This is a genomic window from Streptomyces sp. NPDC030021 (genome assembly GCF_055574035.1).
The window spans coordinates 112,535-158,501 of the sequence record NZ_JBVIAH010000017.1; the positions used below are offsets into that span (position 1 = coordinate 112,535).

A 45,967-nucleotide genomic window follows, 5' to 3' on the forward strand; every position below is an offset into this window, starting at 1 on the left:
CCGGCCGGCACGACGGCGGGCGCGTGCGCGTCCATCATGACCACCGACACCTCGGCGCCGCTCTTCTCCAGCTCCCCGGCGACGGCGAAGGCGTTGGCACCGCCGTAGCACCAGCCGGCCACGGTGTAGGGGCCCTCGGGCTGGGTCTCGCGGATCAGCGCGGCGTACTGGGCGGCGCGGTCGCCGAAGCCGGTGAACGGCAGCTCGCCGTCGACGGGCGGCGGCGAGGCCAGCGCGTACAGCGGGCGCCCGGCGGGCTCGACGAGCGCGGCGAACGGCATGTAGCAGACGACCTCGCTGCCGGCCGGGTGGGCGAAGAACACCGGGGAGCCGGTGCCGTCGCCGGAGCCGAGCTCGACCAGGTGCACCCCGGTCTCGTCCTGGTAGCCCTCGCGCAGCATCCGGGCGAACCGCTCGACGGTGGCGCCCCGGAAGATCGCCGCCATCGGGAGCTGCTGCCCGAACCGCTTCTCGATCTCCGCCATCAGGCGCAGCACGAGCAGCGAGTGGCCGCCCAGGTCGAAGAACCGGTCGTGCAGGCCGATCGGGGAGACCCCGAGGACCTCCTCCCAGATGTGCGCGACCTCCAGCTCGACGGCGTCGCGCGGCGGCACGTAGCTCGCCGCGTCGCGCTCGACGGCGGGGGCGGGCAGCGCCCGGCGGTCGATCTTCCCGCTGGTGTTCAGCGGGAAGGTCTCCAGGCGGACGATCGCGGCGGGGACCATGTAGTCGGGCAGGAAGCCGCGCAGGTGCTCGCGCAGCTCCTCGGCGGTCAGCGTCTCGTCGGCGGACTCGACGTACCCGGTGAGCCGCTTGTCGCCGGGGCGGTCCTCGCGGACCAGGGCGACCGCGCGGCGCACCGCCGGGTGCTCCTCCAGCCGGGCCTCGATCTCGCCCAGCTCGATGCGGAAGCCGCGCAGCTTGACCTGGCCGTCGTCGCGGCCGAGGAAGACGAGCGTGCCGTCCTCGCGCAGCCGGGCCTTGTCGCCGGTGAAGTAGAGGCGGGCACCGGGGCGGCCGCCGAACGGGTCGGGCACGAACCGCTCGGCGGTCAGACCGGGCCGGCCGCGGTAGCCGCGGGCGACGCCGGTGCCGCCCAGGTACAGGTCACCGGGCATGCCGACGGGGACCGGGGCGAGCCGGTCGTCCAGGACGTACACCTGGGTGTTGTCGAGCGGCCGGCCGATGGAGATCTGCTCCGTGCCGCTGTCCAGGCGCTGGAACGTGGACCAGATGGTGGTCTCGGTGGGGCCGTACACGTTCCAGGTGCGGCCGGGTTCGCGGACCAGCTGCTCGGCCAGGGCGGGCGGCAGGGCCTCGCCGCCGACCAGGACGCGCAGCGAGCCGTCGTTGTGCCAGCCCGCCTCCACCAGCAGGTGCCAGGTGGCGGGGGTGGCCTGCATGACGGTGGCGCCGGTCTCGGCGAGCAGCTCGGCGAGCCGCCGGCCGTCGACGGCCTGCTCCTTGGTGACGACGTGCACCCGGGCCCCGCTGATCAGCGGGGCGTACAGCTCCAGGCCCGCGATGTCGAAGGTGACGGGGGTGACGGCGGCGAGCGTGTCGCCGGGGGCGAGCCCGGTCTCGCGGGCCATCGACAGGAGCAGGTTGACCAGGTTGCGGTGGGTCACCTCGACGCCCTTGGGGCGGCCGGTGGAACCCGAGGTGAAGATGACGTACGCGAGCCGGTCCTCGCCCGAGGCGGGCTTCGCCGGGACGGCGGGCGCGGCGGCGATCGCCTCCGCGTCGGTGTCCAGGCGGATCCGCTCGCCGGGGCATCCGGCGAGCGCGCCGAGCAGGCCCTCCCGGGTGAGCAGGAAGCCGGTGCCGGCGTCGCCGGTCATGTCGGCGAGGCGCTGCGCCGGGTAGGCGGCGTCGAGCGGGAGGTAGGCGCCGCCCGACATGATCACGCCGAGCAGGGCGACGACGAGGTCCACCGAGCGGTCCAGGCAGACGCCGACGACGGTCTCGGGGACCACGCCCCGCGCCTGCAGGTGGGACGCCAGCCGGCCGGAGCGGTCCAGGAGTTCGCCGTACGTCAGCCGCTCGTCGCCGCAGGAGACGGCGACCGCGTCGGGGGTGACGGCGGCCTGGCGGCGCACCAGGTCGTCCAGGCCCAGGCCGGGCTCGCGCGCGGCCTCGGTGCTGTTCCACTCGACGAGCAGGGTGTGCGCCTCGTCGGCGTCGACCAGGGACAGGTCCTGGACGGTGCGTCCCGCGTCCTCGGTCATCTGCTCCAGGAGGCGCACGACCTGGCGGGCCATCCGCGCCATCGTGCTCTCGTCGAACAGGTCGGTGTTGTACTCGAACAGGCCGTGGAGGTGGTCGGCGGCGAGCTGCGGGTCGTCGAGGAACCCGAGGAACACGTCGTCCTTGGCGGTGGCGTTGTCGAGCATCAGCTCCTCGACGCGCAGCCCGGCCATCGGCGGCGGGTCCTCGTGGACGAAGTCCACCAGGATGAAGGAGGCCTGGTAGATCGGGGTACGGCTGGGGTCGCGGGGGATGTCGAGCTCGTCCAGCAGGGTGCCGAACGGGATGTCGAAGTGGTCGAAGGCACCCAGCATGGTGGAGCGGGTCGCCTGGAGCAGCTCACGCACCGTCATCGCGGGCGAGACCGTGGTGCGCAGCGGCAGCATCGTGAGGAAGTAGCCGATCATCGGCTCGGTCTCGGGCCTGCCGCGGGTCGAGGAGGTGGTGCCGACGACGACGTCCTGCTGGCCCGTGAGCCGGTGCAGCAGCGTCTTCCAGGCGGCGAGCAGCACGATGTTGATCGTGACGTCCTCGCGCTTGGCGAGGTCGCGGATCGCCTGGGTCAGCTCCGGGGTGAGCGGGAACTGGTAGCGGGCGCCGTTGGAGGTCATGACCGGTGGGCGCGGCCGGTCGGTGGGCAGCTCCAGGACCAGCTCGGCGCCTTCGAGCTTCTGCTTCCAGTACGGCAGGTGCTTGTGCCGGACCTCCTCGCGCAGCCACTGCGGCTGCCACTCGGAGTAGTCCGCGTAGTGCACCTCGACGGGCGGGAGTCCGGGCTCCCGGCCCGTCGCGAACGCCGTGTAGAACTCGGCGAACTCGGCGTTGAAGATGCCCATCGAGCCGCGGTCCCAGACCAGGTGGTCGACGGTGCCGACGAGCACGTGCTGGTCGTCGGCGACCCGCAGCACCGCGATGCGCAGCAGCGGTCCCTTGACCAGGTCGAAGGGGGCGCGCATCTCCTCGGTGGCCAGGCGCGTCAGCTCCGCCTCGCGCCGCTCCTGCGGTACGGAGCGCAGGTCGACGTGGCGGACCGGCACCTCCATGGCCGGGTGGACGACCTGGACGGGAGTGTGGCCGTCCTGCTCGAAGGTGGTGCGCATCGCCTCGTGGCGGTCCACGAAGGCGTCGGTGGCGCGCTGGAGCGCGTCCCGGTCCAGCTCGCCGTGCAGCTTCGAGGCGAAGTACACGTTGTAGAGCGGGTCTTCGGCGTCGAACTGGTGGATCAGCCAGATGCGCTCCTGGTCCACCGTGAGCGGCACCCGGTCGCCGCCCGTGCGCCGGGGGATGGGGCCGGCCGTCGCGGGCGTCCGGGCTCGCTCGCGCATCTTCTTGTCCAGGAGGGCCCGCTGGGCGGGGGTGAGGCCGGCCAGCCGGTTGGCGAGTTCGGTCACGACTGGTCTCCTTCGGCGGCGGCCTCGGCAGCCTCGGCGGCCCGGTACCGGTTCTTGAGTTCGGTGAGGTGTTCCAGGCCCTTGACGACCTGGCCCGGCGCGAGGCCGAAGTCGACCAGGCAGGCCACCTCGTCCACGCCGATGTCGACCAGGTCCTCGATCAGGGACTCGCACTTGTCGGGCGTGCCGAGCAGCGCGAGCGTGTCGAAGTACCGCTCGAAGGTGGCGTTCAGCATCACGTCACGCTCGGCCTCGGAGAGCTTGGAGTACTCGCTGCCGAAGCTGTCCTGCTGCGCGAGGAAGGTCTTGAGGTAGCCGGTCAGCGGCTCCCGCACGATCTCCCGGGCGCTCTCGTCGTCGGAGTCCAGGAACGTGTGCACCATCGCGGTGACCTTGGCCCGGGACGGGTCGTGCCCGGCCCCGACGAGCGCCTCGCGGTAGGCGGCGATCTTGTCCTTGAGGTCGGCGGGCCGCTGGGCGACGAGACCGGTCAGCAGGTACGCACCGGCTTCACCGGCCTTGACGAACGTCTCGGGGCTGCCCTGCGCCGACACCCACACGGGGAGCTCGGGCTGGATCGGGCGCGGCAGGGTGCGCACCGACTGGAGCGAGCCGTCGGCGCGCGGCAGTTCGACGCTCTCCCCGGCCCACAGCCGCTGGATCGTCTCGATCGCCTCGAACATCTCCTCCTTGCGGCGCGGGTAGCGCTGCTGCCCGTCGCCGGGGGCCAGGAGGAAGTCGTCGGGGTGCCAGCCGGAGGCCGCGGAGATCGCGGCCCGCCCGCCGGACAGGTTGTCGACGACCGCCCACTCCTCGGCGACCCGCACCGGGTGGTGCAGCGGCAGGACGCAGCTGCCCGCCCGGATCTGGATCGACTGCGTCTGTACGGCGATGGCCGCGGCCAGGACCGACGGGTTGGGGTAGAGCCCGCCGAAGTCCACGAAGTGCCGCTCGGGCACCCAGATCCCGGCGAAGCCGTTGGCGTCGGCGAACCGGGCGCTCTCCATGAGGAGGTCGTACTTCCCGGGGCCGGCGGCGGTGCCGTCACCGGAGAAGAAGAACAGGCTGAACTCCATGGTGCTGCCGGGGCGCCGGGTGCGGCGCGGCGCGGCGGCCTGCCGGGCGCCGGCCCGCTCCCCCGCGTCCACGGTGGCGGGCGCCTTCAGGCCGCGCTCGCGCATCGCGCGCAGCAGGACCTCGCGCTGCTCCGGGCTCAGCGAGGCCAGCCGCTCCTGGAGCATGCGGGCCTGCGCCGCCTCGGCGTCGGTGGTCGTGTTCTCGTCAGCCATGGTCAGCTGTCACCCTTCAGCTTGTGCTCGGCCTCGGCGGCGGAGAGGGCTTCGACCTCGCGCAGCATCGCCTCGAACTCGTCCAGACCGATGGACTCGGCCTGGTGGGCGCGGATCGCCGCCGCGAGCCCCGGTACGGTCGGCGCCTCGAAGACGGCGCTCATCGGGAAGTCACCGTGCGCCTGGCGCAGCCGGCCCACGATCTGGATGGCGAACAGCGAGTTCCCGCCCAGGTCGTAGAAGTCGTCGTCCGGGCCGATCGGGGAGGCGCCGAGCATCTCCTGCCACACCCGGGCCACCGACTGGGCCAGTTCGTCGTCCGGCCACACCGTGGCGGGGTCCCAGTCGCTCTCCTCGCCCCGGCCGCTGCCGAGCGCGTTGGTGAAGGAGGCCGCGGTCATGCCCTGCTGGTCGGCGAGGACGTCCTGGAAGTCGGCCCGGGACACCACCAGCTGGGGCAGGCCGGCGAAGAGCGCGGCACGGGCCAGCGCGAGGCCGTCGGCGACGGGGATGCCCTGGCTCACGCGCAGCCGCTCGTACAGCTCGCGCACCTCGGGCAGTCCGGCCATCTGCAGCTCGAACCAGTCGTCCCACTCCCACTGCGACCAGTCGAGGGTGACGGTGTTGCGCCCCTGGGCGGAGCCCGCGGCGGCGAAGGCGTCCAGGAAGGCGGCGGCCGCGCAGTTGTCGGCCTGGCCGAAGCCGCCGACGATGCCGGTGGTGGCCGAACCCGAGAGGAAGAAGTCCAGCTCGTCGTCGGCGAGCAGCTCTTCGAGCAGCAGTGTCGAGCGCACCCGCGCCCCCAGCACGGCCTCGAAGTCGTCCCGCGACTTCAGCGCGACGAGTCCGGTGCCGCGGGCGTCCGCGCAGTGCAGTACGCCGTCGACGGCGCCCAGCACGGAGCGGGCCTCCTCGACGAGCAGCCGGGCCTGCTCCGGGTCGGCTAGGTCGGCCGCCCGGTAGGTGACGGCACCGGGACGGGCGGCGCGCAGCGCGGCGATCCGCTCGGCGCGGGCCCGCACGGCCCCCGCGGGCAGCGCGGCCCACTCGCTCTCGGCCGGGAACTGCGGGTCCCCGACGAGCACCAGGCGGGCGCCCGCCCCGGAGAGCTGCTCGGCGAAGCTCAGCCCGGCCTCGCCGGACACGCCGGTGACCAGGTAGCCGGCGTCGGCCCGCCAGGCCCGCTCGACGGGTACGGCCGCCGGCTCGACCGGCGCGAAGGCGCGGCCCAGCCGCTGGGTGCCCCGGTAGGCGACGAGGGTCTCGGTGCCGGGACCGGCCAGTTCGGCGGTGAGCTGCCGGGTGAGACGCGTCCGCGCGGCGGTGTCCGCCGGGGGCAGCACGTCGATGCTCCGGCACGTCAGCCAGGTGTACTCCTGCGGCAGGACGGTGACCGCCCCGTACAGGGCGGCCCGCTCGGGGCGGGTCACGTCCGAGCCGTGCGCGTCCTGCAGCCGGTCGGTGAGGACGTCGACGCGCACCGGGGCGTCGACGCCGCTCTCGCCGAGGGCCTGGGCCAGCGCGACCAGGCTGTGGAAGCCGGTGGCCACGCCGTCGGCGTAGCGGTCCGCGGCCGTGGCCGGAGCCGAGCCGTCCGGCCCGGTGACGGCCCAGGCGTGCAGGATCCGGTCCGGGGTCGACCCGTCCTGGCGCAGCTCCGCCAGGACGCGGCCCAGGTGCCCGGCGTCCGCCGGGTCGGCGTCGAAGCCGCGTTCGGAGGTGCGGGCGTACGCCGCCGCCTTGCGCACGGTGGTGACGCTGTCGCCGCGCTCGCGCAGGGCGGCGGCCAGGTCGTCGGTCAGTCCGCGCTCGTCGGCCAGCACCAGCCAGGTGGCCGGTCCGGCCGGCTCCGGGGCGGCGGCCAGCGGCGCGCGGTGCCAGACCGGCGCGTACGTCCAGCGCGCGCTGTCGGTGCGGACGCTCGTGGTCTGGGCCGGCTTGGGCAGCAGGAAGCTGCGGCCCTGGAAGGGGTAGGCGGGCAGCGGCACCCGGCGGCGCGCGCCGCTCCCGTGCAGGGCGCTCCAGTCGACGCCGACGCCGTGGCGCCACAGCTCGGCCAGGCCCTCGCGGACCGAGCGGTCCTCGGCGGGCGCCTCGGCTCCGGCGCGCGGCTTGCGCAGCAGGGTGACGACGGGGCCCGGCTCCGGGTGGGTCTTGACGAGTCCGCCGAGCTGACTGCCGGGGCCGGCCTCGACGAACACGGCCGGGCCGCGCTGGGCGAGGGCGGCGACGCCGTCGGAGAACCGGACGGGCCGGCGGGTGTGGGCGACCCAGTACGCCGGGTCGGTGGCCTGCTCGTCGGTGATCCAGGTACCGGTGACGTTGGACAGGAAGGGGATCTTCGGCGCGTTGAGCGTGACCGAGCGCAGCACCTCCTCCAGGCCGGGCAGGGCGGATTCGACCAGCGCGGTGTGGAAGGCGTGCGAGGTCTCCAGCTCGCGGACGGAGGCGCCCCGGGCCTCCAGGACCCGGCGGGCCTCGGCGACCTCCTCGGGCGTCCCGGCGACCACGCAGGAGCCGGGCGCGTTGACCGCGGCGATCGACGCGCGGCCGTCGAGCGCCCGGGTGAGCGCCTCCTCGTCGAGGAGCACCGACAGCATCCGGCCGGGCGCGAGGTCCTGCATCAGCTGGGCGCGGCGGGCGACCACGCGCAGGATGTCCTCCAGGCTGAACACCCCGGCCAGGCAGGCCGATACGTACTCGCCCAGGCTGTGGCCGGTCATGGCGGACGGCTCGACGCCCCAGGAGAGCAGCAGCTGCGCGGTGGCGTAGTCGACGCAGAAGACGGTGGGCTGGGTGTAGAGGGTCTGCCGCAGCCGCTCGCGGGTCTCCTCGCCGTCGGCGGCGAACGCCACGTCCCGGACGTCCCAGCCGAGCTGGGGCAGCAGGAGCTCGGCGCACCGGTCGAGGGCCGCGCGGAAGACGGGCTCGGTGCGGTACAGGTCCGCGCCCATGCCCGGGTACTGGGCACCCTGGCCGGGGAAGAGGAACACCACCTCGGGCGTCCCCTCGCCCTGCCCGGCGGCCCCGGCGGCCACGGCGGGCCGGTCCTGGCGCAGCGCGGCGGCGGCGCCCTCCCGGCTGTCGGCCACCACGGCGCGGCGGTACGGGAGTTCGGTGCGGCCCGACTGCAGGGTGTGGGCGGCGTCCGCGAGGGCCGCGCCGCTCCCGGTGAGCGCGTCCGCGAGGCGCTCCGCGGCGGCGTCGAGGGCTTCGGGGGTACGGGCCGACAGGGGCAGGACCTGCCAGTCGTCGCCCTCCGTGCCGGGTTCCGCGGCGACGGCGGGGGCCGCCTCCAGGACCACGTGCGCGTTGGTGCCGCCGATGCCGAAGGCGCTCACCCCGGCGCGCGGCGGGGTCGCGGTCGGCGGCCAGGGGATGCCCTCGCCGGTGACCACGAACGGGCCCTTGTCGAGGGCGAGCCGCGGGTTGGGGGCGCGGAAGTGCGCGGTCGGCGGGATGAAGCGGTGCTCCAGGGCGAGCGCGGCCTTGATCAGGCCGGCCACGCCGGCGGCCGCGTCGAGGTGGCCGATGTTGGACTTCACCGAGCCCAGGTGGACGGAGCCGGCGGCCGCGTCGGGACCGAAGGCCTCGGTGAGTGCCTGCACCTCGATGGGGTCGCCGAGCGGGGTGGCGGTGCCGTGCGCCTCGACGTACTGGACGGTGCCGGGCGGGGCGCCCGCGACGGCCAGCGCCTCGGCGATGACCTCGGCCTGGCCGTGCGGGGACGGCGCGGTGAAGCCGATCTTGGCGGCGCCGTCGTTGTTGACGGCCGAGCCGCGGATCACGGCGTGGATGTGGTCGCCGTCGGCGACCGCGTCCTCCAGGCGCTTGAGGACGACCAGGGCGACGCCGTCGCCGGAGACCGTGCCGGAGGCGTCCGCGTCGAACGGGCGGCAGTGGCCGTCCGTCGAAAGGATCGCGCCCTCCTCGTAGCGGTAGCCGCGCGGCTCGAACTCGCGCACCGCGACACCGCCCGCGAGGGCCAGGTCGGACTCGCGGCTGAGCAGCGACTGCACGGCCAGGTGCACGCCGACCAGCGAGGAGGAGCAGGCGCTCTGCACGGTGAAGCTGGGCCCGGTCAGACCGAGCTTGTAGGAGACGCGCAGCGCCAGCATGCCGGGGTCGTTGCCGATCGCGACCTGGATCTCGTCGGAGATCCGGCCGTCGGCGCCGGTGTCGGCGATCCGCTCGCGCAGGTAGCCGCTGCCCGAGGTGCCGGCGAAGACGCCGGTGCGGCCCTCGAAGGAGCCCGCCGGGTAGCCGGCCCGCTCCAGGGCCTGCCAGGCGGTCTCCAGCAGCAACCGGTGCTGCGGGTCCATCAGTTCGGCCTCGGAGCGGGTCACGCCGAAGAACTCGGCGTCGAACCGGTCGAACCCCTCGACGGGGAAGCCCGACTTCACATAGGCCGGGTCGGCGAGCAGCGCCTCGGGCACGCCCGCCTCGGCCAGCTGCTCGTCGGAGTAGTCGGTGCGGCCCTCTTCGCCCGCCGCCACCATGCGCCACAGGGCGTCGACATCGCCGGCACCGGGGAAGCGGCCGCTCATCCCGATGATGGCCACGGACTGCTCGGGCAGCGGCAGATCCGCTTCGTACGTCATGCGTTCTCCCCGTGCGGGTTGGTTGTGGACTGTGCGGCGAGCAGCTCTTCCAGGGCCGCCGCGAGTTCCCGGACCGTGGGCAGGTCGAAGAAGATCCGCAGCGTCACGGCGACGCCGAACTGCTCCTTCGAACGGGCCACGACCTGGGTCGCGAGCATCGAGTGCCCGCCGAGGTCGAAGAAGTCGTCGTCGAGGCCGACGCGGTCGACCGAGAGCACGTCGGCCCAGATCTCCGCGAGGGCCTTCTCCACCGGGGTGCCGGCGGCCTCGAAGTCGCCGCCCAGGTCGGGGCGTACGGCCTCGGGCGCGGGCAGGGCCCGCCGGTCGACCTTGCCGTTGAGGGTCAGCGGCAGACGCTCCAGCGGGACGAAGACGTTCGGCAGCATGTACGCGGGCAGGGTGCGTCCCAGGTGCTCGCGCAACTCGGTGGTGCCGTCGCCGGGTCCGGCCCCCGCGGACACCCAGTACGCGACCAGGCGCGGCTCGCCGACCGAGTCCTCGTCGACGATCACCACACAGTCCCGGACGTCCGGGTGGCGGGTGAGGGCGTTCTCGATCTCGCCGAGCTCGATGCGGTAACCGCGCACCTTGACCTGGTGGTCGAGCCGGCCGAGGTACTCGTGGTCGCCGTCCGCGCCCCGCCGGGCGCTGTCGCCCGAGCGGTAGCGGCGGGCGCCGGGCCCGGCCGCGTCCGGGTCGGGCAGGAAGCGCTCGGCGGTCAGGGAGGGGCGGCCCAGGTAGCCCCGGGCCACCCCGGCGCCGCCGACGAACAGCTCGCCGGCCTCGCCGTCGGCCGCCCGGGTGCCGTCCGCGGCGGCGACCTCCATCGTCCAGCCCTCGAAGGCGCCGCCGATCATGGAGCCGGCCCCGGCGTCCAGATCGGCCGAGGTCATCCGGCGGTAGGTGGAGTGCACGGTGGTCTCGGTGATCCCGTACATGTTGACGAGCTCGGGCCGGTCCTCACCGTGCCGGGCGATCCACGGCCGCAGCATCTCGGGTGGCAGCGCCTCGCCCGCGAAGACGACCAGGCGCAGCGCGTCGAGGGCGGCCGGTCCGGCGCCGGGCGGCTGCTCCTCCTCGTACCGCACCAGCTGCCTGAAGGCGGCCGGGGTCTGGTTGAGCACGGTCACGCGCTCGCGGTGCAGCAGCGCGTGGAACTCCTGCGGCGAGCGCCGGGTCTCCTCCGGTACGACGACGAGCCGCCCGCCGTGCAGCAGCGCGCCCCACATCTCCCACACCGAGACGTCGAAGGCGGCGGAGGCGAACATGGACCAGACGTCGTCGGGGCCGAAGCCGAAGTGGCCCCGGGTGCCGGTGAGCAGGCCCGTCACGTTGCGGTGCTCGATCATGACGCCCTTGGGGGTGCCGGTCGAGCCGCTGGTGTAGATGACGTACGCGAGGCTCGCCGGGCCGGTGCCCGCGTCCTCGGGCGCGGTGTCCGGGTGGCCGCCGAGGTCGGTGCCGCCGGGGCCGGTCAGGACGGTGTGCGCGGCGGGCAGGCCCCGCCCGTCCCGGTCGGTGACCAGGACGGTGGCGCCGGCGTCGGCGAGGGTGAAGGCGATCCGCTCGTCCGGGCTCGCCGGGTCGAGCGGCACGTACGCGCCGCCCGCCTTGAGCACCGCGAGCAGCGCCGTCACCAGGGCGCTGGTGCGCTCCATGCAGACGGCGACCGGCACTTCGGGGCCCACGCCGAGGGAGCGCAGGTGGTGGGCGAGGCGGTTGGCGGAGCGGTCGAGCTCGCGGTAGGTCAGCCGGCCGTCGGTGCCGGTCACGGCGATCGCGTCGCCCCGCACCGACGCCTGCCGCGCGAACCAGGCGTCGATGGTGCCCGTTCCCGGGGCGGCCAGTGGGTCAGCGGTCACGGTGCGTGTTCCTCTCGGTGCCGGACACCCGGAAGCGGACCGCTGGGAGATCCAGCACGGGCCCGTCCGGGAAGGTGATTGCGTCGTGCAGCGTCTGCTCGTAGGCGGCCAGCAGCGCCGCCGGGGTCTCGGGCCCGAACAGGTCGGTGTCGTATTCGAGGGTCAGCGCGACGCCCGCACCGCTCTCCTGCGCGTACAGACTGAGGTCGTACTTCGCGGTGTCCTGCGGGCCCGTGAGGTCGAGGGAGCAGTGCTCCAGCCCGGCGAAGACCGGGTCCGACTGCTCCTTGAGGAAGCTGAACATCACCCGGAACACCGGCAGGAAGTCCCGGCTGCGCCGGGACACGAGGGCCTCGACCAGTTTGTCGAAGGGCAGTTCCTGCTGCGCGGAGGCGTCGAGCAGCGCGGTGCGGGTACGGGCGAGCAGCCCCCGGAAGGCCGGGTCCCCGCCGAGTCCGACGCGGACCGGAACCATGTTGATGAGGCAGCCGAGGAGCTCCTGGAGCTCGGGCCGGGTGCGGCCCGCGACCGGGATGCCCACGGTGACGTCGTCCGTCCCGGACCAGCCCGCGAGCAGCGCCTGGAACCCGGCGAGCAGCGTCATGTTGAGCGTTCCGCGCTCGGCCCGGCCGAACTCCCGCAGTCGGGAGGTCAGTTCGGGCCCGAGATCGCGGGTGACGACCGCGCCGCGGAAGGACCGGTGACGGGGCCGGGGGTGGTCGGTGGGCACGGCGAGGGCCTGCGGGTCGTCGCCGAGCACCGCCCGCCAGTGGGCGGTCAGGGCGTCCAGGGTGTCGCCCTGGAGCCGCTCGCGCTGCCAGACGGCGTAGTCGGCGTACTGCAGCGCGGGCTCGCGGCCCGTGTCCGTGCCCGGGTCGCCGTACAGCTCCCCCAGCTCCCGGAAGAAGATCTCGACGGACCAGCCGTCGATGGCGATGTGATGGAACGTCACCACCAGCTGGTGGTCCTCGGCGCCGAGCCGCAGCAGGTGGGCCCGCAGCGGCAGGTCGGCGGCGAGGTCGAAGACGTACGCGCCCACCTCGGCGGCGATGCGCGCCGCCTCGGCCGCGGGCTCCGCCTCGGCGGTCAGGTCGGTGGTCGGGAGCGGGAACTCCCCGGGTGCGGCGACGGTCTGGTGGGGCACCCCGGACGACGCCTGGTAGGTCGTGCGCAGCACCTCGTGCCGGGCGACGAGCGCGGTCAGCGCCCGGCCGAGCCGGCCGTGGTCGAGGGCGCCGCGCAGCCGCAGCACGGCCGGCACGTTGTAGAGCGTGGTGTCGGGGTCGATCTGCTGCATGAACCAGAGCCGCTGCTGGGCGAAGGACAGGGCGGGCCGCTCCGGCCGCGCCCCGGCCCGCGGGCCCGACGGCCCGGCCGCCGCGGCTCCCGCCCCCGGTCCCGTCCCCGCCCTCCTGGCCGCCATGGCGCCGCGCACCAGGCGGGCCATGCCCTCCAGGGTGCCCGCGTCGAGCAGCCCCGCGGGCTCGACGCGGGCGCCGAGCTCCTCGTCGATCCGGTCGGCGAGGGTGCGTACCGCTTCCGGCCGCCCGCCGAGTGCCTGCCAGTGCGAACCGAGCGTCACGTCGGTGGCGTCGAGGATCTCGGCCCACATCAGGGCGAGCTCCTCCTCCACGAATCCCATGACTGTCATATGAGTTGTGTCCCGGAGTGAGAGTGACGCACGGCGTCCTGGAGCAGTTCGAGGAATTTCGGCGGGTTGCCGCTGAAGTAGAAGTGGTCGCCCTCGAAGACGTGCACGTCGGCGTCGGCCGTCGTGTGGGCGCCCCAGGCGCCAGCCTCGGCGAGCGGCACGTCGGGGTCGCCGTCGGCGACGAACACGGTGACCGGGCAGCCGACTACGGCGCCCGCGTCGACCCGGTACTCCGCCAGCGCGCGCAGGTCGCCGCGGATGGCGGGAAGCACGAGCTGCAGCAGCTCCGGGTCCTGGCGCACTCCGTCACTCGTGCCGCCGAGGCCCATGATGCGGGCCAGCACGGCGTCGTCGGGCTCGGGCTCGGCCTCGGACCCGGGCTTGGGCTCGGGATCGGACCCGGGCTCGGGATCGGACCCGGCCTCCCCCGACGTCAGCCGGTCCGTACGCACCGAGGGCGCCGAACTGGCCGAAGCGACGAGGAGGTGGGGAGCGGTGCCCCCGGCCGACTCCAGCCGCCGGGCGACCTCGAAGCCGATGAGCCCGCCCATGCTGTGCCCGAAGAAGGCCGGACGCCGCGGCAGCCGGGTGCGCAGCGCCTCGTACACGCCGTCCGCCAGCGCCGCCACCGATCCCGCGGGCTCCTCGAAGAGCCGGTTCTCGCGCCCCGGGTACTGCACGACCAGCATCTCGATGTCCGGGTCGAGCGCCGCCGACAGGTCGAAGTAGTAACTGGCCGACCCGCCCGCGTGCGGGAAGCAGACGAGGGTGTACCCGGCCGCCGGCTTCGGGTGGAAGCAGCGGATCCAGGTGGTGGGGGCGGGGCCGGTCCCGAGGACCCGCACCGGTGTCGTCGTGGCCGGGCCGCCGTCGGGACAGTGACCTTCCCCGGCGCCGCCCATCAGGCGTGCACCGCGTCCGCACGCAGCGCCCGGTGGGCCCGGCGCGCCTCCGCGAACTCGACGACCTGGCCGGCCATCGCCGTCAGCTGCTGCTGGATGTGCGGGTCGGAGCACTCGCCGTCCGCACCGAACCCGGCCGTCGCGCTGTTGAGCGCCACCCCCAGCGGGGTGGTCCAGCCGCGCAGGGCGTGCACGATGTCCCGGAGCGCGGCGAGCGTGGTCACCGCGCCCTGCCAGCCCATCCCGACGGACAGGCAGCCGACGGCCCGCTCCGAGAGGTAGGGCCGGGCGTCGCCGCGGAGCTCCTCGGTGTAGTCCAGGGCGTTCTTCAGGAGCCCCGACACCGTGCCGTGGTACGCGGGGCTCGCCAGCACCACGCCGTCCGCCGAGGCCACCTCGTCGAGCAGCCGGCGTGCCTGGGGCGGGCAGGCCGCCACGCGCGGGTCGTAGAGCGGCATGACGAGGTCGGCGCCGCTGACGAGACTGACCTGCGCGCCCAGCCGGGCGGCCTCCGCGAGCACCACCCGCAGCCCGAGCTCCGCGGTGGAGCCAGGCCGGGAGGACCCCCCGATTCCGACGACCTTCACGGCCTGCTGCATGAACTCCCCGTTTCGCGTGTTCCGGTCCGGAACCCCGGCTGCCCGTCCTCGTGGCGCTCCGGGTTCCCCGGTGGTCGATCTCCCCGGTCGATCAGGACCGGCCACAGCCTTCGGCACGTCAACTTGCAGGTCAACGCCCGCTGTCCGGGGAGATCCGATGGCCCCGTTCGGACATTCCGATGGGGCTTGCGGTAATGCCCGGCTTGCGTCGGCGGCCCCGCTCCCACCGGGGCACCGGGGCCGCCGCCACCGATCGTTCCCGCTGATGGGAGCCATCGGAGATACCCGTCGGCCCGCCCTTTGCCGGGCGCCCCGGATGCGCGGATCATCGAAGCGGCGCCGATCGCGCACACCGCCCCATGCCGAGCTTCCGGCTCGTACTCGAACAGGGTCATGTCCCGGAACCGACGGCCCGCACGGCCGCCGGCCGTCCGGGTTCCCTGCCCACCGCGGATCCGAGAAGCCCATGCCCCAGGTCGACGACCCCGCCGCCCCCCGCATCGCCGTCGTCGGAGCGACCGGCGCGGTGGGCGGGACCCTGCTCGAACTCATCGAGGACCGGGCTCTGCCGTACCGGAGCCTGCACCTGGTGGCCTCCGCCCGCTCGGCCGGCCGTACGATCCGCGTCGACGGCCGCGACCAACGCGTCACCGAGCTCTCCCGGTTCGCGTTCGGCACGGTGGACGCGGCCCTGTTCTGCGCCGGCGAGCAGATCAGCAGGAAGTGGGTCCCGGTCGCCGTCGCCCACGGCGCCCTGGCCATCGACAGCACCCCCGCCTTCCGGATGACCCCGGGCACCCCCCTGGTCGTCCCGCAGCTCAACGCGGACGAGCTGGGCCGCCGTCCGGCGGGCGGGGTGATCGCGGTGCCCGGCGCCGCCACGGTGCCCGTGGTCCGCGTGCTGCGGGACGTGGAGCGGCGCTGGGGGATCCGCCGGATCGTCGTCAGTACGTACCAGGGCGCCTCGGGCGCCGGGCACGGCGGTATCGAGGAGCTCCAGGACGGTTCGCGCACGGTCCTGCAGGACCCGCAGGCCACCGTGCCCTCGGCGCAGTTCTCGCCCGCACTGGCCTTCAACGTGCTGCCCGGCATCGGCGACGTCCTGGAGGACGGCTCGACCCTCCAGGAGCGGGAGGTGGCCGACGAGGTCCGCAAGGTCCTGGGGCTGCCCGGCATCGAGGTCACGGCGACCTGCGTCCGGGTCCCCATGGTCAGCGGGCACGGCGCGGCGGTGTGGGTGCAGTGCCGCGCGACGGTGGACCGTACCGAACTGGTCGCACTCCTGCGGGCGTTGCCCGAGGTCGTGGTCCACGACCTACGCGGCCCGACCCCGGCGGCGCTGGGCGACCCGGACCAGCTCCACGTGGGGCGCATCCGGGTCTCGGCCACCGCCCCCGAGGGCTTCTGGCTGTGGCTGGCCACGGACAACCTCCGGGTGGGCGGCGCGCTGGACGCCGTACGGATAGTGGAGGAACTGCTGGCCCGGGGCGCCCTGTGAACACGGTCCCGCCGGCCCGCGCGAAGGCGGGGCCGGCGGAGCCGCAAGGGCCGGTGGGACCTGCGGGACTCCACGAGGACGGGGACAGCAGCCCTCAGCAGGCCACCAGCTGCCGGTCCTGCTCGGCGAAGCGGACCATCCAGTCGATGAACACCCGCATCTCACGCGTGAGATGACGCCCGTACCGCCACGCGATCTGTGTGTAGACCTCGAACGGAGCCTTCCAGTCCAGCACCGTCAGCGACTGCGCCTCGATCTCGGCGGCCACCGCCATCGCGGGCAGCACACTGACGCCGAGACCGGCCGAGACCCCGCGCTTGATCGACTCGATGTTGCCGAACTGCAGCAGCGGTACGGGCCGCTCGGCGCCGCCGTTGAGCTCCGCCTCGAACATCGCCCCGTACGAGCAGCCCGCCTCCGGCGCCAGGATCGGCACCGCGCGCAGATCGCTGGTGGAGACGTTGCGGGCGCCCGCCAGGACATGGTCCGGGGCGGCGACCGCGACCAGCGGCTCGGAGCCGAGGATCTCGGTCCTGACCCCGGGGTGGTCGGTCTCGGCCTCCATGAGGAAGCCCAGGTCGAAGGTGCCCTGCCGGAGCGCCTCGCAGGTGTCCCGGCACAGGCTGGGCCGCAGGGCGAGCTGGAGCTGCGGGTAGCGGTGGTGGAAGTACTCCAGGACCGGGGGCATCCGGTAGGACGTGAAGCTCTCCATCGTGCCGATGGTGAGCACCCCCGAAGGTTCGCCCAGGCCGGTGGTCCGGTCCCGGGCCTCATCGACCAGGGACAGGATCCGCTCGGCGTACGGAACGAGCCGTTCCCCGGCCGGAGTCAGCCGGATCCGTCCCCGCAGGCGCTCGAAGAGTTCCACGCCCAGCGCCACCTCCAGGCCTTTGACCTGGGCGGTGACGCTGGACTGCGCGTACTTCAGGTCGGCTGCGGCGCGGGTGAAGCTGAGCAGGGTCGCGACCCGGTGAAAGGTGGTGAGCTGCTTCAGATCCATACGCTGTCCCGGCGGTGCGCCGTCACCGTGCTGGTGGCGCCGGTCACTGCCAGCCCATGTCCGTCTTCTGGGCGCCGGCCTGAGTGGTGGGCGCGGCGGCGGTGTCCTGCGGTACTTCGGTGGTGGCGGCCTGCGCGGTGGCGGGCGCCATCAGCACGGCGGCACCGAAGACGACGATCGCTACGGCCTTGCCCATACGAGTGCTAAGCATGAAGAACATCCCCCTGTGTCATGCGTGTTTCTTGCAGCTCCAGCATCACCACGCGTCACAGACTCGGGAAAGGGTTTTCCGGTGGCCAGATTGGGCCCTGACCCAATCTGGCCAGCACGGGCCGAACGGGCCACACCGGAGATACTGGTCTCTGCTGACGGATGGGGGGCCGATGCTCGACGTACTGGGACTGGACGGACCGACCGAAGCCGTTTACCGAGCGATGCTGAGCCACCCGCGGGACGACGCCGAGGCCCTGGCCGGGCTGCTCGGAATCTCCGAAGAGGCCGTGCGCGCGGCCTGGGAGCGGCTGTCCGGCCTCTCGCTCGTGCAGTACCCCGCCGACGGACCGGCCGACGCGTCGGCGGCGCCCCGCGCGGTCAGCCCGGAGGTCGGCTTGGAGTACCTGCTGGCCCGGCGCCAGGCCGAGATGTCCCTGGAGAACCAGCGCATCGCGGGCGCCCGGGCCGCGGCCCAGCAGCTGATCTCCGAGTACGAGGACCTGCGCCCGGTCGGGGCGCCGGTCAGCGTGGAGCACCTCGCCGACGTCGACGAGGTCCGGACCCGCCTCGCGGTGCTCACCGAGAACGTCCGGAACGAGGTGATGGTCTTCGCCCCCGGCGGGGCGCAGACGGAGGCGAACATGGCGGCCTCCCGTCCGCTCAACGAGCGGCTGCTCGGCCGGGGCGTCACCATGCGGACGATCTACCTCGACAGCGTGCGCAACAATCCGGCCAGCGAGGCACACGCCAAGTGGCTGACGAAGCTGGGCGGCCAGGTCCGCACGATCGCCGTGCTGCCGCTGCGGATGACCATCGTGGACCGGACGACCGCCGTCCTGCCCGTGAACAGCGAGGACAGCGGGGAGGGCGCGGTAGCCCTCACCGGCCAGGGCACGCTCACCGCCCTGTGCACCCTCTTCGAGACGGTGTGGGAGAACGCCCGCCCGCTGGGGCAGGCCCCGCGCCGCGACGAGGCCGAACTGGACCACCAGGAGGCGGCCAGCCTGCGCCTGCTCGCCGAGGGCCACACCGACGAGGGGATCGCCAAGCGCCTCGGTGTCTCCCACCGCACGGCCCGCCGCATCGCCACGGTCCTGATGGAACGCCTGGGCGCCCGGAGCCGCTTCGAAGCCGGCGTCCGAGCGGTCCAGCGCGGCTGGCTCCCCCCGGACGCGTAACCCGGAACCGATGGCGGGCTAACGCACGCTCAGCGGACGCTGGTCCGTCCACACCTCGTCGATGTGCGCGAGGCACTCCTCCTTGGTCCCGGCCACACCCGTGTCCCGCCAGCCCAGGGGCACTTCGCGCCCTTCGGCCCAGATCGAGTACTGCTCTTCGCCGTTGACGACAACGGTGAACCGCCCCACTGCGCACCTCCACCTACGCGCCGGCCCGACAGCCCGGCGACCTCATCTGCGGGCCCCAGCCTCATCGGCCCGCCCCGCCACCACAACACCCACCCCATACCGGCTCCCGAACCGCACAATCGCCCCAGCCGATCGTCGGCGACGCATGCCGCGTTGAGTAGACGCAACGTCTAGTCTAATGCCACGCTCAGACGCAACGCACCGTCCAGTCTTATGCCGGAGGTCATCCCGTGCCGAACCGAACCGACCGAACCGACCGCGCCGGCTCCCCGCCGGACGCACCGACGTCACACGCGCCCCGCGGCCGGCTCGCGGCCGCCGTCGTGGCCTTCGCCTTCTGGATCACCATGGCGGGAACCACGGCGCCCACCCCGCTCTACCCGGTGTACGGCAAGGACTTCGGCTTCTCCCCGATCACCGTCACCGTGATCTTCGCCGTCTACGCCATCGGGGTCGTCGCCGGACTCCTCGCCTTCGGGCGCCTGTCGGACCAGATCGGGCGGCGCCCCGTACTGGTCGCGGCGACCCTGCTCTCCGCCTGCGCCGCCGGGGTGTTCCTGGTCGCCGGCAACGTGGCCGTCCTGCTCGTCGCCCGCGTGATCTCCGGCTTCTCCGCCGCACTCGTCACCGGCGCAGCCACCGCCTCGCTCACGGAACTGCTCCCGCAGAGCCGCGGGGTCCGGCCCGCGACGGTCGCGCTGTTCGCCAACATGGGCGGCCTCGCCAGCGGCACCCTGCTCGCCGGGATCCTGGCCGATGCCGCGCCCTCGCCGCTGCGCACCCCGTGGATCGTGATGCTCGTCCTGGCGGCGATCGGGCTGGTCGGCGTGGCCTCGTCCCGGGAAACGGCCGCACACCGCTCCGGATTCACCTTCCGGTTCCAGCCGCTGCACATCCCGGCGGAGATCCGCTCCGACTTCCTGCGTTCCGCGATGGCCGCCGGGGCGGGCTTCGCGGTGCTCGGCGTCCTCACCGCCGTCACCGGCCTGTTCCTCGGCACGGTCCTCCACGAGACCAGCCACTCCCTCACCGGCCTCGTCGTCTTCACCGCCTTCGGCTGCACCGCACTGGGTCAGCTGCTGGTCCGCCGGATCAAGCCGGGCGCCGCCCTCTCCGTGGCCTGCCTGGGGCTGATCCTCGCCGCGGCACTGATCGCGCTCGCCATGGCGGTCACCTCCCTGGTCCCGCTGCTCACCGGCGCCGCGGTGAACGGCCTGGCCACCGGCATCGCCCTCGGCCACGGCATCGGCAGCATCACCACCCGCAGCGACCCGCAGCACCGCGGCGCGTCGGTGTCGACGTTCTTCGCGATCCTCTACTCCATGCTCGCCGTCCCCGCGATCGGCGTCGGCGTACTGATCCGCGCCACGAGCCTGCGGCCGGCCGGGGTGATCTTCAGCGCCGCGGTCGCACTGCTCGCGCTCACGGTGCTGCTGAGCCTCGCCCGCATGCACAAGACGTCCGCGTGATCCGCCGGTTGCGACCGCGATCCGGTGTGCCAGAATCGCGGCATTCGCACGAAACGAGAGGTGGCCGACCATCAGCGCCGCACGGAAGACCGAAGGCCGCCGCGCCCCCTCCCCCGTCGTGAGCCGCACGGGTCCGCGGCGCAGTGAGAGCATCCGCGTCGCGGTGCTGAACGCCGCCGACGACCTGCTGGTGGAGCAGGGTTTCGCCGCGACGACGATCGAGGGCATCGCCACCCGGGCGGGCGTCGCCAAGCAGACGATCTACCGATGGTGGAAGTCGAAGGTCGAGATCCTGCTCGACGCCCTGGAGGACGACGCACTCGAAGGGCTGGCATGGGCCGAGCCGGCCGGAACACCCGTCGAGGACCTCGTCGCGCACCTGCACCGCGTCGCCGACTTCTTCCAGGAACCGGCGGGCCAGGTGCTCCAGGCCCTCCTCGGCAACGCGCAACTGGACAAGGACACCGCCGTCGCCCTGCGCGAGGGATTCCTGCTCAAGCAGCGCGAGCGCGATCTGGTCGGCCTGGGCGCGATCGTCGAACGCCACACGGGCGAGGCCCCGGACGAGGAGCACCTCGGCCGCCTCGCCGATCTCCTGCTGGGTCCGATCTACTACCGCGTCCTCGTTTTCGGCGCTCCGGCCGACAAGGAACTCGGCGCGGCCGCGGCGCACCTCGTACTGAAATCCACGGACTGACCGAGCAGCACCGTAGGGCCGGTGCCGGTGCCGGTGCCGTGCGCGGGCGCCGGCACCGGCACCGGCGGATACGGCATCAGTAGCGCGGCTTGCGCGTGAGGATCAGTCCGCCAAGCAGGAACAGCACGCCGATCGCGCCGGCGACGACGGCGGAGGTCATCTGCGCGGGCTTGCTGCTCGCGTCGAGCACGGCGGTGACCAGCCCGGCGACGCCGCTGATGTAGCAGAAGATCGTGATGAAGATCTTGAGGTTGGGGTTCATGGGGGGCCTCTCGTATCAGTTCGGTTCTTGTTGTGCCGGGCTTGTCATGCCGCCGGGCCGGGGGAGGTTCCGGCGGCGATGAGGCCGAGCAGCATCACCCAGGCGTCGGGGTCGGAGCGGAAGCGGTTCCACCGGTCGGCCGCGAGGGAGAGTTCGGCGAAGGACAGCACCCCGGCCGCCAGCAGGGGTTCGAGGCGTTGCGGCCCGAGATGGGGAGCGAAGGCCTCGGTCGGGTGGTCGTCGTTGGTGGTGGCGAACGGGCGCAGTACGACGTCCTCGAAACCGTCCGCGCGCAGCATCCGGGTGAGCCGGCGGCCGATCGAACGGTCACCGCCGGCCGCCCGCTGGGCGCCGGCCACCTTGGCGTGGATGCCCGCCATCTCCGGGTAGGACGGTTCGGCGATGCCCCAGCAGGAGGTGTCCACCTCGGTGACGATCACCCGGCCGCCGGGCCGCAGCACCCGGCGGACCTCGGTGAGCACCTTCGACGTGTCCGGCACATGTTGCAGGACGTAGCGCAGCAGAACGGTGTCGACGCTGCCCGTCTCCAGCGGCAGGTCCGCCGCGTCGGCGACGATCAGCTCGGCGCCGGTGCCCTCGGCATGGGCGAGCAGTGTTTCGTCGATGTCGACCGCGACGATCGTGAGGCCGGGGAGCGCGGCGCGCAGGCAGCGGGTGACCGCGCCCGATCCGGCGCCGAGTTCGAGCAGGGTCGAGGACTCGGTGACGCCCAGCTCGCGCAGGATGCGCAGCTCTTCGGGGAAGGACAGGGCGGCCTGTGCTTCGAGGCGGGCCAGCTCGCCTGTCAGACCGCCCGTGGTGGTCCGGGCCGGATCGTACGAACCGCCCTTGAGGGTCGAGGTGTTCACCGGGTCCTCACCATCATGCTCATGCCGTGCCGGGGACGCAGGGTGACCAGCGCTTCCGGCTCGACGGGGAAGTCCTTGACGAGTTCGCACTCGACGGACTGCGTCAGCATGGCCAGGACGAGGGTCGCCTCGACCATCGCGAAGTGCTGGCCGATGCAGATCCGGTCGCCGCCGCCGAAGGGCATGTAGAGGTGGCTGGGGAGCTCGGCGTCGATGAAGCGGTCGGGGACGAACTCCTCCGGCGCCTCCCAGTGGTCGGGGTGACGGTGCAACACCCACTGGCTGATGCAGATCAGGGTGCCCGGCGCGACGTCGTAGCCGCCGATGACATCGGGGCCGGTCGCCCGCCGGGAGGTGAGCCACACCGGCGGGTAGAGGCGCATGGCCTCCTTGATCGCCCGCTGACAGACGGGCAGGTCCACCAGGTCGGCGGCGGTCGGAGTGCGCCCCTGGAGTACCCGGTCCACCTCCTCGCGGACCCGCGCGGCCTCCGCCGGGTTGCGGTCGAGCAGGTAGAGCGTCCAGGTCAGCGACTTCGCGGTGGTCTCGTGACCGGCCATGATGATCGTCAGCACCTGGTCGCGCAGATCGGCGTCGGAGATCTGGTGGTCGGCACTCATCATCGCGTCCAGCAGGTTGGTGCTGCCGGTGGCGGCGCCGGTGACCCGGCGGGAGGCGATGAGGGTACGGGTCACGGCGTCCAGGAAGGCGCGCGCCGAGGCGAATCCCTGCCGCCGCAGCGCGGTGTCCGTCGGATCGGGGTCCTCGGCCGGTACGTAGTGGCCGATGTAGCGGTTCACCGCGTCCACCGCGCGGCCGAAGCCCTCGCCGATTCCGTCGATGTCGGCGCCCAGGATCGCCCGGGTGATGATGCCCAGGGTCAGGGCCGTCAGATGGTGGTCGACGGCGATCGGGCTGTCGCCGTCCAGAGCCGGGCGCCAGCGCTCCAGCATGTTCGTGGTGGCGTCGGTGACGATCCCGTCGAACGTCCGTACCGCGCTGGGCCGGAAGGCCGGCGCGCACATCCGGCGCTGCTTCGCCCACTCCTCGCCGTCGCTGGTCAGCAGCCCGTTGCCGAGCAGGGGACGCAGCATGTGGTCGTCGGGGGTGTTCTCCTTGGTGTAGTTGGCGCCGTTCTCCTTGAGTACGTAGCGCGCCAACTCGGGCCGGTTGAGCAGGTAGACGGTGTCGCCGTCGGCGCGGTGGCAGGTGATGTCGCCGTACTCATGCGCGAGCCCGGTGACGAAGGCCAGCGGATCGTTGCGCATCTCCTGCATGTCGGCCGGGCCTTCGGGGCCGGGGGGCAGGACCAGGGTCCGTGCGGGCATGGTGGCGGTCACCTCCGTGGTGTGGCCGTCGGTCGAATGCGTACACCGAATGCGTACGCGGAATTCTGAATACGTAGCAGAGGACGCCCGATACGTAATCGGAATACGTACACCTAGGGCCGGCAATACGTATCGATTCGCATATCCAAGGGGTTCTGCGGGGCGCAATCTATCGCACTGTCCTGAGGCTCTCAATACTTACTGATGCACGCCGAAGATTAAGTCTTGGCGGGGTCTTTCCCACATGCCAAGCTTCGTTTGTCGCCAGCACAACACGGTGCTCGGCGGTACTCGAAGGAGGAGTCCACATGTCGCTGGACCCGCAGCAGCGCGCTGAATTCGTCAACGCGTACACCAAGACGCTCATCACCGCCTGGTCGAGCGAGGAGTACGTGGCCCGCCTGAACTCGGAGCCGCGTGCCGCGCTGGCCGAGTCCGGTCTGAACGTCCCCGAGGGCGCCGAGATCGTCATCGTCCGCACCCTCCCGGACGGCAAGCAGGACGGCAACCTGGACGTCCAGGTTTCCTTCTGGGAGCAGGGCCTGGCCACCGGCCGCTTCGAGTTCCACATCCCGGAGACCCCGGTCGTGGACACCGCCGAGCTCAGCGAGGGCGACCTGTCCGACGTCGCCGCCGGTGGCAACTACTGCTGCTGCCCCTGCTCCTGCTGCACCTGATCCGCGGCTGCGGAGAGCTCGAAAAGGTTCGCGGCTCCGCAGGATGACGGAACCGGTGCTGTGCGCGGGCCCTCGGTCGAACAAGGCCGAGGCCCCGCGCAGCCGGCTCCTGCCACAGCATTTGGATCCTGTTCTCAGTGCCCCCCGTGCGTCCCCCGTGTACGGGGTGCCTGGAATACATAGAAAGAGAAGTCAGCATGGCGATGGATGCCCAGCAGCGTACTGAATTCGTCAACGCCTACACCAAGACGCTCATCACCGCCTGGTCGAACGATGAGTACCGCGCCCGGCTGAAGTCGGACCCGCGCTCGGCCCTTGCGGAATCCGGGCTGACCCTTCCCGCGAACGCCGAGATCGTCATTGTCAGCGCCGACCCGGAGACCCAGCCGGACGGAAACCTGGACGTCCAGGTCGGTCTGTGGGAGGCGGGGCTCGCGAGCGGCCGCTTCGAGTTCCACGTGCCGGACGCTCCCGTCGTCGAGACCTCCGAGCTGAGCGAGAGCGACCTCTCGGGTCTCTCCGGCGGCGGCAAGGGCGGTGGCCCGACGGTTCTCACGTGCTGCTGCCCCTGCTCCTGCTGCACCTGATCACCGCCTCGTAAGGAGAGCACCGAAGTGCTGCACACCGCATCGGAAGAAGACCCTGTCGTTGTCCGGGGTCTGCGTAAGCAGTACGGCGATTCGCACGTCGTACAGGGCGTGGACCTGACCATCCACAAGGGAGAGGTGTTCGCCCTGCTCGGGCCGAACGGCGCGGGCAAGACGACGACCGTCGAGATCCTTGAAGGGGTCCGGCAGCGGACCGGCGGCGACGTGCGGGTACTCGGATGCGATCCGGCCGAGGACAGGCGGGACTGGCGGGCACGCATCGGTGTCGTGCCCCAGTCCACGGGCGCCTACACCGATCTCACCGTGCGCGAGGTCGTGGAGCATTTCGCGGCGCTGTATCCGGCGCCGCTGCCCGTGGGCCAGGTCATCGACATGGTCGGGCTGGGCAAGCACGGCAAGAAGCAGACGACGGCTCTGTCCGGCGGCCAGCAGAGGCGCTTGGACGTGGCCGTCGGGGTGATCGGTGACCCCGAACTCATCTTCCTCGACGAACCCACCACCGGGTTGGACCCGGTGGCTCGTCGAGAAGCCTGGGATCTGGTGCAGTACTTCGCCGACCGTGGGCGGACGACCGTACTCACCACGCATTACCTGGACGAGGCCGAGGCGCTCGCCCAGCGCGCGGCCGTCATCGTCGACGGAAAGGTCGCCGAGGTCAGCCGGGTCTCCGAACTCGGCGGACGCGCCGACACCTCGACAACGGTGTCCTTCCGGATGCCGCCGGAACTGGTCGGACGGACCCTGCCGGCCCTGCCCGCCGACGTCACGGTCGAACGGGACGGAAGCAAGGGCGACGGCATCGTCAGCATCCTGACCAGGACCCCCACCGCGGTCCTCCTGGTGCTGCTGGCCTGGGCCGCCGAGGCCAGGGTGCGGGAGCTTCCTGAGCTGCGCGTGCACCGGCCGACGCTCGAGGAGATCTACCTCGACCTGATCAGCAGGAACCGCGACGCAAAGGCAGGAACCCCGTGACCGTGTCCGACGCCCCCTCCGTCCCTGCCCGCACGACCACGAGGGCTGCCGCGACCGCCGAAGCCGGCGAACACCGCGCGCCCCGCCGTACGCCGGGCATCTGGCGGGCCTCCGTCGCGCGCTCCTCGGTGGAGCTCAAGAGCTTCTTCCGCAACAAGCAGTCGCTGATCTTCACGCTCATGTTCCCGGTCCTGATGCTCCTGGTCTTCGGATCGATCTTCTCGGGCAAGGTCGCGGGCACCGACACGGACCTCAAGCAGGTCTTCATGGCCGGGATCATCGCGTCCGGCGTGATGAGCACCGCCTTCTCCGGTCTCGCGATCAACATAGCCATCGAGCGCGACACCGGTACGGTCCGCCGGCTCGCCATGACGCCGATGCCCAAATCCGCTTACTTCATCGGCAAGTTGGTGCGCGTGGTGGTCACCACCGTGCTGGAGACCGCACTGCTGATGGCGATCGCCGTGACGGCCTTCGGCCTGCCGCTGCCCTCCACCGCGCAGCGCTGGACGACGCTCGGGTGGGACCTGGCGCTGGGTACGGTCGCCTGCGCCCTGCTTGCCGTGGCCTACAGCGCGATCATCCCCAACAGCCGGTCGGCCGCCGCCATCGTGACCCCGGTCTTCATGGTCACGCAGTTCATCTCGGGTGTGTTCTTCCCCTTCAACCAACTGCCCTCCTGGATGCAGACCCTCGCGGCGTTCTTCCCCCTCAAGTGGATCGCCCAGGGGTTCCGGTCGGTGTTCCTGCCGGACTCCTTCGCCGTGGTGGAGCCTGCCGGCAACTGGGAGCTCGGCAGGATCGCCCTGATCCTGGCGCTCTGGTCACTGGCCGGACTCGTGCTCACCGCGATGTCGTTCCGCTGGCGCGGCCCGCGCGTCAACTGACCCAGACAGGAACCGCCGTGTCCTCAGCCACCCTTCGCCTCCCGGGCCACCTCGCTCATCCGTTCTCGCCGACCGGACGGGTGGACCCCTACCCGGCGTACCGGTGGCTGCGGACGTACGCCCCGGTGTATCAGGACCCCGCCACCCGGATGTGGCTGCTCACCAGCCACGCGGACTGCTCGGCGGCGCTCAGGAGCGACGCCTTCTCCGCGGCCCAGGGGCAGCAGGGCCGCGCCAGGGACGACGCCCTCCCCCCGTCCATGCTCACCACCGACGCGCCCGACCATCACCGGCTGCGCGCCCCGGGCGGCCTTCTGCTCGGCCCCGAGGCGATCCGGTCGGTGGCGGACGGGATCGGCGATGAGGTCTACGCCCTGCTGGACCGGTTGGGTGGCCGGGCAGGAGAGCTGGACGCCGCGACCGGCATCGGACAGCCGCTGGCCACCGCCGTCTACGCGCGGCTCTTCGGGCTGGCGGACGCCGAGCGCCCGCACTTCGAGGAGCTGGCCCGCGCGGTCTCCGTCAACCTCGACCCGATGGCGGGACCGACCGCGGCCGCCGCGGGCCGGGCGGCCATGGGTGAGCTGAGCCGCTACCTGGACGCGGTGGCGCAGCGCCACACCGAGACCGGATTCGACTGCCCGCTGTCCCGGCTGGCCGCCGACGACCGGCTGACCAGGCCCGAGATGCTCGGCATCCTGGGCCTCGCCGTCGTCGGCGGCTGGCAGCCGTTGGCCGAGACGGTCGGCAACGCCCTGTACTGGCTGCTGCCCCGCCCGGCGGCGGTGGAGTACCTGCGGCGGGCCGACGACCATGCGGCCCGCACGGCGGTGGACGAGCTCCTGCGCCTGGAGGCCCCGATCCCGTTCACCGCGCGCGTCACCACGCGCGAGGTGGAACTGCCCGGCGGCCGGGTGCCCGCCGGCGCTCGGGTGCTGGCCGTGCTCGCGGCCGCGAACCGGGATCCGGCGGTCTTCGAGCGCCCCGACGAGCTGCTCCTGGACCGGTCCCCCAATCCCCACCTGGCCTTCGGCGGCGGGCCGCACTTCTGCCTGGCGGCCGTGCTGGTCCGGCAGACCGGGGCCCTTCTGCTGCCCCGGCTGCTACGCCGCTTCCCGAACGTCGCGTCCCACCAGGACCGCGCCCGCTGGGACGACTGCGTGCTGCCGCGCCGCCTCGCGGAGTATCCGCTGGAACTGGGCCCGCGCCCTTCGGACGCCTGCGGCCGGAACACGAACGACATGGAGGCCTGATGCGAACCGACGTCCTCGTCGTGGGCGCGGGAATCAGCGGTTTGACCTGCGCGAGCCGCCTCACCGAGGCAGGCCTGCGCGTCGTCGTCCAGGAGGGCCGCGCACGGGTGGGCGGACGTATCCGCACGTTCCGGCCGGCCGACGGCGGACCCGCTCTCGAACTCGGCGCGCAGGTGGTCCACGGCGCCCGCAACCCGGTCCACACCCTCATGGGCAGCGACCGTATGGAGACCGTGCCGCGCGACTTCGCGGCCCGGGTGGTCGAGGACGGCGCGCCGGCGGAGATGGGAGTGCTCGCCCGTGGCCGACGCGGCCCGTGGGCGCTGGAGGCCGAGCTGAACGCGGCACGGGCCGATGCGGACGTGTCGGTCGGCGACTGGTTGCGTTCCAAGGGCGCCGACGGTGCCGAGGAGCGCGCGGCACGGGAGTGGTACCGGCAGAACTGGGCCGCGGAACCGGACGAGGTGAGCGCCTCGGGGGTGGCCGCCGCACACCACGCAGATGCCGTCGGTGGCGGCGAGTTCGCGGTGAGCGGCGGTTTCGACCGGCTTCCCGAGCAGCTCGCGCAGAGCCTCGACGTACGCCTCGGCTGCCCGGTGGACGAACTCGACTGGTCCAGGGGGCAGGTGCGGGCCCGCACCGCGCAGGGGGTACTGCATGCCGGTGCGGCGGTCGTCACCGTTCCTCCGCAGGTGGTCGTCAGCGGCCGGCTGCGGATCGCCGGGCTGCCCGCGGCCAAGTGGCGGGCGGCCAAGGACCTGCCGGCCGGCGACGGCTACTGCGTGGCCGTCACCCTCTCCGTCCCCGCGCCGGAGTCCGCGGTGGTGTTCGACGTGGACGGGCTGGGCGGATTCGCCCGCAGCCGGGCCGGACGGCCGGAGGTGCTGATCGTGGCCAAGGCCGGAGCCGCCGCCGCCGTACGGTCCGCCGTGCACGAGAACGGCGGCCTGGCGGCGCTGCTGGCCCGGTCCATGCCCTGGACCCGGTCGGCGCGGGTGGTGGCCACCGAGGCGGCGGACTGGGGGAACGACCCCTGGTCGGGCGGAGCTTTCACGGCACCCAGGACCGGCGCGCGGGAAGCGTCGGACCTGTGGGCCGAACCGATCGAGGACACCTTGTTCTTCGCCGGAGAGGCGACCGTCTGCGGCCGTCAACTTCCCTGGGTCCAAGGGGCGATCGCCAGCGGCGAGCGCGCGGCCGCGCAGATCCTGTCGGGAGTGGCACGATGACCGTACGATCCGAGGCCGGGCTGCCGGGAGCGGTGCGCTCCGAAGGGGCGTACTCCCGGACGGTGCACTCCGGCTGGCACCTGGTGGCCTTCCTGTCCGAACTCACCGCCGAGGTGACCCCGCTGGCGATCGGCCCACGCCGCCTGGTGGCGGTCCGCGACGGCGACGACGTACGGCTCTTCGACGCGAACTGCCCGCACCGGGGCGCGCACCTGGGATACGGCGGCACGCTGGACGGCAACTGCCTGGTCTGCCCCTTCCACGGCAAGCGCATCGCGCTCGGCGACGAGGGCAAACGCTGGTCGGTCGCCGAACACCAGGTGCTCCGAGCCGGTGAGGCGGTCTTCGCGAGGCTCACCGACACCGCGCGGGACGACCGGGGGTTCGAGAAGGTGATCAAGGAGATCGCCGTCAGCCACCCGCTGGTCGAGGCGGTCGTCCTTCCGGTCGCCGCTCCCTCCGGACTCATCATCGAGAACGCCTTCGACACGGACCACTTCACCGCCCTGCACAAGGTCGAGGCCGTCGAAGGCATGGACATCGTGCCGACCGAGAACGGTGAACTGGCCATCGAGGGCACATTCCCGATGCGCAACTCCCCCTGGAAGAGCGATCTCGCCCGGGCGGAGGCCAAGTGGCGGGCGATGCGTAACGGCGAGACGCGACTGGAGTACGTACCGCGGTTCTACGCACGGGCCTTCAGCCCCGGCCTGGTGGTCACCGAGTTCGGGCCGCCCGGACAGGTGCACGTCCTGGTCACCGGGGCCACGCCCACCCCGGACGGCTGTGTCGCCCGTGTGGCGGTCGGCGTCAGCCCCGGCCGGGAGAGCGACCTGCGGATGCTGATCGTCGGCAGCGAACGCGCGCTCGCCGAGGACCTCACCGTCTGGGAACACCTGGATCCGCACGCGCCCGTGCGCTACGACGCCCGGGACGAGCCGGTGATCGCCTTCCGCGAGTTCTGCGAAGGCTTCGAGGAAGTGAACTGATCATGAACCAGCTGTCCGTCCGCACGTCCGGCAGCGGCCCCGCCGTGCTGTGGATCCACGGCTACACCATGGACTCCAGCACCTGGGAGCCGCTCTGGGAGCTCCTGCCCGGCTGGCGGCACATCGGCGTCGACCTGCCCGGCCACGGCGGCTCCGACCCCATTCCCGCCGGTCTGACCCTTCCCGCCCTGGCGCGGCAGATCGCCGAAATCGTCCGGGCCGAGCAGGCCCACCGGATCGTCTCGCTCTCGTACGGCTCGTCCGTCGCACTCCAGCTGGCCATCGACGAACCCGAGCTGGTGCACGCCCTGGTGGCCGCCGCGCCCACGCTGGCGGGCGCGGCCCCGGACGCCGATGCCCGGCGGCGCTACCAGCAGCTGATGATGCTCAAGCCGCTCGCCGGCCCCGGGGAGCAGATGGCCGATCTGTGGATGGCCTCGCCCCCCGACATCTTCCGCGGCACCGAACGGCATCCGGAGCTCCGCGCGGCGCTGCGCTCGGTGATCGTCCGGCACTCATGGGCGGAACTGGACAGCGGCGCCATGATGACGCTGTCCGCGCACCGCCACAGCCCGGCGGACCTGGCCCGCATCCAGGCCCGGACCCTGGTGTTCATCGGCGACGAGGACATGCCCGCCTTCGTCCGCAACGCCGAGCTGCTGCGCGACAACGTCGCCGACTGCCAGGTCGTGACACTGCCCCGGTCCGGTCATCTGCCGCTGCTGGAGCGGCCCGAGGCCGTCGCGGCCGACCTCGCGGCACACCTGCTCCGCGCCGGATGAGCCACTGACCCGGCTTGCGCGTCCTCCCTCATGCCGATGGCCCGCGGACCTCCCGTCCGCGGGCCATCGGCATGGGTGCGACTCAGCGGTCGGACGAGGCTTCGGGGCCGTGCGCCGTACGGAACCGCTGCACCATCAGCGCGTGGCCCGGGCTGCCGGCGGCCTCGTACGCGCCGAGGGCGTTGACCCGTTCCACGGTGGAGGAGCCCAGCTCGGCCCGCAGGTCGGGCGAGCGGGAGAGAAGGAACATGCCCTCCTCCGTGTAGCCCTCGTCCAGCCACCCCTGCCACAGGGCGTCCCGGTCCTGCTCCTGGCCGGCGAAGTACGCGGTGCTCCGCTCCCGTGGTGCGGTGGGCGGGGCGGTGTCCGGGACGGGTGCGGCGCGCAGGACGATCCGCCGGCCGCCGAGGTAGGCGATCCGCAGGCCCTTGCGGATACAGAAGACCAGCGCCTCGGCCGCGGTGTCCACGACCGGCTCGCCGCGGTCGTTGAGCGAGGTGTTGCACACGATCGGCACCCCGGTCCGGGCGTGGAACGCCCCGATGGCACGGTGCAGGAGCGGGTTGGCCGCCGCGGTGAGGACCTGGTGGCGCGCCGATCCGTCCAGGTGCACGATCGCCGGTACGGCGTCGCGTACCTCCGGCCGCACCTGAACGGTCTCCAGCATGTACGGGGACGGCCGGTCGCCGTCGAACCAGTCCGGGGCGTATTCGGCCGGCACGATCGGGGCGACCGGGCGCCACCACTGACGCTGCTTGTACTCGTTGAGCAGGTCCTTGACCTTCGTCGACCGGGGGTCGCCGAGCAGGCTGCGATGGCCGAGGGCCCGGGGGCCGATCTCGGCGGCGCCGTCCACCCAGGCGACCACGCTGTCGTCGAGGTCCTCGGCGAACCGCTCGGGTGAGAACGCGCCGACCTCCTCGATCCACGGGGCGAACTCCGCCAACGCGGCGTCCACGTCGCGCAGCTCGTTGCCGTAGTAGGCGGATTCGATCAGGATGTCGGCGTTCTCCAGGGCCCCGGTGCCGTACAGGGCGAGCAGCCCGAGTCCCAGTGCCTGGCCGGAGTCGTTGGCGCAGGGCGGGGTGAGCAGGCCCTTGAAGCCGAAACGGTCCATCAGCAGGGAGTTGGCGGGGCAGTTCAGCGCGAAACCGCCGCTCGTGGAGAGGTAGGCGTCCTCGGCCCGTACGCCGCCGATCGCCAGCAGGCGTTCGATGTTGCGGACCGCGACCAGCTCGCAGCACCGTTGGACGACCTCCATGACGGCGCTCTGCAGGTTCTCCTCGTCGGTGAACTCCCGGTCCAGCTCCCGCCCCGCCAGCTGCCGACGGGCCTCGGACACGATCGACGCGACCACCCGGTGGGCGTCCTGCCACGGCGCCCGCCGCCCGCCGAACAGCTGGACACCGGCCATGACGGCTTCGGCGTCGACGTCGATCCGGGTCCGGCAGGCCGAGGCCAGGGCCATGAGGGTGCCCGGCTCCTTGCCGAAGATCGTCTCGGCCGCCGTGTAGAGGGGGCCGGGGGATTCCACCGGAGCGAACGCCGGTCGCCCCTGGACGGAGACGCAACCGGCATACCAGGCGCTCTTGGTCTCCCGGTCCTGGACGAAGTCGGGGCCGCCGTCCACGGCCATCGCGATGATCGTCTCCCGCTTGAACAGCGCGCTGTCCATCAGCAGGCCGCTGAAGAGATGACCGAGGCTGTGGAGGGGGAAGTCCTCGGCGCCGGCCGGGACGGGGATCTCCGCGTGGCCGGGCAGGCCCGGAGTGCCCCAGGAGGCGCTGATGTCGGAGAGGTCCAGCCCCTCGGTGGCGAGCAGTCCGTTCAGGAACGCCTCGGCCCGGGCGGGGGTGTAGAGCGGCTGATGATGGTGCTTCTGGCCGCTGACGCGTTCGAGTTCCCAGACGCGTACGAGCTCCACGGCCCGGCCGCTGCGTCGCCACAGGGCGACGTTCTGGTCGTGGCGCGCGGACAGCACGGCGGTGGGACCCGGCGGTGTCAGGTAGCCGGAAAGGAAGTACTCGACGTCATGCCGATCAGCCACGGCACTGCTCCTCTGCTTGCTGTCCGGTGGGTTCATCGGGGTGTTCAGGAGGCGCCGGGACGATCGCAGCGGCGCAGCCCGACGGCGTTTCCGGGGCCCACCGGCATCCGCCGGGCCCACTCCCGTGCTTCTTCCTCGGTGGCCACCTCGATCAGCCACAGGCCGCCGAGCTCCAGTTCGCCCGGTGCCGCGCGGTCCTCGCCGGCCGCGCCGTCGGGGCGGGCCAGCCGGGCGCCGTAGCGCACCCGCACCCCGGCCTCGGCGAGGTCACGGCCGTAGGCGCGGTTCGCCTCGTACCGTTCCTGGCGTTCGGTCGGCGACATGTCGTCCCATGCGCGCTCTTCGCCGTAGACGAGCAGTGCGAATTCCATGAAGATCCTTCCTCAGGACACCTGGCGGCTGGCCAGGCGGGCGAACAGGCCGTTCTCGTCGGCGAGCAGTTCCTCGTAGCGGCCCTGCTGCACGATCCGTCCCTGGTCCAGGACGATGACCTTGTCGGCGTCGGCCACCGTCGACAGCCGGTGGGCGATGACGATCCGGGTGGCGCTGAGCTTTCGGGTGCTCTCCGCGACCAGCCGCTGGGTCGGGTTGTCCAAGGCGCTGGTGGCTTCGTCGAAGAAGACGATGCGGGGGCGGGCGACCAGGGCACGGGCGATCATGAGCCGCTGGCGCTGTCCGCCGGAGAGGGTGTTGGTCCCTTCGGAGAGCACGGTGTTCATGCCCATGGGCATGGCCGAGATGTCGTCGGAGATGCCCGCCATCGATGCCGCCACCCAGGCGTCGTCCAGGGTGTGGCTGCTGCTGCCGATGATGTTGGCCTTGATGTCGCCGGCGAGCAGCGAGCCGTTCTGCAGCACGACGCCGCACTGTCGGCGGACGGCGGAGACCTCCAGCTCCGCCAGGTCCTGCCCGTCGTACAGCACCGTGCCCGACACGGGCTGTTCGAAGCCCAGCAGCAGCCGCAGCACGGTGGACTTCCCGCTGCCCGAGGACCCGACGATGGCGACGAACTCGCCCGGCGCGATCGACAGGGTGACGTCGTCCAGCACGAGCGGGCCGTCGTCGCCGTAGCGGAAGGAGACCCGGCTGAGGTCGAGCCGGCCCGAGAGGTCACCCGGGGCGGCCTTGGACTGGTCGACCTCCGGTGCCGTCTCCAGGATCGGGCGCAGCTTCTCCAGAAGCGGTACGACGCCCATCGCCGTGATCGCGGCGGAGGTGAACTGCAGGCTGGAGGCCAGGAGAAGGTTGAAGGCCGCGAAGAACGAGAGGAAGGCGGCGATGGGCACCTGGCCCTGCAGCGGTCCGCCGATCACCGCGAAGATGATGACCGAGCACACCAGCGGGAAACCGGCGTTGAAGGTCGTCACGATGTTCTGCACCCGCCGGGACGCGGCGGCCAGACTGCGGCCCTTGGCCAGTTCCGAGGCCCAGACACCGAACACCCGGTCCTCGGCGGCGGTGACCCTGAGCTTGGGGACGGCGGTGAGCAGTTGGAAGACCCGCGAGGACAGCTTCTGCTCGTGTGCGTACAGCTTGCGCTGCCAGCGCACCTCGATCCGACCGGCCACCAGCGCGAACACCGCTCCGACCAGCACCAGCACGGTGGCCAGCAGCGCGAGCCGCAGGTCGTAGAAGTAGACGAGGACGAGATTGGCGGAGCCGGTGATGAAACCCAGGGTGGCGCTGGTCATCATGCCCGAGAGCATTTCCTGGGCGGCGCTGACACCGAGCACGGTCGTGCCCAGTTCCCCGGTGGAATAGCGGGTGAAGAAGGACGTGGGCAAGGACAGCAGCTTGGTCCAGACGCCCACCTGCATGGCGGCGGTGGATCGGCTCTCGATGCGCAGGACGGCGATGTTCTGGACGATGGACAGCGCCGCGACGACCAGGGCCGAGCCGATCACCACCAGCGAACCCTGGACGATCAGGCCCCGCTGGGCCTGTGCGACGAAGGTGCCGAGGACCTGCCCGGTCATGACGGGGACCAGCAGTCCGACCAGGGCGGCCAGGGCCGCCGTCCAGGCGAACATCCACAGGTCGCGCCGGTTGCTGCGGATACCGAAGCGCAGCAGGCCGCTGATCGACCGGACCGCGGAGGGCAGCGGCTGGTAGAGCATGACGGCCTTGGTCTGCAGCTCCTCGGCGAGCTTGGCGGTCACCTCGGTGATCTTGCCCGCCTCGGCCATCACGTAGCGGCCGCCGATGGGGAGCAGCGCCACCGGCTGATCGCCCACCTTGAGGTAGCCAATCGCCGGGCCGAAGTCCGTCCTCCACCACTGGCCGTCCAGCCGGATGGCACGGGTGCGGACGCCGGAGGCGTGGGCGATGGACTGGAGGTCGTCCAGGTTGCGGCCGTGACCGCTGCCGACCAGGGGGGCCTTGACGGCGAAACCCTGGTGCGCGGCGACCAGCCGGGCGGCCGCCAGTGTCGGCGGGTCCGCGGCGACGTCCGCGAGCCGGATCCGGGCCTCGGTGTCGTGCAGGACGGCCTCGAAGCTGCGGGCCGTGGTGGCCAGGGTGCCGGCCTCGTGGGCCTGGCGGACGTCGAGGGCCTCGCGTTCCAGGCCGCGCTGGCCCTCGATGCGACGGTCGACGGTGTAGAGCAGGCGGGTCGCGTGGGCGAGCAGGAGACCCCAGAGGGCTCCCTCGTCGAGCAGTTCCCGCGAGGAGCGGGCCCGCAGCCGGGCGGGCGAGTCGGCGATCAGCCAGTCGCGCTGGGTGAGGCAGGTCTCCATACCGGTCGTGAACCGCCCGGAGACGCCCTCGCCCAGCTCGACCGAGCCCTCCTCCACCCGCACCCAACGGACGCCGTCCACCGAACGCACCGCCGCTCCGGCGGCGAGCTCGGTCGGCCCGTCGGTGGACAGGGGTACGAACTCACGGGGCGGCAAGGTGTCGCGCAGCGCCTGGGCGAGGGCCACGATGCCCTGCTCCAGGCCGTCCAGAAACTGCTGTACCGCGTCCCCGTAGGCCTCGGTGGACAGGGCGCGCACCGCCAGCCCCGACGGGGTGTCGCATGCGGCGCGGCGGGCCGAGAGGCCTTCGAGGTGGGAGAGCGGCAGGTACGACAGCACGGTGCCGGGCACCGGCCGGCCGACGATGCCGTGCCGCGGCCCGGACGGTGATCCCATGAGCAGGGCTCCGGCCTCCACACGGGCCAGGAAGTTCCAGCGCCCGGTGGGCACTCCGTCCACCAGGCGGACCGCGAACAGGTCCACGGCGCCGGCCTCCACCAGCAGCACGCGGCGTACGTCGTCCAGGACGGTGAACGGGTCGGTGTGGAGGTCGGCGGGGGTGGCCGCGTCGGAGAAGAACGGCGCGAACGCAGAGGTGATCACAGGTCGCCCCCTTCGGCGGTGCGGACCGAATCGATGAGACCGGCGTAGTGGCCGCCGCGGGCCAGCAGGTGCTCGTGGGTGCCGCGTTCGGCGATCTGCCCCTTGTCGAGCACGATGATCTCGTCGGCGTCCCGCACGGTGGACAGGCGGTGGGCGATGGTCAGGCAGGCGCAGCCACGGCGGCGCAGGTTGTCCATGATGACCCGTTCGGTTTCCGGGTCCAGGGCGCTGGTGGCCTCGTCCAGGATGAGCAGGGTGGGCTGGGTGGCCAGGGCGCGCGCGAGCTCCAGGCGCTGACGCTGGCCGCCGCTGAAGTTGCGTCCGCCCTCCCAGACCATGGAGTGCAGACCACCGGGGCGGGCCATCACCGTCTCGAAGATGGCGGCGTCATGCAGTGCGGAGATGATGACGTCGTCGGGGACGTCGTTGTTCCACAGCGCGAGGTTGTCCCGGACGCTGCCCTCAAAGAGGGAGATGTCCTGGTCCACATAGGCGACCGAGGCGGCGAGCACGGTGCGCGAGATCTCCTCGCGGGGACGGCCGTCGAGCAGGATGCGGCCCGACCACGGGGCGTACAGACCGGTGAGCAGCCTGCCGAGCGTCGACTTTCCGCTGCCGGAGCTGCCGACGACGGCGATCCGGCGACCGGGCACCACGGAGAAGGACAGGTCCTTGATGAACGGCGCGGCCAGCGGGCTGTAGCCGAAGGTGACGTCCTCGAACTCCAGGTGCCCGTCGAGCCTCCCGGTGCGGGAGGGGTCCTCGGGAACGTCGAAGGAGGTGTCGGCCGGATAGTGCTCGACGTCGTACAGCCGCTTGATGTCGGCGGTGACGTCCTGGAGCCGGCCGCCGAGATTGGTGAGTTGGGTGACCGGGCGGCTGAGCGCGGCGAGCAACGTCTGGAAGGAGACCAGGATGCCGACGCTGATCGCGCCGTCCACCACCCGCTGCCCGCCGACCAGCAGGATCAACCCGCTGTTGAGGGAGGCGAGCATCGGGGGCACCACGATCAGTACGGCGGTCGGCACGCCCAGTTGCTGCTTCGCGGAGATGACCTTGGCCAGGAAGCCCGCCCAGCGGCTGAAGGCGTCGGGTTCGGCGCCGGTGGCCTTGACCGTCTCGATCTGGCTGAGGGTGGTGAAGGTGGTCGCCGTGAGGTTGCCGCGGTCGGTGCGCAGCGCCACCACGGCGTCCGTGCGGGCCCGGGCGACCCAGCGCAGCACCACGATGTTCAGCAGCGCCATGCCGACGCCGATGGCGCCGAGCAGGACGTCGAAGTGGATCAGCAGGGCCGCGTAGAACACCACGAGCACGAGGTTGACGACGGTGAGGGCGAGGTCCCGGGAGAGGATCTCGGCCACGACGTCGTTGCCCGCGACCCGGTTGGCCACTTCGGCGGGACGCCGCTGCATGAAGAAGTCGACGGGAAGCCGCAGGAGATGGCGGAAGAAGCGGGCCGAGGAGACCAGCCCCATCCGTATCTCCAGGCGCAGCAGGTAGTGCCGCTGTACGGAGGTGAGGACGAAGACGCACAGCGCCGTGAACATCATGGCGAGCAGCAGGGGCACCAGGTACCCCGCCGATCCTCCCGCCAGGACCCGGTCGATGAAGACCCGGGTGAACGCGGGGGTGGCGATACCGGGGACGACCAGCAGCGCGCTGGCCATCAGCACGAGCGGGAGGGCCCGTCCCGAAGGCAGCCGGCGCGACAGCAGCGCGGCGCCGACCTTGGTGCGGGTACCGCCGCGGACGAAGTCCGGGCCGGGCTCGAAGGACAGGACGACGCCGGTGAAGCCGGAGTCGAACTCGTCCCAGGCCATCAGCCGGGGCCCGCCGGCGGGGTCGTTGACGGCCACGACGGTCTTGCCGTACTGGGTGCGGACGCCCTCGACGACCAGGAAGTGCTGGAAGGCCCAGAAGATGATGACCGGCCGGTCGAGGTCCTTCAGGTTCTCCGCTTCGGTCTGGTAGCCCCGGGCGGTCATGCCGTACTGGCGGGCCGCCGCCAGGACGGTGGCGGCATTGGCGCCGTCCCGGGAGACGCCGCACACGCCGCGCAGTTCTTCGAGCGGGACGTGGCGTCCGTAGTGGGCGAGGATCATCGCCAGGGAGGCGGCGCCGCACTCCACCGACTCCATCTGCATGACGGTCGGGACCTTGTGGCGCCAGGGCCGCATGCGGGGCAGCGGGATCCGTCGGCGCCGGCCGCCCGGCCGGTCGGGTCCGCGGGGGGCGGGCGGGGTCGTGTCCTTCGCCGGGGGCTCGGCCGGGGGCTTGGCCAGGGTGCTCTGCGTCATGGCGATGTCCCCTCAGCGTCCGAGGATCAGATTGAACGGGGTCTGTTTGCCGAGATTGATCGTGGCCGACACCCCCACCTGGGTGGTCAGCGCCGTCTGGGGGCCGCTGGTGTTGGACCAGGCGAAGCCGGAGCGGGTGTTCTCGTCGCGTACCAGGTCCACGACGACCAACCGGGGCGCGGATCCGGCGGCGAACTGCCGTGCCGCCAGCTCACCGCCCACCAGGCCGGACAGGGCCTCCGACGTCAGCGGGTAGGGGCTGACGGAGGTGACGGTTCCGCGGAGCAGGCCGAAAGCGGCCGGCGGGGCCGTGGACACGGCCAGGTCCACCTTGTTGCCCGGGTGGAGCCGCGCGGCCCGGTCGGCGGGCACGAACACCATGGCGATCATGCGATCGCCGGAGACATCGGTGCGCTCCACGGTGAGGACGGCGGAGCCGACGTCGATCATCTGCCCGTCGCTGACCGCCAGCCCGACCACGTGGCCCGCGAACGGGCTGGTGATCCGGCGGATCTGACCGGCGGGGTCCTGCACCTCGATGACCGTCTGCCCCGCGGTGACCGTGGCGGTGGGCTGGGTGAGCACCCGCTGCACCATGCCCGTGAAGGGACTCTGCACCTGTGCCGTGCCGCCCGGGCGGGTCAGCAGACCCGGCGCGCTCACACTGATCAGCAACTGGCCGGCGAAGGCCCAGATCACCGCGGCGGTCATGGTGATCATGACGACGAACAACGCGATCCAGCCGCGTGGTGCCGCCAGCAGGGTGGGCGAGTCCAGCTCGTCGGGCTCACGCATCCGTTGCAGCGCCTTGAAGCGGAACATCATGACTGGTCCTCCCCGCGTGGGACTCCCGCGCTGTGCCGCAGTGTCCGGGGGCGGCTGCCGACGACGAGCTCGCCGACCCCGCCCTCGGAGTAACGGTCCAGGCCCGAGGCGGCTGCGAACTCGTCCGCGTCTCCGCCGCCGAGGCCGCACACCGCCAGTCCCATGGCCGTTCCGACCAGGTAAAAGGTCTGGTAGAGCACGCCGACGTGCTTGAGGATGAGGGAGTAGGCGACGGTCTCGTACTTCCACATCACCCGCCCGAAGCGGGCCGAGACCAGCAGAGTCACCTGCGGAGCGGAGTCCATCAGGGCGCTGCCCCGTGCGGACTCCACCAACGCGGCCGTGGCGGGGCCGGGTTCGGCCACCAGCTCCAGCTCGTGCCGGTCCGGCGCATAGTGCCACAGCCCCGGTTCGGCGCCGACGCACTCGGTGATGAGCGGGTAGACCTCCAGTTCGTGGACGGAGCCGCCGGACGGGTAGGGCCGGTCGGCCAGCACCTGCCCGTCACTGCCGGTGAAGGTCTGCCGCAACCGCATGCTGCGGTAGAGCAGTTCACCCAACTGCTCCAGGGTGATCGGCGCGTCCGCGTCGTGCTCACGGATCGACCTGCGCCGCTCCAGCACCTCGCTCAACGAAGCCTCGCTCTTCGCGCGGGCATCCAGGTCGGGGACTGCCAGGGCGATCCGCTGTCCGGGGAAAGGCTCCCGGGACGCCGGCTCGGGGCCGAAGCGCTCCCCGAGCGGGTACGTACCGCCGTAGCCGGTGACCGTACGCGGGCCCCGGGTACGGGAGTGGAGGGCCAGGTCGGCGGCGGACCACTGGGCGAGCCGCTGCTCCCCGGCCTCCGGGTCGTGTTCCGGCCCGCCGGAGACGAGCAGACCACCGGCCGCGAACAGCCGCAGCACCTGCGACACGGCCGTGTCCGGGAGCCCGGACCGCTGGGCCGCCCCGGTCGGGCTGTTCCAGTCGGCGAGGACAGCGAGCAGTCCGGCGGAGGCCGGGGAGAGCTCCAGCGCGAGCGGGCTGCCCGGCGCGCGCACCACCAGCAGCCCGCCCTCGGCGGTCGCGGTGGCGAACCGGGACAGTTTGACGAGTGCGTCGGCGGCCGGAGCGACCGGGAGCGCGAGGCGGCCGCGGCCGACCTGGCGCAGCCGGGCGATCGGCTCACCGTCGAGCCGTACCGCGCGCTCCGTCATGCCTGCGGCGTCGAGCTTGTGCAGCAGCATGTGGAGGCGGAGCAGCCCGAATTCCCCGTCGTGCGCGGTGACGAGGGGAGCGAGCTGGTCCTCGGCGTGGTCGTCGGCGGCGAGGGCGGTCAGCACCGCCAGCAGTCCGGGAGTGGTGTCCGGCAGGGCGACGGCACCGGCCGGGGCCGACAGGAGCCAGGCCCCGGCGGCCGCGGCTGCGGCCTGGCCGGGGGCTTCTTCGAGCGTCGCGTCCCGCCGCAGCCGCAGGACCGCGTGCACGGTGCGGGCCGGGTGGGCCGGGTGAGCCAGGTGCTCCGGGTGCTGCGGGTGGGCTCGGTCGGTCTGCCCAGTCGTCATGATGTCCGTCCGGCCGGGTCTAGAAGAAGACATTCCAGGGATTCATCTCGTCTTCGGTACGGGGCTGTTCCAGCCGCCCGGTGCGGGTCGGGACCTCGTAGAGCCGACCCGGGCCCAGGCGCCGCCAGAAGTGCCGCATGCCGGGGGCGATGACCTTGACCACGCACAGGTCGAGATCGGGGCGGGTCTGGTCCAGCACGATCACCTCGATGCCGGCGGCCTCGGCCCGGGACACGCAGTCCTTGATGTGGTCGGCGAGGTCATGGCCCACCAGCGGAGCGAAGTCGCCCACCGTGGTGGGCTTCTGGTCCGGGTCGGGGGTCAGCCACGGCTCGTCCGCCAGCTTGACCTTCTTGCACCACGCCAGGGTCTCCGGGTCGTCCGACCGGTAGACGGTGTTGCCGTCGGCGTCGCGACGGTCCACGTACGGCAGGAACTGATTGACCTCGGTCAGGGCGCGGATGGCGGCGATGCGCGCGTCCGGGTGCGAGCCGAAGCCGACCATCACGTCCTCGACGTCGTGGCGGCGCCCGGAGACCGCGGCGAAGGTGGGGATGCCCAGGTCGGAGGTGATGTCCAGGACCCACACGTCGCGGTCCATGCTCGCGTAGAACTCGCGCATGGTGTCCACGTACGGGTCGTCCAGCGAGTCCAGGTCGAACTCCGGAACGCGCAGGCGGTTGTACCACCACAGCGCCACCGAGTCGCGTTCCACGACCTCGCAGAAGCCCTGGAGGATGGCCTCTTCGAGGGTGTTGCCGCTGGCCCCGCCGTTGGAGTCGCCCACGCAGTAGAAGTGCTCGGCGAGGTCCGGGTGGCCGTACCAGGCGTAGCCGGACGGAATCATCCGCTCGGTCTCGCGGGTCAGGGACCAGCCGGTGGACCAGTCGATCGGCAGATCGGTGCGGAAGGGGTCCGGGACCAGGTGGAGCCGGTGGGTGGGATCGGCGTTCCACTGCTCGCGGCCGGCGACCTGCGCCTCGGAGAAGCCCAGCAGTTCGTCCATGTGCACGGCGACGTCCGGGTCGAGGTCGTCGTACGCGGCCCGGGTGACCGGCTCGCCGCCCCGCCACACCGCCGAGTAGCGCTCGATGGCCTCACACATCGCGCTGACCTTGGCCTGTATCTCGGAGCGGCCCTTGCCGCCGCTCTGGCCGCGCATGTTGCGGCGCAGCAGGTCCATGTTGTCGTTGACCATCGCGAAGTTGTGGCCCGCGGTGAAGCTGTAGGTGACGCCGTTGCCGGTCTCCTCGTGGGCGCCGAGCTTGGTGATCGCGCCGAGGTAGGGGCTGATGTGCCGCTTCAGCCGGTCGTACGTCAGCTGCGGCGGCTGGATCCGGTAGCCGCCGTCCGTGGTGTGCCGGGCGGGGCTGGCGGTGAGGGCGACCTTGGGGCTGCGCTCGGAGACCAGCGTCGGGTCACCGCAGGAGGCACACTGCGGCTGCCGTACGAGGGTGTGCTCGGCGCTCTCCAGAGTGACCAGGTCCATGGTGCGCATCACGCCGGTCAGGGACTCGGACGTACCGGTGACGACGATCCGGACGGCCTCGACGGCGAGCAGGCCCGCGATCAGGGTCGAGCTCGCGGGAAGTGCCGCATGCGAGGGGTGGCGGGGGGTGTGGTCACCACGCTTGCCGGAAAGGTAGCGCTCGACCTGGCGGTTGCCACCGAGCCGCTGGGCCAGGCAGGTCCAGCAGCCGGTCTCGCCGGGACGCAGGAAGGGACCGACCCACGGCACGACACCGGCGGGTTTGGCCGGCAGCCAGGAGCGGCCTGCGGCCAGGTATGCGGTATTGAGGCGGTCCAGTTCCGGGTCGAGGTAGTCGTCGACCAGGACGACGGTCAGGCCGTCCCCGGCGTCCGCCGAGCCGATCGCCTCGTCGAAGCCGACCACGCGCACCCGCAGGCCGTTGGACTCCAGCGCGCCGAGCACCGGCCGGTGGTCCAGGCCGGATCCGGCGACAAGGGTCAGCTCGGTGGCCGCGGTGGCGGCCACCACCTGGTGCGGGTCGACGCCCTGGGCGTCCCAGAAGGCCAGCGCCTCGTCCGACATCTCGGGACGGCCCTCGGCCAGATGACCGGCGGCCTCGTACCGGCGCAGCGCGGTCAAGGTCTCAGTGATCGCCAGCTGTCCGCTGAGCGCCCCGACGATCTCGGCAACGGTCTTGTGGCCGTCGAGGTGCGGAAGCACCGCGGCCGCCGCGGCTCCCTGGACGAGGAAGTCTTTTCCCTCGGCGAGCAGGAAGACCTTCGAACCATCGACCACTTCACTTATGAAATGGGCCTTGAGTCGCGGACGCTCCATCTGGCTTCCCCCTGTTTATTACCGGTGTTCCATATTTCGCTCGCCATCCAATCATGTGGCTGAAACCCGTGTACATGCTGAAAAGCGCGAGGCGATGCGCCGCTTAGGTATGTGCGGGTCGATACGTAATCGCGGGCTGCGATACGTAAGCCATACGTATCTTTCCGAAAGGCCGTACCTGTTCTGGACTACAGTGGTCCGCGGATGCGATGATCATGGCTGCGGTTGTCTGCCGCTGACGGGGGATGATTTACGGTGCCGACGGGGCAGTTGCAGCATCGGGAACGCGAGTTGGCCGCACTGGGGGAAGTGCTCGGGGAGGCGGCTCAGGGCCGTCCGGCGCTCGCACTGATCCAGGGGCCCAGGGGCATCGGCAAGTCCGAGCTGCTCCGTGCGGCCCTCGCGCGGCTGCCCCAACAGAGCATCGTCCTGCGGGCCCGATGTCATGAGAACGAGCAGGAATATCCCTACGGCGTCGTGCGCCAGCTCTTCGACCCGTTCATATCGGCGTCCGGGAGTTCCGGCGCGACCCCGGAACCCCTCTCCGTGAATTTGCCGAACAGTCTGGATCAATCAGCTGTTCCCGCGAACGGCGCCGCCGCACATCATCTTCTGCAGAATCTGTTCCAGGCCACCCGCTCCATGGCGACGACCCGGCCGGTGGTCATAGCCATCGACGACCTCGATTTCGCGGACGAAGCCTCGCTGCAGTGGTGCTCCTACATCGCCCGCCGCCTCGAAGGCCTCCCGGTCGCATTGCTGGCCACCGTTTCCTCGGAGACCGCCGACGTCCACGAGAACCTGCCCGCCGAACTCGGCGCCCTGCCGTACACCCGGGTGGTCCGGCCGGGACCGCTGTGCGACACCTGCAGCGCGGAACTGATGGCCGCCGCGTTCGGGGCCCCGCTCGACGCCGAACTCGCCGCCGCCTGCCACACCCTTTCCCAGGGCAACCCCTTGGTGCTGCGGGAGCTCACGAAGCGTCTGATCGCCGCGCCGGTCTCCCCCGGGTCACCGAACCTGGACGACGTGCTGCGGATCGGCGCACAGACGCTCTCCGACACCACGTTGACCTGGCTCGACCAGTACCGGCCGGCAGCGGTGGAACTGCTCAACAGCCTCGCGATCCTCGGACCCGGGGCCGATCTGACGACCGCGGCCATCCTGGCCGGCCAGGGCGACTTCCAGGCCGCGCAGGCCCGAGCCGCGCTGTGCCGAACGGGCCTGCTCGCCCCCGGGCCGCCGGAACAGTTCCGGCACGAGCTGGTCCGTACGGCCATCCTGTCCCGCATCGACTCCGACCACCGCCTGGACCTGCACGAACGCGCCGCCGCCCTGCTCGCCCGGCTCGGCGCCCCGGCCACGCAGACCGCCGGGCACCTGATGTCCCTGAGTACCGCCAACCGCGCCTGGGCCCTGCCGATCCTGCGGACGGCTGCCGACGAGGCCGCCGCGGCCGGGTCGTGGGACACCGCCGCGCGCTACCTCCGCCGGTCCCTCGCGGAGTCCGACGACCCCATGGCACTACGGGAGACCACGGTCCGGCTGGGCGCCGTAGAGCTGCATCGGGACCTCGCCTCGTGCGTGCGCTACGCCACGACGGCCGCTGCCGCCGCCGACCCGGCCGACCGCGCCCGGGACCTGCTGCCGCTGGCCCACCCCGCCCTCACCGTCACCTCCACGACCGCGGCCCGGCACTTCGCCGACACCGCCGCCGCGTTGAGCACCGTCGAGGACGCGCCACGCGAACAGTTGCTGCAACTCGGCTCCCAGGCACTGCTGGCCGGCCACCGCGTCGGCATGAAACGTGCCGTACGTGAACTGCGCGCCGGTGAGAACGGCCCGGCGAGCTGGAGTTTCCTCGGGGCTCTGGCCGCGATGACCGCTGCCGGAGGCCGGTCGCCCCTGCGGGCCGCGCGGCTGGCGGTGCGTTGCACCGAGGCCGCGTCCCCCGCCGGTGCGGACGCCGGGCTGGTGGGCGCGGTACTGGCCTTCGCCTGGACGGGCCGGCCGGCCGAGGCGGAGCAGTGGAGCGCCTGGGCCGTCCGATCCGCACGACGACTGCGGCGCCCCGCCGAACTGGCCCTGGTGCTGCTGGTGCAGAGCGAGGTGACGTACCGCCGGGAGAAGTGGGACGAGAGTCTGCGCGACGCCCGTGAGGCCGCTGCGCTCGCCCGGGCCGTCAACGCGGTCGGTCTGCACGGCGCGGCGGTCGCCTGCGCGGCGCGCGCTCTGGTGCGGCTCGGTCAGGTGGCGGAGGCGGCGGGCTCGCTGGTGGGCATGGAGGTCCCGAGCGACGTCCATCCTCTGATCCGGGGAGTGGTCCTGGAAGGACAGGGCCTCGTCGCGGCCGCCCGGGGCAACCACCAGGAGGCGCTCCGGCTGTTCCTGGAGTGCGGGCACCAGCTCGCCACCCGGGGCATCGCCAACCAGGCCTGCGTTCCCTGGCGGGCCCATGCCGCCAACTCCTACCAGCACCTGGGCGAGTACGCCGCCGCGCGGACCATCGTCGCGGATTCCGTCGCCACCACGGCGCGGCGGAGGGCCGGTGCGGGGGTGCCGGATCGGACACCGTCCGGGAGCGCGTCGCCGGAAGCCGCAGCCGCAGCAGCAGCCGCAGCCGTCCGACTGAGCCCCGCCGAGCGCCGGGTGACCGACCTCGTCCTGATGAACCTGAGCAACCTCGAAGTGGCCGAGCGACTGTGCCTCAGCAAGCGCACGGTCGACACCCACCTGGGCCGGATCTATCGCAAACTCGGCATCGTCGGCCGCCCCGAGCTGGCCGCCGCCATCGAGGGGCTCTCACCGCGCGGTTGAGGCCTCCTGGACATACGGCAAAGCGGGGGGGGGGGGGGGGGGGGGGGGGGGGGGGGGGGAGGGGGGGGGGGGTGGGGGGGGGGGGGGGGAATTAGGTGGCAAGGATTTCGGCGTCCTCGGCCTCACCGAACAGGAACGTACGGGCCTTCGTG

33 protein-coding genes (1 of these 33 only partly in view) are annotated in these 45,967 nt (G+C 72.3%); 13 read left to right on the forward strand and 20 right to left on the reverse strand.

Going from position 1 to position 45,967, the window contains the following annotated elements:
- The 7 genes in view from ACZ4YL_RS29465 to ACZ4YL_RS29495 are tightly spaced (at most 56 nt apart) and all read right to left on the reverse strand, a layout consistent with a single transcriptional unit that may run on beyond the window.
- Window positions 1-3,638, reverse strand: partial view of a non-ribosomal peptide synthetase gene (locus tag ACZ4YL_RS29465; protein ID WP_468120740.1) — the 5' portion only. It extends 460 nt beyond the left edge of the window; the window shows 3,638 of its 4,098 coding nt (coding positions 1-3,638); the start codon lies at window positions 3,636-3,638; the stop codon falls past the left edge of the window.
- A complete protein-coding gene (locus ACZ4YL_RS29470) occupies window positions 3,635-4,927 on the reverse strand; it encodes a MupA/Atu3671 family FMN-dependent luciferase-like monooxygenase (protein WP_468120742.1) in 1,293 nt (430 codons plus the stop codon). Before ACZ4YL_RS29470 ends, ACZ4YL_RS29465 begins: the two co-directional genes overlap by 4 nt.
- Window positions 4,928-4,929: 2 nt before the next feature.
- Window positions 4,930-9,528 (reverse strand): type I polyketide synthase, encoded by a 4,599-nt coding sequence (locus ACZ4YL_RS29475; protein WP_468120744.1) that lies wholly within the window; start codon window positions 9,526-9,528, stop codon window positions 4,930-4,932.
- Window positions 9,525-11,390: an amino acid adenylation domain-containing protein gene (locus ACZ4YL_RS29480; RefSeq protein ID WP_468120746.1), complete on the reverse strand. Its 1,866-nt coding sequence runs from the start codon at window positions 11,388-11,390 to the stop codon at window positions 9,525-9,527. Before ACZ4YL_RS29480 ends, ACZ4YL_RS29475 begins: the two co-directional genes overlap by 4 nt.
- On the reverse strand, window positions 11,380-13,041 hold the full coding sequence (locus ACZ4YL_RS29485; RefSeq protein ID WP_468120748.1) for a condensation domain-containing protein: 1,662 nt from the start codon (window positions 13,039-13,041) through the stop codon (window positions 11,380-11,382). The genes ACZ4YL_RS29480 and ACZ4YL_RS29485 overlap by 11 nt, the downstream gene beginning before the upstream one ends.
- A complete protein-coding gene (locus tag ACZ4YL_RS29490; RefSeq protein ID WP_468120750.1) occupies window positions 13,038-13,886 on the reverse strand; it encodes a thioesterase II family protein in 849 nt (282 codons plus the stop codon). The genes ACZ4YL_RS29485 and ACZ4YL_RS29490 overlap by 4 nt, the downstream gene beginning before the upstream one ends.
- 56 nt (window positions 13,887-13,942) lie before the next feature.
- The gene (locus ACZ4YL_RS29495; protein ID WP_468120752.1) at window positions 13,943-14,542 is read right to left on the reverse strand and encodes an NADPH-dependent FMN reductase; all 600 of its coding nucleotides are present in this window, start codon (window positions 14,540-14,542) and stop codon (window positions 13,943-13,945) included.
- 466 nt (window positions 14,543-15,008) lie between these two features.
- On the opposite strand from ACZ4YL_RS29495, the gene ACZ4YL_RS29500 reads away from it, so the two are divergent.
- On the forward strand, window positions 15,009-16,040 hold the full coding sequence (locus ACZ4YL_RS29500; RefSeq protein ID WP_468120753.1) for an aspartate-semialdehyde dehydrogenase: 1,032 nt from the start codon (window positions 15,009-15,011) through the stop codon (window positions 16,038-16,040).
- Between the two features lie 94 nt (window positions 16,041-16,134).
- On the opposite strand, the gene ACZ4YL_RS29505 is transcribed toward ACZ4YL_RS29500, so the two are convergent.
- Together ACZ4YL_RS29505 and ACZ4YL_RS29510 are read right to left on the reverse strand one after the other, a co-directional pair.
- Complete coding sequence (locus tag ACZ4YL_RS29505; protein ID WP_468120755.1) at window positions 16,135-17,040, reverse strand: LysR family transcriptional regulator; 906 nt, start codon at window positions 17,038-17,040, stop codon at window positions 16,135-16,137.
- A gap of 43 nt (window positions 17,041-17,083) precedes the next feature.
- A complete protein-coding gene (locus ACZ4YL_RS29510; protein ID WP_468120756.1) occupies window positions 17,084-17,251 on the reverse strand; it encodes a hypothetical protein in 168 nt (55 codons plus the stop codon).
- Window positions 17,252-17,423: 172 nt separating this feature from the next.
- Here ACZ4YL_RS29510 and ACZ4YL_RS29515 point away from each other — a divergent pair, with 172 nt between their 5' ends.
- The gene (locus ACZ4YL_RS29515) at window positions 17,424-18,431 is read left to right on the forward strand and encodes a helix-turn-helix domain-containing protein (protein ID WP_468120758.1); all 1,008 of its coding nucleotides are present in this window, start codon (window positions 17,424-17,426) and stop codon (window positions 18,429-18,431) included.
- Between the two features lie 18 nt (window positions 18,432-18,449).
- Here the strand turns inward: ACZ4YL_RS29515 and ACZ4YL_RS29520 are convergent, their stop codons facing one another.
- Window positions 18,450-18,620 carry an MbtH family protein gene (locus ACZ4YL_RS29520; RefSeq protein ID WP_189743929.1) on the reverse strand — a complete coding sequence of 57 codons (171 nt, stop codon included), beginning with the start codon at window positions 18,618-18,620 and terminating at the stop codon, window positions 18,450-18,452.
- 230 nt (window positions 18,621-18,850) lie between these two features.
- Between ACZ4YL_RS29520 and ACZ4YL_RS29525 the strand changes: the two genes are divergently transcribed.
- Together ACZ4YL_RS29525 and ACZ4YL_RS29530 are read left to right on the forward strand one after the other, a co-directional pair.
- Window positions 18,851-20,089, forward strand: coding sequence for an MFS transporter (locus tag ACZ4YL_RS29525; protein WP_468120760.1), 1,239 nt, complete (start codon window positions 18,851-18,853; stop codon window positions 20,087-20,089).
- Between the two features lie 118 nt (window positions 20,090-20,207).
- On the forward strand, window positions 20,208-20,786 hold the full coding sequence (locus ACZ4YL_RS29530) for a TetR/AcrR family transcriptional regulator (protein WP_468120761.1): 579 nt from the start codon (window positions 20,208-20,210) through the stop codon (window positions 20,784-20,786).
- 76 nt (window positions 20,787-20,862) lie between these two features.
- Here ACZ4YL_RS29530 and ACZ4YL_RS29535 read toward each other — a convergent pair whose 3' ends face one another.
- Genes ACZ4YL_RS29535 through ACZ4YL_RS29545 form a run of 3 tightly spaced genes read right to left on the reverse strand, consistent with a single transcriptional unit; the run spans window position 20,863 to window position 23,245 of the window.
- Window positions 20,863-21,048: a hypothetical protein gene (locus ACZ4YL_RS29535; protein ID WP_030756074.1), complete on the reverse strand. Its 186-nt coding sequence runs from the start codon at window positions 21,046-21,048 to the stop codon at window positions 20,863-20,865.
- Between the two features lie 44 nt (window positions 21,049-21,092).
- Window positions 21,093-21,917, reverse strand: a complete 825-nt coding sequence (locus tag ACZ4YL_RS29540; protein ID WP_030756071.1) for a class I SAM-dependent methyltransferase — start codon at window positions 21,915-21,917, stop codon at window positions 21,093-21,095.
- Complete coding sequence (locus ACZ4YL_RS29545) at window positions 21,914-23,245, reverse strand: cytochrome P450 (protein ID WP_468120764.1); 1,332 nt, start codon at window positions 23,243-23,245, stop codon at window positions 21,914-21,916. Before ACZ4YL_RS29545 ends, ACZ4YL_RS29540 begins: the two co-directional genes overlap by 4 nt.
- Window positions 23,246-23,553: 308 nt before the next feature.
- Between ACZ4YL_RS29545 and ACZ4YL_RS29550 the strand changes: the two genes are divergently transcribed.
- From ACZ4YL_RS29550 to ACZ4YL_RS29585, 8 genes are all read left to right on the forward strand, one after another.
- A complete protein-coding gene (locus ACZ4YL_RS29550; protein ID WP_030756063.1) occupies window positions 23,554-23,922 on the forward strand; it encodes a hypothetical protein in 369 nt (122 codons plus the stop codon).
- 197 nt (window positions 23,923-24,119) lie between these two features.
- The gene (locus tag ACZ4YL_RS29555) at window positions 24,120-24,509 is read left to right on the forward strand and encodes a hypothetical protein (RefSeq protein ID WP_030756060.1); all 390 of its coding nucleotides are present in this window, start codon (window positions 24,120-24,122) and stop codon (window positions 24,507-24,509) included.
- A 27-nt stretch (window positions 24,510-24,536) separates the two neighbouring features.
- On the forward strand, window positions 24,537-25,502 hold the full coding sequence (locus ACZ4YL_RS29560) for an ABC transporter ATP-binding protein (protein ID WP_468120766.1): 966 nt from the start codon (window positions 24,537-24,539) through the stop codon (window positions 25,500-25,502).
- Window positions 25,499-26,389 carry an ABC transporter permease gene (locus ACZ4YL_RS29565; RefSeq protein WP_468120768.1) on the forward strand — a complete coding sequence of 297 codons (891 nt, stop codon included), beginning with the start codon at window positions 25,499-25,501 and terminating at the stop codon, window positions 26,387-26,389. Before ACZ4YL_RS29560 ends, ACZ4YL_RS29565 begins: the two co-directional genes overlap by 4 nt.
- A 17-nt stretch (window positions 26,390-26,406) precedes the next feature.
- Window positions 26,407-27,642 carry a cytochrome P450 gene (locus ACZ4YL_RS29570; protein WP_468120769.1) on the forward strand — a complete coding sequence of 412 codons (1,236 nt, stop codon included), beginning with the start codon at window positions 26,407-26,409 and terminating at the stop codon, window positions 27,640-27,642.
- Window positions 27,642-28,871: a flavin monoamine oxidase family protein gene (locus ACZ4YL_RS29575; protein WP_468120771.1), complete on the forward strand. Its 1,230-nt coding sequence runs from the start codon at window positions 27,642-27,644 to the stop codon at window positions 28,869-28,871. Before ACZ4YL_RS29570 ends, ACZ4YL_RS29575 begins: the two co-directional genes overlap by 1 nt.
- Complete coding sequence (locus tag ACZ4YL_RS29580; RefSeq protein WP_468120773.1) at window positions 28,868-29,860, forward strand: Rieske 2Fe-2S domain-containing protein; 993 nt, start codon at window positions 28,868-28,870, stop codon at window positions 29,858-29,860. Before ACZ4YL_RS29575 ends, ACZ4YL_RS29580 begins: the two co-directional genes overlap by 4 nt.
- 2 nt (window positions 29,861-29,862) lie before the next feature.
- Window positions 29,863-30,642, forward strand: coding sequence for an alpha/beta fold hydrolase (locus ACZ4YL_RS29585; RefSeq protein ID WP_468120775.1), 780 nt, complete (start codon window positions 29,863-29,865; stop codon window positions 30,640-30,642).
- An 82-nt stretch (window positions 30,643-30,724) separates the two neighbouring features.
- Here ACZ4YL_RS29585 and ACZ4YL_RS29590 read toward each other — a convergent pair whose 3' ends face one another.
- Genes ACZ4YL_RS29590 through ACZ4YL_RS29620 form a run of 7 tightly spaced genes read right to left on the reverse strand, consistent with a single transcriptional unit; the run spans window position 30,725 to window position 42,998 of the window.
- The gene (locus ACZ4YL_RS29590; protein ID WP_468120776.1) at window positions 30,725-32,689 is read right to left on the reverse strand and encodes a carbamoyltransferase C-terminal domain-containing protein; all 1,965 of its coding nucleotides are present in this window, start codon (window positions 32,687-32,689) and stop codon (window positions 30,725-30,727) included.
- Window positions 32,690-32,733: 44 nt separating this feature from the next.
- Window positions 32,734-33,060 (reverse strand): YciI family protein, encoded by a 327-nt coding sequence (locus tag ACZ4YL_RS29595; protein ID WP_453333039.1) that lies wholly within the window; start codon window positions 33,058-33,060, stop codon window positions 32,734-32,736.
- A 12-nt stretch (window positions 33,061-33,072) separates the two neighbouring features.
- The gene (locus tag ACZ4YL_RS29600; protein WP_468120778.1) at window positions 33,073-36,027 is read right to left on the reverse strand and encodes an NHLP bacteriocin export ABC transporter permease/ATPase subunit; all 2,955 of its coding nucleotides are present in this window, start codon (window positions 36,025-36,027) and stop codon (window positions 33,073-33,075) included.
- Window positions 36,024-38,324, reverse strand: a complete 2,301-nt coding sequence (locus ACZ4YL_RS29605; RefSeq protein ID WP_468120780.1) for an NHLP family bacteriocin export ABC transporter peptidase/permease/ATPase subunit — start codon at window positions 38,322-38,324, stop codon at window positions 36,024-36,026. The genes ACZ4YL_RS29600 and ACZ4YL_RS29605 overlap by 4 nt, the downstream gene beginning before the upstream one ends.
- A 12-nt stretch (window positions 38,325-38,336) precedes the next feature.
- Window positions 38,337-39,149, reverse strand: coding sequence for a biotin/lipoyl-containing protein (locus ACZ4YL_RS29610; protein ID WP_468120782.1), 813 nt, complete (start codon window positions 39,147-39,149; stop codon window positions 38,337-38,339).
- Entirely contained in the window at window positions 39,146-40,693 is a 1,548-nt protein-coding gene (locus ACZ4YL_RS29615; protein ID WP_468120784.1) for a SagB family peptide dehydrogenase, read from the reverse strand. The genes ACZ4YL_RS29610 and ACZ4YL_RS29615 overlap by 4 nt, the downstream gene beginning before the upstream one ends.
- A 19-nt stretch (window positions 40,694-40,712) precedes the next feature.
- Window positions 40,713-42,998 carry a TOMM precursor leader peptide-binding protein gene (locus ACZ4YL_RS29620; protein WP_468120786.1) on the reverse strand — a complete coding sequence of 762 codons (2,286 nt, stop codon included), beginning with the start codon at window positions 42,996-42,998 and terminating at the stop codon, window positions 40,713-40,715.
- A gap of 255 nt (window positions 42,999-43,253) precedes the next feature.
- Here ACZ4YL_RS29620 and ACZ4YL_RS29625 point away from each other — a divergent pair, with 255 nt between their 5' ends.
- Window positions 43,254-45,815: an AAA family ATPase gene (locus ACZ4YL_RS29625; RefSeq protein WP_468120788.1), complete on the forward strand. Its 2,562-nt coding sequence runs from the start codon at window positions 43,254-43,256 to the stop codon at window positions 45,813-45,815.
- Window positions 45,816-45,967 lie beyond the last annotated feature (152 nt).

Excerpts from the sequence above, each read along its gene's own strand:
- ACZ4YL_RS29470 (WP_468120742.1), bottom strand. The coding sequence starts at position 4,927 with ATGGCTGACGAGAACACGACCACCGACGCCGAGGCGGCGCAGGCCCGC.
- ACZ4YL_RS29475 (WP_468120744.1), bottom strand. The coding sequence starts at position 9,528 with ATGACGTACGAAGCGGATCTGCCGCTGCCCGAGCAGTCCGTGGCCATC.
- ACZ4YL_RS29485 (WP_468120748.1), bottom strand. The coding sequence starts at position 13,041 with ATGACAGTCATGGGATTCGTGGAGGAGGAGCTCGCCCTGATGTGGGCC.
- ACZ4YL_RS29495 (WP_468120752.1), bottom strand. The coding sequence starts at position 14,542 with ATGCAGCAGGCCGTGAAGGTCGTCGGAATCGGGGGGTCCTCCCGGCCT.
- ACZ4YL_RS29500 (WP_468120753.1), top strand. The coding sequence starts at position 15,009 with ATGCCCCAGGTCGACGACCCCGCCGCCCCCCGCATCGCCGTCGTCGGA.
- ACZ4YL_RS29505 (WP_468120755.1), bottom strand. The coding sequence starts at position 17,040 with ATGGATCTGAAGCAGCTCACCACCTTTCACCGGGTCGCGACCCTGCTC.
- ACZ4YL_RS29510 (WP_468120756.1), bottom strand. The coding sequence starts at position 17,251 with ATGCTTAGCACTCGTATGGGCAAGGCCGTAGCGATCGTCGTCTTCGGT.
- ACZ4YL_RS29515 (WP_468120758.1), top strand. The coding sequence starts at position 17,424 with ATGCTCGACGTACTGGGACTGGACGGACCGACCGAAGCCGTTTACCGA.
- ACZ4YL_RS29535 (WP_030756074.1), bottom strand. The coding sequence starts at position 21,048 with ATGAACCCCAACCTCAAGATCTTCATCACGATCTTCTGCTACATCAGC.
- ACZ4YL_RS29545 (WP_468120764.1), bottom strand. The coding sequence starts at position 23,245 with ATGCCCGCACGGACCCTGGTCCTGCCCCCCGGCCCCGAAGGCCCGGCC.
- ACZ4YL_RS29550 (WP_030756063.1), top strand. The coding sequence starts at position 23,554 with ATGTCGCTGGACCCGCAGCAGCGCGCTGAATTCGTCAACGCGTACACC.
- ACZ4YL_RS29555 (WP_030756060.1), top strand. The coding sequence starts at position 24,120 with ATGGCGATGGATGCCCAGCAGCGTACTGAATTCGTCAACGCCTACACC.
- ACZ4YL_RS29575 (WP_468120771.1), top strand. The coding sequence starts at position 27,642 with ATGCGAACCGACGTCCTCGTCGTGGGCGCGGGAATCAGCGGTTTGACC.
- ACZ4YL_RS29580 (WP_468120773.1), top strand. The coding sequence starts at position 28,868 with ATGACCGTACGATCCGAGGCCGGGCTGCCGGGAGCGGTGCGCTCCGAA.
- ACZ4YL_RS29585 (WP_468120775.1), top strand. The coding sequence starts at position 29,863 with ATGAACCAGCTGTCCGTCCGCACGTCCGGCAGCGGCCCCGCCGTGCTG.
- ACZ4YL_RS29595 (WP_453333039.1), bottom strand. The coding sequence starts at position 33,060 with ATGGAATTCGCACTGCTCGTCTACGGCGAAGAGCGCGCATGGGACGAC.
- ACZ4YL_RS29605 (WP_468120780.1), bottom strand. The coding sequence starts at position 38,324 with ATGACGCAGAGCACCCTGGCCAAGCCCCCGGCCGAGCCCCCGGCGAAG.
- ACZ4YL_RS29610 (WP_468120782.1), bottom strand. The coding sequence starts at position 39,149 with ATGATGTTCCGCTTCAAGGCGCTGCAACGGATGCGTGAGCCCGACGAG.
- ACZ4YL_RS29615 (WP_468120784.1), bottom strand. The coding sequence starts at position 40,693 with ATGACGACTGGGCAGACCGACCGAGCCCACCCGCAGCACCCGGAGCAC.
- ACZ4YL_RS29620 (WP_468120786.1), bottom strand. The coding sequence starts at position 42,998 with ATGGAGCGTCCGCGACTCAAGGCCCATTTCATAAGTGAAGTGGTCGAT.